We start from the raw sequence: 56,175 nt of genomic DNA on the forward strand, positions 1-56,175 counted from the left end.
AGATGATGCGCGCGGGATCGAGGCCGTGGCGGGCGGCAAGCGCCTCGCGCAGCTCGGTCGCGCTGGCATCGGGATAGCGCTCGAGCGTGTGCGCCGCCCCGGCAAAGGCGGCGCGCGCCGCCGGGCTGGTGCCCAGGGGGTTTTCGTTCGACGACAATTTGGCGACCTTGCGCCCGTCATCGGTGGTCGAGCGGCCGGGGATATAGGGCGCGATGGCCATGATCCAGGGTTTTGGCTGAGGTGCGGTCATGGTCCGGCGGCATAGCGGGCGGGGGGAAATTGACAAGCAGGCGCCGCTGACCCTAGCGCTTCGCGCGTGACCGACACCGATCTCCATACCGACGGGCGCTTTGGGCTGGACCGCCGCATCACGCTGCCCGGGCCGCTGCGGCTCGACGGCGGCGCGCTGCTGTCACCGCTGGACATCGCCTACGAGACCTATGGCACGCTGGACGCCGACGGCGGCAACGCGATCCTGATCTGCCACGCGCTGACCGGCGACCAGCATGTCGCCAGCAACCATCCGCGCACCGGCAAGCCGGGCTGGTGGGCGCGGATGGTGGGGCCGGGCAAGCCGATCGATCCGGCGCGGCATTTCATCGTCTGCGCCAACGTGCTGGGCAGCTGCATGGGATCGTCCGGGCCGGCGAGCATCAATCCGGCGATCGGGCAGCCCTGGGGCATGGCGTTTCCGGTGATCACGATCCGCGACATGGTGCGCGCGCAGGCGATGCTGCTCGACCATCTGGGGGTCGGCGCGCTGCTTGCGGTGGTCGGCGGATCGATGGGCGGGATGCAGGCGCTGAGCTGGCCGGCGACCTTCCCCGAGCGCGTCAAGGCGTGCGTCGTGATCGCCTCGACCGCGCGGCACACCGCGCAGAACATCGCCTTCCACGAGGTTGGGCGGCAGGCCGTGATGGCCGACCCCAAGTGGCGGAACGGAGACTATTACCAGGATCAGGATCCGCCCGCTGCCGGCCTCGCGGTAGCGCGGATGGCGGCGCACATCACCTATCTGTCGGAAGCCGGGCTGACCGAGAAATTCGGGCGGAAACTGCAGGCGCGCGAGACCAAGACGTTCGGGTTCGACGCCGATTTCCAGATCGAGAGCTATCTGCGGCACCAGGGGATCGCATTCGTCGATCGCTTCGATGCGAACTCGTACCTCTATATCACCCGCGCGATGGATTATTTCGATCTCGCCGAGGAACATGGCGGGCATCTCGCCAATGCGTTCAAGGCCAGCAAGGCACGCTTCTGTCTGGTGAGCTTCGATACCGACTGGCTGTACCCGACGTCTGAGTCGCGCGCGATCGTCCATGCGCTGAACGCCGCGGGCGCGCCGGTGAGCTTCGTCGAACTGTCGAGCCCGTTCGGGCATGACGCATTCCTGCTCGAGTCGCCGGAATTGAACCGCGTGGTCGACGGGTTTTTGAGGGCGGGCCTGTGAACGAGATCGAGCTTTCCGACGATAGGGCGCGGCTCGATATCGCGCGCATCCATGCATGGCTCGCATCGAGCTACTGGTCGCCGGGGATCGAGCGGTCACTGGTCGAGCGCGCGATGGCCGGGTCGCATTGCCTGGGCGCCTATCGCGGCGGCCATCAGATCGGCTTCGCCCGCGCGATCACCGATCATGCGACGTTTGCGTGGATCGCCGATGTATGGATCGACGAGGCCGCGCGCGGCGCGGGGCTGGGGCGCCGGATGGTCAGTTGGTTTGTCGATCATCCTGCGTTCGCCGGTATCAGGCGGATCGCCTTGGTGACGCTCGACGCGCACGGCGTGTACGAAGGCATCGGCTTCCACGCCCCGATCCGGCCTGAGCGGTACATGGAGCGGCTCGGCCCCGGCGTCGCCGACCTGCTGCGCGCCGCGCCATGAGCCTGCGCCCCGACCTTGCAATCATCGCCGATCATGTCGCGCACGGCGCCCGCGTGCTCGATGTCGGCTGCGGCGATGGCGCGCTGATGGCGGCGCTGCGCGATACGCGCGGCGTGGATGCGCGCGGGCTGGAGATCGATGGCGGCAATGTCGCCGCGGCGGTGTCGCGCGGCCTGTCGGTGATCCAGGGCGATGCCGATGTCGATCTGGCGGATTATCCCGACGCCAGCTTCGATTATGCGATCCTCAGCCAGACGCTGCAGACCGCGCGGCGCCCCGACGTGGTGCTCGACCATCTGCTGCGCATCGGGCGGCAGGCGTTCGTTTCCTTTCCCAACTTCGCGCATTGGCGCGTGCGCGCCTCGCTGTTGTGGGGCGGCCGCATGCCGGTGACGCCGCTGTTGCCCGAGCGCTGGTATGACACGCCCAACATCCACCATCTGACGATCGACGATTTTCGCAGCTTCGTGGCCGATCGCGGAATCGTGGTGGAGGGGGCGTGGTTTCTCTCGCGCGGCGTGGAGACGAGCTCGGCGGCGGCCAATTTTCGGGCCGAACATGCCGTCTTCCTGTTGAAACACTGATCGAAAGCAGCGGAACGGATCAGTCGGCCGATGGTTTGCACGCCATCAACACTATCGGAACCACCATGCCCGCCACTGCCCTGATCGTCGAAGACGAAATCTTCGTAGCGCTCGATCTGGAACGGATCCTGACGGATGCGGGCTACAAGGTGAAGGCGATCGCCGCCGACCGCACGACGGCAATCGAGGAAGCGGCCGAATGCAGCTTCGCGCTGGTCGACATCAATCTGCGCGATGGACCGACCGGCCCCGCGCTGGCGGACACGCTGGCGCGCGATTACGGGATGAAGGTGGTGTTCGTCACCGCCAACCCAGGACAGATCGGCAACGGTAGCGCGGCGCTTGGCTATGTCCGCAAGCCGTTCAGTGAGGCGGCGATCCTGGCGGCGGCGGCGCTGGCCTGCGCAGGGACGCCGGCGGCGAATGACGATCTCGTGCTGATGCGGCCCGCGAAAGCGCTGGAAGCCTAAGCCCTCCGGCCATACTATCCGTCATCCTGAACTTGATTCAGGATCCATCGGGCGGCGCGGACGAAGCGACCTTTCTATGCCGGACCTGCCCCAAGGCGGTTTCACCCCACACGATCGAATGTGCGGCGCGATGGATGCTGAATCCAGTTCAGCATGACGGTTTGGGTATAGGCCTTCAGCCCCGGCTGAGCGCCTTGGTGGGAATCCGCATTGTGACCACGAGGCCGCTCGGCCGCCAGTCGCGCGTCACCGTGCCGCCCAGCTGGCGCACGGCGCTCAGCTCGATCAGTTGCGAGCCGAAGCCGGTCTCGGCCGGCGGCGTATCGATCGCCGGGCCGCCGCTTTCCTGCCAACCGAGTATCGTGGCGTCGCCGTCGATCGCGCTCGACACATGGATCCGGCCGGCATCGCTGGATAGCGCGCCATATTTGGTCGCGTTGGTGGCGAGCTCGTGGAACAGCAGCGCCAGCGGCGTGGCCGAGCGGTCGTCGATCGCGACATCGTCGCCGGTGACGACGATCCGGGCGCCTTCGGCAGACTGATAGGGGCGGAACAGTTCGTCGAGCAGGCCGTGCAGGCTGTTCTGCTCGGCGGCGGGACGCGATCGCGCACTGTGCGGCCGCACGAAATCATGCGCCCGGCCGAGCGCGGTGACGCGCTCGCGCAGATCATCGGCAATGCCGCGAAAGTCCGGATTGGCGCGTGCCGAAAAGCCGATCAGCCCGGAAATGACGGCGAAGATGTTCTTGATGCGGTGGCTGAGTTCCTGCGAGATGATCTCGCGCTCCTCGCTCGCTTCCTTGGCCTGGTGGATATCCGTGCAGGTGCCGAACCAGCGCACGATCTCGCCAGCATCGTTGCGCAGTGGCAGCGCGCGGCCGAGCGTCCAGCGATAGCCGCCGTCGTGATGGCGCAGGCGATATTCGATCTGATAGGGCTCCCCGGTCGCCAGGCTATGCTGCCACAGCGCGCTGGCGCGCGCCTGATCGTCGGGGTGGAACATGCCGTTCCATTCCGCGCCGTCGGTCGAGCCTTCGGGCATGCCGGTAAATTCGTACCAGCGCGCGTTGTAATAATCGTGATAGCCGTCCGGCAGCGTCGACCACACCATCTGCGGCATGGAATCGGCGAGCACGCGGAAGCGGTTGTGGCTCTCGGTCAGCGCGCGGTGATTGGCGTTGTTCGAATCGCGCCACGACGCGGCGTCGCGGCTGTCGCGCAGCCGGGCCATGACCTGTTCGGCGAGCGTCGTCAGGCCCTGGCGCTGCAACGCGGTGAGCGCCGCACGCGGTTCGGTATCGATGATGCAGAGCGAGCCCATCGGCGTGCCATCGTCGGCGATCAACGGCGCGCCGGCATAGAAACGGATGTTGGGATCACCGGTGACCAAGGGATTGTCGGCGAAGCGCGGATCGCGCGTCGCATCGGGCATGACCATGATGTCGTCTTGCCGCATCGCGAAGGCGCAGAAGCTGGTTTCGCGCGGCGTTTCGGTCGCATCCAGACCGGTACGCGCGAGGAAGGTCTGACGCCGTTCCTCGACCAGGCTGACCAGCGCGATCGGCGCGTCGCACAATGCGGCCGCGAAATCGGTGATCGATTTGAGGTTCGCGGCATCGCGCAGCGATTCGATATCGTGGCTGGCGATGGCGCGCGCGCGCGCCGCCTCGTCGATCTGCCAGCCACCGGCGGCGGGCAGATCGAGCGCGGTTACATCGGTGGTATCAGGCGTGTGGTCGAGCCTCAAAACGGCACGTCGTCGTCGAGATCGTCAGCAAAGCTGCCTCGTCCGCCGCCCGACGATGCCCCGCCGCCGCCGGACGCGCCGCCACGACCGCCGCCATAGCCGCCGCCACCCGAACCGCCGCCAAAATCGTTACCGCCGCCGAAATCGTCGCGCGACCCGCCACCCGAACCGCCGCCGAAGCCGCCACCCGAACCACCGCCGCCGCCGCCGCCGCCCGCACCGGGCGCGCCATCGAGCATCGTCAGCACGGAATTGAAGCCCTGCAGCACGATCTCGGTGGAATATTTATCCTGGCCCTGTGCGTCCTGCCATTTGCGCGTCTTGAGCGCGCCTTCGATATAGACCTTGCTGCCCTTGCGCAGATAGCGCTCGGCGACGTTGGCGAGGCCTTCGTTGAAGATCGCCACCGAATGCCATTCGGTCGCTTCCTTGCGCTCGCCGGTATTCTTGTCCTTCCACGAATCCGACGTGGCGATCCGGAGATTGACCACCTTGCCGCCATTCTGGAAGCTCTTGCTTTCGGGATCGCGGCCGAGATTGCCGACGATGATCACCTTGTTGACGCTGCCCGCCATATTCCGAATTCCTAGCTGCCGGTCCTACAGACCGAGTCCCACCGCGGCCCAATAGGTCGCTCCAGCAGCGATGTAAGCGAGGGCGAACAAATAGCCAACCATGAAGGCGGGCCATTTCCAGCCATTGGTCTCGCGCCTGGTGACGGCGATCGTCGAGATGCATTGCGGCGCGAACACGAACCACATCAGGAAGGCGAGCGCGGTCGGCAGGCTCCAGCGGCCGCGCAGATTCTCGGCGAGCTTGCCCGCGCCGGCCTCGTCCTCGGGATTGTCGATCGCATAGACGGTGGCCATCGCGCCGACCGCCGCCTCGCGCGCGGCCATCGCCGGCAGCAGCGAGAGCGCGATATCGTGGTTGAAGCCGATCGGCGCGACGATCACTTCGATGCCGCTGGCGATGCGACCGGCGACCGAATATTCGCTCTGCTTCACGCCCGCCGGCGCGACCGGATAGCTCGCCAGTACCCAGAGCAAGGCGACGGTGACGGCGATCGTCGTGCCGGCGCGCTTGAGGAAGATCAGCGCGCGGCTCCACAGGCCGAGCGCAACGTCATTCAGGCGCGGCCACTGATATTTGGGCATTTCCATCATGAAGCCCGAGCTCGGCCCGGCGGTGACGGTGCGGCGCAGGATCAAGGCGGCGATATAGGCCGAGACGATGCCGAGCACATAGAGCGCGAACATCACCAGCCCCTGCAGCCCGACGAACGGCAGCACCTGCGTGTTGGGGATCAGCGCCCCGATCACCAGGGTATAGACCGGCAGCCGCGCCGAGCAGGTCATCAGCGGGGCGATCAGGATCGTGGTCAGCCGGTCCTTCTCGTCATCGATCGTGCGCGTCGCCATGATGCCGGGGACGGCGCAGGCGAAGCTCGAGAGCAGCGGGATGAACGCGCGCCCCGACAGGCCGACGCCGGCCATCAGCCGGTCCATCATGAACGCGGCGCGGACCATATAGCCGGTCGCCTCGAGCACCAGGATGAAGGTGAACAGGATCAGGATCTGTGGCAGGAAGACGATGACGGCGCCGACCCCGGCGATGAGGCCTTCGGTCAGGAAAGAGCGGACGAAGCCGGCGGGCAGCGCGGCGGTGACGCCGTTCTCGAGCGCCGCGAACAGGCTCTCGATCCAGCCGATCGGTGCCTGCGACCAGGCGAACACCGCCTGGAACATCAGGAACAGCAGGCCGAGCAGCAGGATCGGCCCGCTCACCGGGTGGAGCGCGATCGCATCCATCAGATGGGTCCATTTGCGGCCGCTGGTTTCCGCCACCGTCGCCTTGACCGACAGCGCGCGGGCGCGGCGCTGCAGCGTGACGATATCCTCGTCGACATGGCCGTGATTGGCGCGGACGCGCAGCGCGCCGCTGCCGATGATGCCGGACAGCCGGGCTTTGAGCTCCTCGAGCCCCTTCTTGCGCACCGCGACGGTCGGCACGACGGGCACGCCCAGCTCGCGCTCGAGCACCGCGGCGTCGAGCGTCAGGCCGTCGCGCGCAGCAAGATCGATCATGTTGAGCGCCACCACCACCGGCAGGCCGAGCGCGATCAGCTGCAGCGTGAAGCGCAGGTGATTGTCGAGGTTGGAGGCGTCGACGACGACGACGATCGCATCGGGCAGCCGTTCGCCTTCCTGCCGGCCGAGCATCACGTCGCGCGTGACGCGCTCGTCGGGGCTGCTCGGATCGAGGCTGTAGGCGCCGGGCAGATCGACCAGTTCGATCGGGCGGCCGTCGTCCAGCGCGAGTCGGCCGGAATGGCGCTCGACCGTGACGCCGGGATAATTGCCGACCTTCTGCCGCGCGCCGGTCAGCGCGTTGAACAGCGCGCTCTTGCCGGCATTGGGATTGCCGACCAGCGCGACCAGCGGAAGGATGCTCATTCGGTGTTAGGCAGGGAGCACGCGCACCGAAGCGGCGACGGCGCGGCGCAGCGCGACGGTCATGCGGCCGATGCGGCAGGCAATCGGGCCTTTGCCGAACGGCGAGCGGTGCAGCATCTCGATATCGACGCCCTCGTCGAAGCCGAGTTCGCGCAGGCGCCGCGCCTCGGGCACGCTCAGCCGCGTCCAATCGATCTGGGCGACGGTGGCGTGCGCATGGCGGGGCAGCTTTTCGAGGCTGACGGGAGTCGCAAAGGTGGCGGTCGCGTTCATGATGCGACTGATTATCAATAACTGACGGCGAAGGCTAGCAGCAAATTGCGATCGGCCCGCTGGATCGGTCGATCACACCGCCGGATAGCGCAGCCGGCCGATGAAGCGCGACAGGCTGGGGCGGTGCTCGGTGCGCGCCAGGAAGCCGGACTTGGCCTTCTCGAAGCGCATGATGCCCTCGATCCGGCGCGCGAGGAACGCCCTGGTGTCGGCCTGACCGGCGCTGTCGTCATCGAGGAACACCGTCAGCGTCGCGCCGTAGACGCCGGCGAGGATCGTGCGCTTGGTATAGTGATTGTAGTCGGTCGCGGTGTCGCCCGCGGCGCGCCACATCACGTCCGCGGCGTGCCAGCCGAGCTTCGCGGCGCGGGCGACGTTCTGCGGCATGGCGAGGATCGCCAACGCGCGGCGCAGCGCCTCGCGATCGGCGGCGACCGCGGCGAGCCGCGCTTCGACCAGCGCCGTGATCCGCGCGCGGATCTTGTACGTGGCGAGTCGCTCGGGCGGCAGCGCCGCGAGCATCGCGGCGTCGACATAAGCGAACCAGGCGGCGATCATTTCCACCGCGCCACCTGGAAAGGCGAGCAGCGCCACGTCGCGATCGATGCCGAGCGAGTCGGCGGCGGCATCGCGCGCGGGCGCGCCCCAGCCGTCGAACGCGGCATTACTGGCGATGCGCGGTGCGAGCGCGGCGCGAATTTCGTCCAATGTAGCGTCAGCGAACGAGGCGGGGGCGGAGAGAGCAGGGGTCATCGCGGTTCCTTCGCCGCCATTCTAGACCCGCCGCGCGGCGGCGCAACCACGGGCGTGCGGCCGACCAGCACCAGCGCGACCGCGACGAGCACTGCCCCGACCAGATCGGCGGCGCCGAGCGTCTCGTCATAGACGATCCAGCCGACCGCCGCGGCGACGATCGGCTGCGTCAGCAGCGCGAGCCCGATCACCAGCGGGGACAGCTTGCCCAGCGCGTACATCATCAGCCCTTGCCCGAGCAGCTGGCTGACCAGCACCAGCCCGAGCAAGGGCCACCAATCGTGCGGCCAGATCCGTTCGCCGAGCAGCGTGGCGGCGAGCAACAGCGGCAGGATCGCGGCCGCGCTGGCCAGGGCCAGCGCCGGCAGCGCCGCGGTCGTCTCGCGCACCCGAGCCATGATGATGAAGTACAAGGTGTAGAGCGTGCCGGCGAACAGGCAGAGCAGATCGCCGGCCAGGTTGCGCGGGTTGAGGCTGTACGATTGCCCCATCAGCAGCGCGCCGCCGATCGCCGCGAGCAGCAGCGCCAGCCCCTGGATCCGGCTCGGCCAGGCGCGCAGGACGATGAAGCCGTACAGGGGGAAGATCAGCGTCGCGCAATTGCCGAACAAGGTGGCGTTGGCCATCGTCGTGCGCAGGATGCCGAGATGCCAGCTGCCCAGATCGGCGGCGAAACTGACGCCGGCCACCCCGACCATCCACCATAAACCAGGGCGGAGCCCGGCAGGGCGCCAGCCGCCGCGCCAGGCGATCGCCAGCAGCAGGGGCGCGGCCAGCGCGACGCGCCAGAAGCCGGCCGCGACCGGGCCGGTATCCGCCAGCCGCACGAACCACGGCCCGAACGCCAATGCCACATTGCCGGCGATCAGCGCCGCAAAGGCCAGCCGGTTGGACCCGGTCGCGGGCGCGGTATCGGGCGCGGTTTCAGCCATGCTAGATTTTCTTGGGAAGCGCGGGATGCATGACGCGCTGTAGCCTCCTATCTTTGCTGCGTCACAGCAAAAGGAAGTCTCGTGCCCAGCCTGTTCGATCCCATCCAGCTCGGTGCGATCCAGTCGCCCAACCGCATTCTGATGGCACCGCTGACGCGCGGCCGTGCCGACAAGCAAGCTGTGCCGACCGATATCATGGTCGATTATTACACGCAGCGCGCCAGCGCCGGGCTGATCATCAGCGAAGCGACCGGGATCAGCCGCGAAGGGCTGGGCTGGCCGTTCGCGCCCGGTTTGTGGACCGACGCGCAGGTCGAGGCATGGAAGCCGGTCCCCGCGTCGGTCCATGCCGCGGGCGGGCGGATCATCGCGCAGCTCTGGCATATGGGCCGGCAGGTGCATTCCTCGGTGATCGGCGGGCAGCCGGTTTCGTCCTCGGCGACCGCCACTGCAGGAGAGGCGCATACTTATGAAGGTAAGCAGGCGTTCGAAACCGCGCGGCCGCTGACGCTGGACGAGATTCCCCGGTTGCTCGAGGATTATGCGCTGGCGACGAAGAACGCGCTCGCCGCCGGGTTCGATGGCGTTCAGGTGCATAGTGCCAACGGCTATCTGCTCGACCAATTCCTGCGCGACAACGCCAATTTCCGGGACGATCGCTATGGCGGCTCGGTCGAGAACCGCATTCGGCTGATGCGCGAAGTGGTCGAGCGCGTGGCCAGCGTGGCGGGCGCGGATCGCACCTCGATCCGCCTGTCGCCCAACGGCGAATCGCAGGGCGTGAACGACAGCAACCCGCAGCCCCTGTTCGTCGCGGCGGCCAAGGCGCTGGACGAAATCGGCATCGCCTTCCTCGAACTGCGCGAGCCGGGCCCCGAGGGAACGTTCGGGCGCACCGACGTGCCGAAACTGTCGCCGGCGATCCGCCAGGTGTTCAACGGGCCGCTGGTACTCAATTCCGATTACACGACGGTGGACGCGGCGCAGGCGGCGATCGATCGCGGCGTCGCCGACGCGGTGTCGTTCGGCCGGCCGTTCATCGCCAATCCCGATCTGCCGGCGCGGCTGCGCAGCGGCGCGCCGCTCGCTGAATCGGAGATGCGCACCTGGTACAGCCGGGGGCCGGAGGGCTATATCGACTTTCCGGCGCTGGAAACTGCGGCAGCCTGATCTGACCGCGCAATCGTACGCAGCGGGGCGGCCTCTTGAGGTCGCCCCGAATACCGACATCGGTCAGTGCCGGCCGATCATCATGCTCGGGTACCAAAGGCGATCTTGCCGCTTTGCCTGCCGCTGCTATTCGCAGGCGATGCCGTCGCCGTCGCCGTCCATTCCCGAGCGATAGCCGGGCTCGCCCGCATAGATCGGCGCTCTACCGGCGGCGCGAGGCTCGTCGCACCCTGCATACCAAACACTGGCTTCGCGTACCGCACGCGCAGCAGGTTCTTCGGTCAGTCGGCGCCAAGAAGAAAGCATTGGCCGCTCGAACACGACGCTGGCAACGGCGATCACGAGGCCAAATGCAACCGCCTTGCCCAAGGTGACGACAATCGTTCGTGTCTCGTCCTGTCTCGCCTTTTGTCGGTAGCGTGGGCCAAGCTTGATCGGCACAGCGCGGAAGGGCTTTTTTAAGCTCATCCCCGACGGTAAACGCAGCGTCGTGAACAAATCGTTTGAAGTTTAGTTGAGCGGCACGAACCTGAGCGGGAGGCCATCGCTCGGCTGTGGGATCGGCCAGGCCTGCCATTGGTCGCCCGAGCCGGGGGCCAGCTCGATGCGGTAGCGGCTGAGCAGGCCGGCCATCAGCAGTTTGATCTGCATCGTCGCGAAGTGCAGCCCGAGGCACATATGCGCGCCCCCGCCGAACGGCACCCAGGCATATTTGTGCCGTGCGCGGACCGCATCGGGCGTGAAGCGTAGCGGATCGAACGTATCGGGATCGGGCCAGAGCTCGGCCATGCGGTGCGTGTGCGCGACGTTGATGCCGATATGGGTGCCGGCGGGGATATCATAGCCGCCGAAGCGGAACGGCTTCAACGCGCGGCGCGGCAGCGAGGGGACCGGCGGGATCAGCCGCAGCGCTTCCTTGAACGCGTAATCGGTGAGCGCGAGGCGATCGAGCTGGCCATGCGGCACGCCGCCTGCGTCGTTGAGCCCAAGTGCGAGGATTTCTTCGCGCAGCTTATCCTGCCATTCGACATTGCGGCCGAGCAGCATGACCAGGCTGGTCGCCGACGAGGTGATCGTGTCGTGCGCCGCCATCATCAGGAAATTCATGTGATCGGCGATCGCCGCGTTCGACAGCGGCTGGCCGTCGTCATCCACGGCGCGGCAGAATTGCGAGAAGAAGTCCTGGCCTTCGCCGCCGCGGCGCTTGGGGATCTCGCGTTCGAACAAGTCGATAAGGTATGCGCGCGCCTTGACGCCACGGCGCATCTTGGTGCCGGGCAACGGCGCGCGGATCGGATCGATCGACGCCTGCACCTCGTCGACGAACGCCTGGTTGATGTGGTCCGCCTCGGGCCCCAGCGGCATACCGAAGAAACTGTCGGCGGCGAGATCGAGCGTGAGCTTCTTGATCGCGGCATAGAATTTGATCGGCTTGTTGCCCCAATCGGCGATCTGCGCGGTAATCCCCTGGCCCATCGCCTCGGCATAATGGCGCATCGGCTCTGGTTTGAACGCGACCGACAGGACCTTGCGGTCGGCGCGGTGCTTGTCGAAATCCATCAGCATCAGCCCGCGTGGGAACAGCAGGTTGAGCATCGGGCCCCAGCCCTGTTCGGACGAGAAGATCTTCTCGCGATCGAACAGGACGAGTTCGTTGGCATCGGGACCGAGCAGCACGATGTTCGGCCCGCCGAAACTGTTGTTGCGATAGACCGGGCCATAGGTTTCGGCCATGCGCTTGCCGAAGGCGACCGGATCCTTGAGCAGTTTCAGCGTGTTGCCGATGAAGGGCAGGCCGTTTTCGCCGGGAATCGCATCGAGCGCGCCGGGCGGCTGTCGCGGCAGCCAGTGCGGGTTGGCCTTGAAGCTATGTGCGAGCGCCATGCTGTCTCTCCCGTTACTGACAGGAGTATAAGTAACGGGGCCCTGTGGCGCAACCGGCGCGTATTACCGCGCGAACCGGCCCTGCAACGCGAGCATCGCGAGTGCCGCCTTGGCCGCTTCGCCGCCCTTGTCCTTCTCGTCCTTCTTCGCGCGGGTCAGCGCCTGCGCCTCGTTCTCGGTGGTCAGGATGCCGTTGCCGATCGCCAGCCCGTCCATCGACAGCGCCATCAGGCCGCGCGCGGATTCGCCGGCGACGATCTCGAAATGATAGGTCTCGCCGCGGATCACCACGCCCAAGGCAACATAGGCGTCGTAACGCCCGCTGTCCGCCGCCAGCGCGATCGCGCCGGGCACTTCGAGCGCGCCGGGCACGGTAATCGTTTCATGGGCATGGCCGGCGGCTTCGATCGCGCTGCGCGCGCCCTCCAGCAGCAGGTCGTTGAGGTGATCGTAGAAGCGCGCTTCGACGATGAGGAGTTTGGCCATGTGCAGTCCTTAACCTGATAGGAGAGGCGGTTATTCGCCGCCGGTGCCCGGGATCGGCTGTTCGCCGACGATCGACAGGCCATAGCCTTCGAGCCCGACCAATGTGTGGTGCGTGTTGGTCAGCAGGATCATTTCCTCGACGCCGAGCTCGGCGAGGATCTGCGCGCCGACGCCATAGTCGCGCAATTCCTCGACCTCGGGCGCGCCGGCGCCTTTGCCTTCACCGCGCAGCTTGATGAAGCGCGAGACGCTGTCCTTCATCGGGCGGTTGATCACCACGATCACGCCGCTGCCCGCCCCCGCGATCAGCTCCATCGCGCCCGACAGCAGCCCGGCGCGCTCGTTCTGCTCGCCGAACATGTCGACGAAATAGGACGCGGTGTGCATGCGCACGAGCGTCGGCTTGCTCGGGTCGATCCAGCCTTTGACCAAGGCGATTGTCTCGTCGCCGGTGGCCTTGTTGAAGAAGGTCATCGCCTTCCAGTCGCCGCCCCATTTGCTTTCGAAGCTCATTTCCGCGCGCTTCTCGACCAGATGGTCGTGGCGGCGGCGATAGGCGATGAGATCGCGGATCGTGCCCATCTTGAGGTTGTGCAGCCGGGCGAAGGCGACGAGATCGTCCATCCGCGCCATCGTGCCGTCGTCGCGCATGATCTCGCAGATCACGCCCGAGGGGTTGAGTCCGGCCAATCGCGCGACATCGACCGCCGCCTCGGTATGCCCGGCGCGGACCAGCACGCCGCCATCGCGCGCGACCAGCGGGAAGACATGGCCCGGCGTGACGATGTCGTCCCGGCCCTTCGAGGCATCGATCGCCACCGAGATGGTGCGCGCGCGGTCAGCCGCGGAAATGCCGGTGGTGACGCCGTCGCGCGCCTCGATCGAGGTGGTGAAGGCGGTTTCGTGGCGCGTGCCGTTGGCGCGGCTCATCAGTTCCAGGCCGAGCGCATCGGTGCGCGTCTTGCTCATCGCCAGGCAGATCAGCCCGCGGCCGTGCGTGGCCATGAAGTTGATCGCATCGGGCGTCGCCATCTGCGCCGGGATGATCAGATCGCCTTCATTCTCGCGATCCTCGTCATCGACCAGGATGAACATGCGGCCGTTGCGCGCCTCGTCGATGATCTCCTCGATCGAGACCAGAGCCGGCGTGTCGTCATTGGCGAAGATGAAGGTTTCGAGCTTGCGCAGCGTGTCGGCGGTCGGGTTCCAGTCGGGCTGGTCGAGATCGCGCAGCGTGTTGGCGTGGAGGCCGGCGGCGCGGGCGAGGCCGGACCGCGACATGCCGCCATCGGTGACGAGGGCGCGCAGCTTGCTGATCAATATCGTGCTCATAGCACGGGATAATCACATCGAGATGTGATCGTCAATGCGCCAAATCACATCAGCTTGGCAGAAACGACTTCATCCGGCCGAGATAGCGCGCGAGGACGTCGATCTCGATGTTGATCGCGTCGCCTTCCGCCAGCCCGTCGAAGGTCGTGACGGCGGCGGTGTGCGGGATGATATTGACCCCGATCGTCACCTGACCGGCACTGTCGGTAACCTCGTTGACGGTGAGCGATACGCCATCGAGCGTGATCGAGCCCTTCTCCGCGACGAACGGCGCGATGTCGGGGCCGGCGGTGACGCGGAAGCGTTTCGAGCCGCCCTCGTCGGCGATCGAGGCGATCGTGCCGATGCCGTCGACATGGCCGGTGACGATATGCCCGCCGAGTTCCTCGCCCAGTTTGAGCGCGCGTTCGAGATTGAGCCGGCGGCCGGCGGTCCATTGGCCGCGTGCGGTGCGGCTGATCGTCTCGCCCGAGACGTCGACCGCGAACCACTTGCCGTCGCTGTCCGCGCCCTTGTCGATCACCGTCAGGCACACGCCCGAGCAGGAAATTGACGCGCCGAGATCGATCGAGTCGGGATCATAGGCGGTGCGGATGATGACGCGCGTGTCCTCGACCGTCTCGACGCTCGAGATCGTGCCGATGTCGCTGACGATGCCGGTGAACATGGGTGTTAGCTCCTGAGGCGTTCGTAAATGTCGAGCCGGTCGCTGCCAAGCCGCCGCGTATCGTGCAGCGCCCAGCGGCCATGCGCGGCGGCGAGGTCGGTAAGGCCGATATCCGGCAACGTGCGCCCGCCGCCAATCAGGATCGGTGCGCGGTACAGCAACAGGCGATCGACCAGATCGGCGCGAAGGAAGGCGGCAGCGGTCTCGGCGCCGCCCTCGACGAGAAGATGGTCGATACCGGCGAGGGAGACGATATCGGCGGGCGATTCGATTCGACTCCAACCGTTATCGTGACGGGATGTGGACAGGACGACGCGCCTCGGTGCACGGTCCTCCAACCCGGGCAGGCGCACATCCAGCGCGGGCGCATCCGCCTCCAGCGTACCGCGCCCGACCAGGATCGCATCGCTGCGTGCCCGCTCGACATGTGCATGCGCGCGCGATTCCGGCCCGGTGATCCACTTGCTTGTGCCGGCGGGCATCGCCACCGCGCCATCCAGCGACAGCGCCAGTTTCAGCGTGACGAACGGGCGGTCCAGCGCATGGCGGGCAAGAAACCCGGCCATCGACCGGCGCGCCTCAGCGGCATGGATGCCAACCGTTACCGCGATCCCCGCCGCCCGGAGCCGCGCGATCCCGGCGCCATCGGTCCGCGCGTCCGGATCGCCGAGCGCGACGACGACGCGCGCCACGCCCGCCGCGACGAGCAGATCGGCGCAGGCCGGGCCGCGCGGCGAGGCGTGCGCGCAGGGCTCCAGCGTCACATAGGCGGTCGCGCCGCGCGCCGCGTCGCCGGCCTGGGCCAGCGCCACCGCCTCGGCATGCGGCCGCCCGCCCGGTTGCGTCCAGCCGCGGCCGATCAGCCGGCCGCCATGCACGATCACGCAGCCGACATTGGGATTGGGCGCGGTCCGGCCACGGCCGCGCTCGGCGAGCGCTAGCGCCGTGGCCATGAACCGGGAGTCGCTCAGATGCCGAACTTCTCGAGCTTGTCGTTCAGCTTCTTATAGTCCTGCTGGATCTTCTTCTGCCGCGCGGCTTCCGCGGCCTTGCGCTTGGCCTCGATCGGCCCGTCGATCTTCTGCTGGGCGATGATCTGCGCGTCGGTGCGGTCGGCCGGCCATTGCTCGATATAGGTGATCTCGCGGTGATAGACTGGCACTTCGTGGCTATCGATCGTGAAAGCGACGAGCAGCGACCCGAACAGCGCGACCGAGAGCAGCAGGAAACCGAGCTTGTGCGGCCCTTCCTGTGCGAGATAGCTGCGCAAATCGTTGATCGCGCGCACGATGTTGAGGTGGCGGAAGAACTGCATGGCGCCCAAGATAAGCGCGCAGGGCGGCGGATGCCAGCCCTGCGCGGCGGGCGATCAGTCGGCGTCGTCGAGAACGAAGCTGACGCTCATCGTGCGCCAGACCTCCTGCGGGATGCCGTCCCTGGTGGCGGGCGTGAAGCGCCACTTGGCCAAGGCCTGTTCGCGCGTAGCGGCGAAGAAGGCCTCGCTCGCTGCACTGACTCGTTCGACCTGCTTCACGCGGCCATCCGTGCCGATCAGCACGCGGACGGTGACGCGCCCTTCGCGTTCGGCGCGGCGCTCGCCCGGCGGGTAGGCGGGCTGGAACGCCTTGGCGAAGCGCGGATCGGGGCGCGCGCCGACCAGCACAGGGACGTGCGGCGGAATATAAGGCGGTTCGATCGTGCCGGTGCCGCCGGTCACGCCGCCATCGAGGCCCGGAGGGCCGGGTTCAAAAAAGTTGCCGGTATTGGTGGGGGCGACCGTCTCGGTCAGCGTCGGGCGTTGGCGGGGCGGCGGATCGATGACCCGTTGCTCGGTACGGACCTTGGTTTCGGTCTTGGGCTTGGGATCGGGCAGCGGCGGGGGATCCACTGGCAGCGGTATCGGCCGGGCGATGAAGGTCTTGTCGATCGACTTGACGATGTCGGGCGTCGAAAAGATCAGCGCGGCGATGATCGCCCCGTTCAGTCCGATCGCGATACTTAATGCGCCGGGCTTGATCCCGGACTTGCCGTAACGATCCGCGTACATTGGCCGTCTCCCGTATCTCCTCGAGTGCTGGGGCCGGTCTCGTGCCGGGCTTGATGCCGGGATGATACATCATAACGCAATGGCCGCAAGATACTTTGTTACATGACCCGTCATGCCCTAAGCCGTCACCCTGAACTTATTCAGGGTCCATTTCGCCTCTTGGACTTCGCCAACGAGGCGCGTTGGATCCCGGATCAAGTCCGGGATGACGGCTGTGGTTAGCGGGATGACGGTTGTGGTTAGCGGGATGACCGTTGTGGTTAGGGTCGGTTCGAGGAGCCCATTCCCCCGAGTCGCGCCACCGCGCGCTCGCGCCCGATCAGCGGCAGCAACGCCGCCATGTCGGGGCCGTGATCGCGCCCGGTCAGCGCACGGCGCAAGGGCAGGAACAGCGCCTTGCCGCTGCGCCCGCTCGACGCCTTGAGCGCGGCGGTCAGCGCGTGCCAGGGATCGGCCGCCCAGTCGATCTCGCTTGCCACGCGCGCCGCTTCGGCAAGGAAGTCATGGTCGGCAGGGTCCGCCACCGCGGGAACGTCGCCGTCGATCACCGCCCACCAGTCCGCCGCCTCGGCCACGGTCTTGAGGTTGGGTCGTACCGCGTCCCATTCCGCCCGGCCCATGCCGGCGGGGAGCCGCGCCGCCACCATGTCATAATCCAGCGCATGGACGATCTTGGCGTTGAGCCCGGCCAGTTCGGCATCGTCGAATCGCGCCGGCGCGCGGCCGAAGCGCGCGAAATCCATGCTCGCGATCAACAGCGCGGCATCGGCGATCGGCTCGATCGGATCGCTGGTGCCGAGCCGCGCGAGCAGCGCGCGCACCGCTTCCGGCTCGATCCCCGCGTCGCGAAACGCCGCCACGCCGAGCGAGCCGAGCCGCTTGGAGAGCTTGCCCTCGCTGCCGACCAGCAATGCCTCGTGCGCGAACGCCGGCGCCTTCACGCCCATCGCCGCGAACATCTGCAGTTGCAGCGCGGTGTTCGAGACATGGTCCTCGCCGCGCACGACATGCGTGATGCCCATCTCGGCATCGTCGATCACGCTGGGCAGCATATAGAGCCAGGAGCCATCGGCGCGGCGGATGACGGGGTCGCTCATCGTCGCGGCATCGAATTTCTGGTGCCCGCGGATCAGATCGTCCCATTCGATCGGCGTGTCGTGATCGAGCTTGAAGCGCCAATGCGGCGGGACGCCGTCCGCCTCGAGCGCGGCGCGATCCGCGTCGCCCAGCGCCAGCGCGGCGCGATCATAGATCGGCGGCAGCCCGCGCCCGGCGGCGATCTTGCGCTTGAGATCGAGCTCCTGCGCCGTCTCATAGGCGGGATAGATCCGCCCCGCGTCGCGCAGCGCGGCAAAGCGCGCCTCGTAGCGATCGAACCGCGCGGATTGCCGTTCCTCGCCATCCGGCGAGAGTCCGAGCCAGGCTAGATCGGCGCGGATCGCGTCGACGAACCGTTCCTCGCTGCGCTCGGCATCGGTATCGTCGATGCGCAGCCAGAACTGGCCGCCATTCTTGCGTGCCCATAGCCAGTTATGCAGCGCAGCACGGATATTGCCGACGTGCAGCAGGCCGGTGGGTGAGGGGGCGAAACGGGTGCGAATGGTCATGCTCACGCTCTAGGCAGCGTGTCCGAACCGGGCAATGCCCCCTTTACGCTCGCCGATTCGCGCCTAAAGGATCGCGGGCAGACCGCGGGGAGATCGCAAACATGAAACTGTTGACCGGCAATTCGAATCTGCCGCTCGCCCGCGATGTCGCGCGCTATCTCGAGCTCGACCTGACTAAGGCCAGTGTGCGGCGCTTCGCCGACGAGGAGATCTTCGTCGAAGTGCAGGAGAATGTGCGCGGCGAGGACGTGTTCGTACTGCAATCGACCGGCTATCCGGCGAACGACAATCTGATGGAATTGCTGATCATGATCGATGCGCTGAAACGCGCCTCGGCCAAGCGCATCACCGCCGTCATCCCCTATTTCGGCTATGCCCGGCAGGACCGCAAACCGGGCCCGCGCACGCCGATCTCGGCCAAGCTCGTCGCCAACATGATCACCGTCGCCGGCGCCGATCGCGTGCTCTCGGTCGATCTGCATGCCGGGCAGATCCAGGGCTTCTTCGATATCCCGACCGACAATCTCTACGGCGCGCCGGTGATGTCGGCGGATATCCTCACGCGCTTCGGCGATCGCAACCTGATGGTCGTCTCGCCCGACGTCGGCGGCGTGGTGCGCGCGCGCGCGCTGGCCAAGCGGCTCGACAATGCGCCGCTGGCGATCGTCGACAAGCGCCGCGAGCGCGCCGGCGAATCCGAAGTAATGAACATCATCGGCGAGGTCGAGGGGCGCTTCTGCATCCTGATCGACGATATCGTCGATTCGGCCGGGACCCTGTGCAACGCCGCGGCGGCGCTGAAGGAAGCCGGCGCGGTCGGCGTGGTCGCCTATTGCACGCACGGCGTGCTGTCGGGCGGCGCGGTGGCGCGGGTCGACGGTTCGGCGCTGGAGGAACTGGTGATCACCGATTCGATCGGCAGCCATGAGGTGATCAAGGACGCCAAGCGCATCCGCCACCTGACCATCGCGCCGCTGCTCGCCGAGGCGATCCGCCGCATCGCCGACGAAAGTTCGGTCTCCAGCCTGTTCGACTGATGCCGACCGAGCCGTTCCACCGCCTGTTCTTCGCGGTGCGGCCGGCCGCGGGCGTGCGCCGCGCGATTGCCGGGTGGCGCGACTCGCTCGGCCAGACCAAGGGCCTGGTGGCGGACGATCAGTTGCACCTGACGGCCTGGCTGTTCGACGACCGCCAGGATTTCCCCGCCGATGCGGCCGCGCGCGCGCAGGGGGCCATCGCCGATGTGCCGCTGGCGTCGTTTCGACTCGTCCTGGACCGGCTGGTCGGCGGTGCGGGCAGTGTCGTGCTGGTCCCGAGCGCAGTGCCGCCCGGGCTGCTGGCGCTGCAGGGCGCGCTCGATCGGGCGTTGCGGGCGGGCGGGCTGCAGCCGCGATGCACTTGGGACTTCCGGCCGCATGTCACGCTGCTGCATGGCCGGCACGCAGTCGAGCGGGACATTCCGCCGATCGACTGGCCGGTCGAGGAACTGCTGTTGCTCGACAGCATCGTCGGTGAACGGCGCCATGAGACGGTCGCGCGCTGGCCGCTCGGCTAAACCGCGGCGTCCCAGATCAGCTTGGCGCCCACCAGCATCATCAGCACGTAGATCGCGGTATAGAAACGCTCGGGCGCGATGCGGCGCACCAGCCAGACGCCGGCCAGCGTCGAGAGGATGGCGACCGGCATGAGCAGCCCGGCGGCGACGAGGTTGGCCGAATCGAACTGGCCGAGCGCCCAATAGGCCGGCACCTTGATCCAATTGACCACGGCGAAGAAGATGGCGGTCGTGCCGACCAGCACGTCGCGCGGCAGGCGGCGCGGCAGGACCCAGAGCTGGAACGGCGGCTGCCCGGCATGTGCGACCTGGCTGGTGAAACCCGAGGCCAAGCCACAAAGCGCGCCGACCCAGCCGGGCGCATTGGCGGCGGCGGTCACCGCATGGCCGCGCTCGCGCCATAGCCGATAGCCACCGAACAGCAGCGAGATCGCCCCGACCAGCCCCAGCACCGCATCGGTCGAAACCTGTGCGGCGAACCAATAGCCTAGCGCGATGCCGACCGCCGCTCCCGGCAACGTCCAGGCGAGCACGTATCGGTCCCAGCTTTTGCGGAACGCCCAGACGCCGACCACGTCCTGCACGATCAGGATCGGCAGCAGGATCGCGGCCGCGCGCACCGGCGAGATGGCCAGCGCGAGCATCGGCAGCGACAGCGCGCCCATGCCGGCAAAACCGCCCTTGGCGAGCCCGAGCAGGATTACCGCCGGCACCGCCAGCGCGAAGAACAACGTTCCTTCGTTCAATCGACGGGCAGGTCGGCGGACCGCACGGGCGCGCGGACGCCAGCGCGGTCACGGCGCTTGAGCTCCGCTTTCAGTTCGTCCGGCTTAGGCGCCCAGAGGAAGCCGAAGCTGACCGTGCCATGCTTGGTCTCGACCACATGGTGCAGCCGGTGCGCCTGGATGATGCGCTTCATATAGGCGGATTTGGGCAAATAGCGGTGATTGAGGCGCTTGTGCACGATGATGTCGTGGAAGCCGAAATAGATCGCGCCGTACGCCGCGATTCCCGCGCCGATCCAGGCGAAGCCCGGCCACCAGCCGAGCTGCACGCCGCCCAGCAACAGCACGATCGACGGCACCGCGAAGATCGCCGCATACAGATCGTTCAGTTCCCAATTGCCCTGGCGCGCGCGGTGGTGGCTCTCGTGCAGGAACCAGCCCGGCCCGTGCATCAGCCAGCGATGCGCGACATAAGCAAAGCCTTCCATCCCGACGATGGTGGCGGTGAACAGCAGGAGGCCGGTTGCCCAATTCATGAGCGCGATATAGCGGCGGTCGGCCCTGGTTGCGAGGTGAAGCTGTGAATTCGCGTTATTCCCCCTGGCGTCTGGCGATTCTGCTGCCGTGCGCGCTTGCCGCCTGCGCCTCGCCGCAGTCGCGCACGCGCGACGCGCTGCTGAAAGCCGGCCTGTCGCACGACGTCGCCGAATGCATGGCCGACGAGCTGGTCGACAATCTGTCGATCGCGCAGCTGCAGCGCCTGTCGGCGCTGGGCAAGGGCGAGGGGCGGGGGGTGAAGCATCTGCTGCGCCGCATCCGCGACCTCAACGATCCGCAGATCATCTCGGTCACCGCCAGTGCCGCCGCCTCGTGCGCGATGGGGCTTCCCCGATAGCCAAGGGTGGATTCAGCCGCCCGGCTGTGCTTTAGGCCGCTGCAAACCCATTCCATTCGAAAGGCGCGCGCCCATGAACATTCATGAATATCAGGCCAAGGAATTGCTGGCCAAATTCGGCGTGCCCGTCCCCGCAGGCTATGCGGCGCTGACCGTCGAGGAAGCCGTCGAGGCATCGAAGAAGCTGCCCGGGCCGCTTTACGTCGTGAAATCGCAGATTCATGCCGGCGGCCGCGGCAAGGGCAAGTTCGTCGAACTCGGGCCTGATGCCAAGGGCGGCGTGCGTCTCGCCTGGAGCGAGGAAGACGTCCGCGCCGCGGCGACCGACATGCTCGGCAACACGCTGGTGACGATCCAGACCGGCGATGCCGGCAAGCAGGTCAACCGCCTGTACGTCACCGACGGCGCCGACATCGAGAAGGAATTCTATCTCGCCCTGCTCGTCAACCGCGCAACCGGCCGTGTCTCGATGGTCGTCTCGACCGAAGGCGGCATGGACATCGAAGCCGTCGCGCACGACACGCCGGAAAAGATCGAGACGTTCGACATCGATCCGGCAACCGGCTTCATGCCGCATCACGGCCGCGCGGTCGCCAATGCGCTGGGGCTCGAGGGCGATCTCGCCAAGCAGGCCTCGAGCACGGCCTCGAAGCTGTATGATGCGTTCATCGGCACCGATGCCGAGCAGATCGAGATCAATCCGCTCGCCGTGACCAAGCAGGGCCAGCTGCTCGTGCTCGACGCCAAGGTGGCATTCGACGGCAACGCGATGTTCCGCCATAAGGACCTGATGGAATTGCGCGACGAGACCGAGGAAGATCCGGCCGAGCTCGAAGCCTCCAAGTACGACCTGGCCTATATCAAGCTCGACGGCGACATCGGCTGCATGGTCAACGGCGCGGGCTTGGCCATGGCGACGATGGACATCATCAAGCTGAACGGCATGTTCCCGGCCAACTTCCTCGACGTCGGCGGCGGCGCCACGACCGAGAAGGTCACGGCAGCGTTCAAGATCATTCTCAGCGATCCGGCGGTGAAGGGCATCCTCGTCAACATCTTCGGCGGCATCATGAAGTGCGACATCATTGCCGACGGCATCGTCGCCGCGGCGAAGGAAGTGAACCTTTCGGTCCCGTTGGTGGTTCGGTTGGAAGGCACGAACGTCGAGGAGGGCAAGCGCATTCTCTCGACCTCGGGCCTGGCGATCGTTCCCGCCAACGACCTGGGCGATGCGGCGCGCAAGATCGTCGCGGAGGTGCAAAAGGCAGCGTAACTTGCTATGGATGGGCGATGACGGAGAACGTTGAAAATCTGATCTTCGAGCACTTGAATCGCTTCCAGTCGACACTGGAGCGCGTCGAGCGCAAGCAAGATGAGATGGCGCGCCGTCTCGCCAATCTTGAAGGGTCGGTAGCATCGATCATGCAGCATCTCGCCAACCTATCGGCGGCGGATGCGGCACAGCAAATCGCGATCGACAATATCAGCATGCGCCTTGACCGGATCGAACGTCGTCTGGAATTAGCTGACTGAGAACCGATCCGCTCCTCCCCAGGAAGCGTGGCCAGATTTTGGAGAGATACGGATGAAGGTAATTGTCCCGGTCAAGCGCGTGCTTGATTACAACGTGAAGCCCCGCGTGAAAGCGGATGGGACGGGCGTCGATCTGGCGAACGTCAAGATGAGCATGAACCCGTTCGACGAGATCGCCGTCGAAGAGGCGATCCGCCTCAAGGACAAGGGCGTGACGGAAATCGTCGTCGTCTCGATCGGCGAGCAGAAGAGCCAGGAAACGCTGCGCACGGCGCTGGCGATGGGCGCGGATCGCGCGATCCTGATCGTCTCGGAAGAGAAGGTCGAGCCGCTGGGCGTGGCCAAGCTGCTGAAAGCGATCGTCGACGAGGAAAAGCCCGATCTGGTGATCCTCGGCAAGCAGGCGATCGACGACGACAACAACCAGACCGGGCAGATGCTCGCCGGGCTGCTTGGCGTCGGCCAGGCGACGTTCGCCTCGAAGGTCGAGCTGACCAGCGACAGCGTCACCGTGACGCGCGAAGTCGATGGCGGGGCGGAGACCGAGACGCTGACGCTGCCGGCGATCATCACCGTCGACCTGCGGCTCAACGAGCCGCGTTATGCCTCGCTGCCCAACATCATGAAGGCCAAATCCAAGCCGATGGCGCAGAAGACGGCGGCCGATTACGGCGTCGATATCGCGCCGCGCCTGACCACGCTGAAGGTGGTCGAGCCGGCCAAGCGCTCGGCCGGCGTCAAGGTCGCCGATGTCGATGAACTGGTCACCAAACTCAAGGCAATGGGAGTCGCGAAGTGAAGACGCTCGTCTGGGTCGAACATGACGGCGCCACCGTCAAGGATGCCACGCTCGCCGTGGTCACCGCCGCGTCGCAGCTCGGCGAAGTCCATCTGATCGTTGCCGGCCAAGGCGTCGACGCGGTCGCCGCCGAAGCCGCCAAGATCGCCGGCGTGGGCAAGGTCCACGTCGCCGACGATGCGGCCTATGCGCATGCGCTGGCCGAGAATGTCGCGCCGCTGGTCGTCCAGCTGATGGCCGATCACGACGCGGTGCTGTTCCCCGCCACCTCGGGCGGCAAGAACATCGCGCCGCGCGTCGCCGCGTTGCTCGACGTGATGCAGATCTCCGACATCCTGTCGGTCGAGTCGGAAGATACGTTCACACGGCCGATCTATGCCGGCAATGCGATCGCCACCGTCCAGACCAAGGATGCCAAGAAGGTCATCACCGTACGCGGCACCGCGTTCGAGAAGGCCGCGACCGAGGGCGGTTCGGGCACGATCGAAGCCGTGGCAACCACCGGTGATAGCGGCGTGTCGACCTATGTCGGCAGCGAGATCGCCACGTCGGAACGCCCGGAGCTGACCAGCGCCAAGATCATCGTCTCGGGTGGTCGCGCGCTGGGTTCGGGCGAGCAGTTCCATGCGCTGATCGATCCGCTGGCCGACAAGCTCGGCGCCGGTGTCGGCGCGAGCCGTGCGGCGGTCGACGCGGGCTATGCGCCGAACGACTATCAGGTCGGCCAGACCGGCAAGATCGTCGCGCCCGAAGTCTATGTCGCGATCGGCATTTCCGGCGCGATCCAGCATCTCGCCGGGATGAAGGACAGCAAGACGATCATCGCGATCAACAAGGATGAGGATGCGCCGATCTTCCAGGTCGCGGATCTCGGCCTGGTCGGCGATCTGTTCAAGATCGTGCCGGAGCTGACCGAGAAGCTCTGAGGCCACGCCTCGAATCTCGATCGACCTATCGGGGGCGGTACGACCACGTCGTGCCGCCCCTTCGTTTGTCGGCCGCCGGGCCGCGCGCTATGCTGACGTGGCATAGGAAAACGGGCGCGCTTCCGGGGGCGCTAGAGCGCGAAAGCTAATCGGTTTCGCCCGCTATGCTTCGCGCGGTACAGCGCCTCGTCGGCGCGGCGCACGATGTCGTCCCGCAGGCCGCTGGCGATGCGTGCGATGCCCCCGCTGAACGTGACGCCGATCGTCGCGCCGGCGCGCGTCGCGATGCTCAGATCCTCGACCTCGCGCCGCAGCCGTTCGCAGACGGATCGCGCCTCCGCCAAATCGGCGCCCCACAGGATTACCCCGAATTCCTCGCCACCGAGCCGGGCGATCAGATCGCCTTCCCGGATCGTGGCGGCAGCGACATCGGCAAAGGCGCGCAGCACGCGATCGCCGGCATCGTGGCCGTGCACGTCGTTGACGCGCTTGAAGAAATCGAGATCGAGGATCGCGCAGCAGCCCACGCCGCGCCCGGCACTGACATCATCGATGCGCTGATCAAGCATCTCGTCGAACGCGCGCCGGTTGCCGATGCCGGTCAGCGTATCGGTTTTCGCCGCAAGCGACAGTTCCGCTTCGACGATCTTGTGATGCGTGATGTCGCGGATCTGGCTCACCGATCCGATCACGCGCCCCTGATCGTCGGTCACGCCGCGCGTGTGCGTCTCGCACCAGATCGTCGCGCCGCCGGCGGTTATCGAGCGATATTCGAGGATGAAGGTGGCGCCGGGATCGGCCAGCGCGCGGCGCTGTATCGCTTCGAGATCGGCGCGGTCCTCGGCCAGCACCAGGCCGGCGGCGTCGCTGCCGATCAGCGTGGCCGGGTCGTAGCCCGACAGGTCGGTGATCGAGGGGGACACGTAGCGAATGCGTCCGCTGCGATCGAGATTGATGATCACATCGCTCGATCCGTCGGCGATCAGCCGGTACCGTGCCTCGCTCTCGCGCAGCGCGCGGAACAGGGTGGCGCTTTGCTGCAATACCGCCGCCACCGGCAGCGTCATGAAGGCGGTGACGACAAGATAGAATTGGAAGAACAGTGCCTTGCCGCCGCTGGAGGCGTGAATGAGCTGCACCGGCCCGCTGTCGGCCATGGTCAGTGCGCCGCCGACCAGTGCCAGCAGGACGATCGATACCGCGCTGCCGATCCGGCCGAAGCGGAACGCCGCGATCATCATCGGCCATAGCGGCAGGAACAGCAGCGGCAGTACGCTTTGCGCGAACACCACGGCGCTGGTCAGTACCATCGCCAGGCACAAGCCGCCTGCCTCGATCCGGCGGCGGGGGCGCAGCCGGCGGAACTCGCGGAGCAGATCGCCGGTCAGGATCAGCACCAGGATCGGCGCGAGCAGGATATTGCCCAGCGCATGGCCGAGATACCAGTGCAGCCAGTTGCTCCAGAATGCGGTCGTCGTGAACATCGATACGATCGCGGCGCCGCCGAATGCGCCTGCCGCCGGCGCGACCAGCCCGGCGGCTACGGCGAACACGACGAAGCCTTCCATCGACCCCAGATCGAGCCGCCCGCCGCGCAGGCGCTGCAACAGCCAGGCGGCGCCCGCCGCTTCGAGCATCATTGCCAGCGTGATGCCGGGCGCGGCGGCGATGCCGATACCGAACAGCGTGGTGGCGGCAGCGCTCGCGAGCGCGCTGAAAAACAAGGGGGCGGGCCAATCGGCGGGCCGCCGCAGCGACAGTTCGACGATCAGCAGGGCGTTCGCCACCCAGATGAACGCCACGCCGCCGTCGAAGCGCGTAAAGCGGATGGACGCGGCAGCGGCGAGGAAGAAGGCCAGTCCAACAAGAATGGCACGCACGGGGAACATTGGTCGGGTCACGCTAATCCCAGAATACACGGGCGGACCGGAATAGGGTGAAGATCTTAAAGTATCTGTACCGGACGGCGGAGCCGCCGGCACCAGCCCGCGCCAAGCGGGGGGCGCTCAGGGAAACAAGGTGCGCGGCGGCCGTCGCGTCGCGCAGGATCAAACGCCGGCAGGCCGGGCGCCGGACAGCCAGGCGTTGGCGGCGGCCAGCGCCTTGGGGTCGTCGACGTCGATCCAGTCGAGATCGCTGCAGTCCACCGTCAGCGCCGTGCGCTGGGCAATGAGCGCACGGACCGCCTCGGTGATTGATGGCGACGGCAGCGCCCGGAGTGCGGCGAAAAAGTGCGGCCCGACGGCGAACACCCCGGTATCGTAGCAATCGTGCGGCGCCATTTCCTTGCCGATCGCGGTGATCCGGTCGCCGTCGGTGGCAACGCAGGTGACGTCGAGCGGATCGACCCAGTCATGCCCGAGCCGGCGGTCGATGCCGAGGCGCAGGCCCTGACCCGCGCCGGCCGCCGCCATCCGGGCGTAAAGCGCCGGCTCGACCAGATGGTCGCACATCACCAGCAACGTCTCCGCGCCGTCCAGCAGCGGCGCGGCGGCCAGCGCCGATACGCCGTTGGGCTGGCGCCAGTCGATCGTGCGGGCGGTCTCTACCGTTACCGGCCAGTCTCGGCCGGCAAGATGTGCCTCGATCGCTTCCGCCCGGTAGCCGGTGGTGACGATAGCGCGGCGGATCCCGGCCGCCGCCAGCCGCTCGATCGCGTGATCGAGCAGCGGCGTGCCGGCAACTTCACATAACGGCTTCGACTCGGCCGCGTCGCGCAGGCGGGTACCCGCGCCGGCGGCGAGCACCACGCATGTCTCGATCGCCACCTGGCTGTCAGGCGGCGGCGGCGATGAAGTCTTCGACCGCCTGCTGCGCCAGATCGTCGGTCATCTGGATCGGGGGGTGCTTGCAGAAATAGGCCGAGGCAGGGTGGATCGGGCCGGCAAGACCACGATCGCTGGCCAGCTTGGCGCAGCGGATCATGTCGATCGCGACGCCGGCCGAGTTCGGGCTGTCCTCGACCGACAGGCGCATTTCGAGGTTCATCGGCACGCCGCCGAACATCGTGCCTTCCATGCGCAGGAAGCAGACCTTGTTGTCGTTCTGCCACGGCACGTAATCGGACGGGCCGATATGCACATTGTCGTCGCTCAGCCGCTCGGCCGCGACCGACTGCACCGCTTCGGTCTTGGAGATCTTCTTCGATTCCAGGCGGCGATGGTTGGACATGTTGAGGAAGTCGGTATTGCCGCCGGTGTTGAGCTGGTAGGTACGCTCCAGCTTGACGCCGCGCTTGGCGAACAGATCGGTCAGCACGCGGTGAACGATCGTCGCGCCGAGCTGCGCCTTGATGTCGTCGCCGACGATCGGCACGCCGGCATCGGTGAACTTCTTGGCCCAGACTTCGTCGCTGGCGATGAACACGGGGATGTTGTTGACGAAGGCGACGCCGGCCTCGATCGCGCATTCGGCGTAGAATTCGGTCGCCTTCTGGCTGCCGACCGGCAGATAGTTCATCAGCACGTGCGCACCGCTGGCGCGCAATGCCGCGACGACATCGGCCTTGCTCGGCTGGGCTTCGGTCGAGACGATGAAGGTGCGGTCGTCCTTATAGTCAGCCATATGATCGGCGACGCCGTCCAGGACCTGCCCCATCTGCACCTTGACGCCGCTTGCCGGCACGTCGCCACAGAAGATCGCAGTGCAATTGGGCTTGGCGAAAATGGCTTCCGCGACATCCACGCCGACCTTGCGCGCATCGACGTCCCACGCCGCGACAACCTTGATGTCGCTCGGCTTGTAGCCGCCAAGATCCCAATGCATCAGTCCGACGTGATCGTTCTGCCCCTGATGATAAAAGGCCAGGCCCTGCACCAGCGAGCTGGCGCAATTGCCGATGCCGATCACGGCGACGTTGATGGTGGTCATGGCTGGAGGGAGTCCTTCGAGTCTATCAATGGGGGGCTCGGCGGCATGCGCGGCCGGTATTAGGTATTTACGGGTGAGGCGCTCGGCGGACGCACCAGCGCCGCTTCAACGCGCCGATGCCAGAACAGGGTGCATGCAAGCAAGAGCGTGAGTGGCACGATTTCGAACCACCAGAACAATTCCGGTTTCCCGGCAAGGCAGGCGAGAAAGATCGCGGCGACGCGCATGTTGGCGCTTTCGAACGCCATCAGCTTCATCGGCGCCACCGCGCGCATGGCATACTCCTGGCCGAAACGCTGCGGGTCGCCGTTCTGCGCCAGCGCCTGATCGAACGGCGCGGCCAGGCGATCGATGCCGCGCGACAGATCGTCATAGCGCTTCTCGAGCATCCCGCCGGTGCGCGCCGGGCGTGCCGCGCCACTGTCGCCGCGCAGCCGACGGTGGAAGCGGGCGCGTTCGCCCTCGAACAGGCTGGACTGGACGACATGCGCGATGCCGGCGACGATCGCCAATGCCCAAGCCTCGAGCGTACCGATCGACAGCGCGAGCGCGACATAGATGAGCGAGAACACGCCGTGATCGCACAGCCCGTCGAGCAGCCGGCCGAACGCCGACGCGGTCTTGGTCGCGCGGGCGACCATGCCGTCAAGCCCGTCGGCGATCAGCCAGCCGATCGACAGCAGCAGCCCCGCCACCACCGCGCGCGGATCGGTCCAGCGCGAAAAGCATAAAGCGGCGGCAATGCCGAGCCCCAGTCCGGCGAACGAGACCATGTTGGCGGTGATGCCGAAGCGCAGTGCCAGCGGCAGCAGGGCGCGCGACGCAGGGTGGATCACCCAGAGATTGGTGGTATCCTCTATCCGCCTGTCACGCGAACCGTCGGGCGGTGGAATAGTCATCGGGATGTCACCATGCCGTTTCGGCGCGATTTCCGCAAGGCATGAGTCCGAGCAACACGACGAAACGTCTCGCCGTGTGATCGGTTCCCCAGTCCTCCCGTCCGGTGTGCTACAGCGAGCGGCCGATCAGCTCCTTCATGATCTCGTTCGTCCCCCCGAAAATGCGTGTCACGCGCGCCGCGCGCCAGGCGCGGGCGATGGGATATTCGTTCATATAGCCGGCGCCGCCATGCAGCTGCAGGCAGGCGTCCATCACTTCCCATTGCAGATCGGTATGCCACAATTTGGCGGCAGCGCCTTCCTCGTTGGTCAGTTCGCCCTTCAGGTGGCGGGTGATCGCCCAATCAAGATGCGCCCAGCCGACCTGCAGCTTGGCCTTGAGATCGGCGAGCACGAAGCGGGTGTTCTGGAAGTCGAACACCATCCCGGCGAACGCCTTGCGCGTCTTGGTGAACTCGACCGTCTCGTCGAACGCCTTCTGCGCCGAGGCCTGGACCGATACGGCGATCGAGAGGCGTTCCTGCGGCAGCTGGCTCATCAGATAGATGAACCCCTTGCCCTCTTCACCCAGGCAGTTGGTGATCGGCACGCGGACGTCTTCGAAGAACAATTCGCTCGTGTCGGCGGCTTCCTGTCCGATCTTGTCGAGCTTGCGGCCCTTGCTGAAGCCCTCGCGGTCGCTTTCGACCAAGATGATCGACATGCCCTTCCAGGCCGGCTTGGCATCGGGATCGGTCTTGGCGACGACCAATGTCAGGTCGGTATTCTGCCCGTTGGTAATATAGGTCTTGGAGCCGTTGATGACGTAATGGTTGCCGTCTTTGCGGGCAGTGGTGCGGATCGCCTGCAGGTCGGATCCGGTGCCCGGCTCGGTCATCGCGATCGCAGTGATCACCTCGCCCGAGACCATCTTGGGCAGCCATTCGGCCTTCTGCTCCTCGGAGCCGTAATGCTCGATATAGCCGGCCACGATATCCGATTGCAGCGAAAAGCCGGCCGGCACGCCGGTATACGACATTTCCTCGTCGACGATCGCGTTATAGCCGAAATCCAGGCCGAGCCCGCCATAGGCCTCGGGCACGGTCGGGCAGAGCATGCCGATCGCGCCGGCCTTGATCCAGAAATCCTTGGGAACGAGCCGGTCCTCCTCCCATTTGCCGACGTGCGGCACGCCTTCCTTCATCAGGAACTGGCGCACGGTCTGGCGGAAGGCCTCGTGATCCTCGGTATACGCAAAACGGCCTGCGACGGTATCAAGCGACATCGGGCTCTCCTGTAACTTTTGTTTTGGCAGATGTGCGTGGAGTTTACGTCCGCGTCAATCCACTCCCGCGATCCGGCTTTCGCGCAGATGCCGGGACGGCTAAGGGTGATCGAAAGATAGCAGGAGAGCATGATGAAATTGGCCAGCCTCAAACAGGGCCGCGACGGCAAGCTCGTCGTCGTCTCCAACGATCTCGCCTGGTATGCCGATGCCGGCCATATCGTCGCCACGCTGCAGGCCGCGCTCGACGATTGGGACCGGCTGCTGCCCGATCTGCAGAATCTCGCCACCGATCTCGAGCACGAGATGATCCCGATGCGCCGCTTCCACGAGCATGACGCTGCCGCGCCGCTGCCGCGGGCCTATCAATGGGCCGACGGCTCGGCCTATGTGAACCATGTCGCGCTGGTGCGGCAGGCGCGTGGCGCCGAGATGCCCGAGACGTTCTGGCATGATCCGTTGATGTACCAGGGCGGCAGCGACGGTTTCCTGGGGCCGCGCGATGCGATCCCACTGGCCGACGACAGCTGGGGCTGCGATCTCGAGGCGGAAGTGGTGGTGGTCACCGGCGACGTGCCGATGGGCGCCAGTCGCGAGGAAGCTTTGGCCGCGGTGCGCCTGGTCGGGCTGACCAACGACGTCTCGTTGCGCAACCTGATCCCCGGGGAGCTCGCCAAGGGCTTCGGCTTCTTCCAGTCCAAGCCGGCCAGTGCCTTCTCGCCGGTGTTCGTGACGCCCGAATCGCTGGGCGACTGGTGGCGCGACGGCAAGCTGCACCGCCGCCTGATGGTCGACTTGAACGGCCAGCCGTTCGGCCGCGCCGAGGCGGGCGTGGACATGACGTTCGATTTCGGCACGCTGATCGCGCACGCCGCCAAGACGCGGAAGCTGGGCGCCGGCACGATCATCGGCTCGGGCACGGTATCGAACCGCGATAGCGATGGCGGGCCGGGCAAATCGATCGCCGCGGGCGGGGTGGGCTATTCGTGCCTCGCCGAAGTGCGGACGGTGGAGACGATCACCGGCGGGGCGGCGGTGACGCCGTTTCTCAAGGCCGGCGATACGGTGCGGATTTGGGCCGAGGACGATAAGCGGCACCCGATCTTCGGCGTGATCGAGCAAGTCGTGGCGGCCGAATAACGGTTTCGCCTCCCCCGTCGCCGGCTCCCGCGGCGACGGGAGAGGCGACGGCATCTTCCCCCCAACACAGCCTCTCGCCATCGCCGTTGAAATTTTATAACAAGGCGCCAACACCCGAATCCGCGCGTTCAATCTGCGGACAGTATGGAGATTTCATGGCCAGCGACCCAGCAAATGGCACGAGGCGTGCGAATCTGCAGCCTTTGTCGCTGTATGTGCCCGAGCCCAAGTTCCGCCCCGGCGACGCGGTCGACTTTACCGAAATCGACCTGCCGGGTGCCGGCGAGACGCGGCGGCCGGACACCGCCGATCCCGCCGATACGTTCACCGATCTCGCCTATCAGCTGGTGCGCGTGCTCGACGACGAGAACCAGGCGGTCGGCCCGTGGAACCCGCGTCTCGCGCCCGATACGCTGCGCGCCATGCTGCGCAGCATGGCATTGGTCCGCGCGTTCGACGAGCGCATGTTCCGCGCGCAACGCCAGGGCAAGACCAGCTTCTACATGAAGTGCACCGGCGAAGAGGCGGTCGCCGTATCGGCCGCCTATGCGCTCGATTACGAGGACATGTGCTTCCCCTCCTATCGCCAGCAGGGCCTGTTGATCGCGCGCGGCTGGTCGATGGTCGACATGATGAACCAGATCTATTCGAACACCGCGGATCGGCTGCAGGGAAAGCAATTGCCGATCATGTATTCGGTCAAGGAAGCCGGCTTCTTCTCGATCTCGGGCAATCTCGCGACGCAATATCCCCAGGCGGTCGGCTGGGCGATGGCGAGCGCGGCGAAGGGCGACACGCGGATCGCCGCGACCTGGTGCGGCGAGGGATCGACCGCGGAGGGCGATTTCCATTCCGCCTGCACTTTCGCCAGCGTGTACCGCGCGCCGGTGATCTTCAACGTCGTCAACAATCAATGGGCGATCTCGAGCTTTTCCGGCTTTGCCGGGGCCGAATCGACCACCTTCGCGGCGCGCGCGGTGGGCTATGGCATTGCCGGGCTGCGGATCGACGGCAATGATGCATTGGCCGTCTATGCCGCCACTGCCTGGGCCGCCGAACGCGCCCGGACCAACCAGGGCCCGACGCTGATCGAGCATTTCACCTATCGTGCCGAAGGCCATTCGACCTCGGACGATCCCGGCCAGTATCGCAGCGAAGGCGAGCCCAATGCCTGGCCGCTCGGCGATCCGATCAAGCGGCTGAAGGATCATCTGATCGCGATCGGCGAATGGGACGAGGAGCGGCATGCTGCGCAGGACAAGGAACTCGCGGAAGAGGTGAAGCGCGCGCAGAAGGAAGCCGAGCAGAACGGCATCCTCGGCCACGGGCTGCACCAGCCGCTGGATACGCTGTTCGACGGCGTGTTCGAGGAAATGCCCTGGCACTTACGCGAGCAGCAGGCGCAGATGGTGGCGGAAGAAACCGCCAGCGGCCGGCCGTGGGCGCGTAAGTGATGCGCGCCCGCGCCATCACCCCGGCCTCGAGCCGAGGTTCCGCTTCTTCTCCGCCGCCAACACAAGCGGGACCCCGGCTCAACGCCGGGGTGACGAGGTAAGACGATGACTGATACGACAATCGACGTGCAAGCCGCCGGCCCGCAAGCCGAACCCAGCACCCGCATGAACATGATCCAAGCGATCAACTCGGCCATGGACGTGATGATGGAGCGCGATCCCGACGTGATCGTGATGGGCGAGGATGTCGGCTATTTCGGCGGCGTGTTCCGCGCCACCGCCGGGCTGCAGGCCAAGCACGGCAAGCGCCGCGTGTTCGACACGCCGATCACCGAATGCGGCATCATCGGCGTCGCGGTCGGCATGGGGGCGTACGGTCTGCGCCCCGTGCCGGAAATCCAGTTCGCCGATTATATCTATCCCGCGCTCGATCAGCTCGTCTCCGAAGCCGCACGGCTGCGCTATCGCTCGGCCGGTGAGTTCATCTCGCCGATCACGGTGCGCTCGCCGTTTGGCGGGGGCATTTTCGGCGGCCAGACGCACAGCCAGAGCCCAGAGGGCATCTTCACGCACGTATCGGGCATCAAGACGGTGATCCCGTCGACTCCGTACGACGCCAAGGGCCTGCTGATCGCGGCGATCGAGGATAACGATCCGACGATCTTCTTCGAGCCCAAGCGGATCTATAACGGCCCGTTCGACGGCCATTGGGATCGCCCGGCGCAGAACTGGTCGAAGCATCCGGCCGGAGACGTCCCGACCGGCTATTACAAGATCGCGCTGGGCAAGGCGAAGATCGTGCGGCCGGGCGAGGCGCTGACCGTGCTGGCTTATGGGACAATGGTGCATGTCGCCGCGGCGGTGATCGCCGAGGCGGGCGTCGATGCCGAGATCATCGATCTGCGCACGCTGGTGCCGCTCGATATCGAGACGATCGAGGCGTCGGTGAAGAAGACCGGGCGCTGCATGATCGTGCACGAGGCGACGCGCACCAGCGGGTTCGGCGCCGAACTGTCGGCAATCGTGCAGGAGCGCTGCTTCTATCATCTCGAAGCCCCGATCGAGCGCGTCACCGGCTTCGACACGCCCTACCCGCACAGCCTGGAATGGGCCTATTTCCCGGGCCCCGTGCGCATCGGCGAGGCGCTCAAGAAAGTGATGAGGACGTAATGGCACGCTTTACCTTCAAGCTTCCCGATATCGGCGAAGGCATTTCCGAGGCGGAGATCGTCGCCTGGCACGTCGCCGTGGGCGATCGGATCGAGGAAGATCAGCAGATCGCCGACATGATGACCGACAAGGCGACCGTCGAGATGGAATCGCCGGTGTCGGGCATCGTGGTCGAACTGGCGGGCGAGGTCGGCGACCAGGTGTCGATCGGCGCGGCGCTGGTGGTGATCGAGACGGAGGCCGCGGCATTTTCGGCCGAGGAAGCGCCGGCGTTGCGGATCGATCCGCCGTCGGAGGTGAAGGTCGCGCCGGCGAGCGCGGAGCAGGCCGAAGTGGCCGAGCAGTACGAGGCGGAGAATCCGGGCGTGGAGGAAGCGACGCCTTCTCCCTCTCCCCTCCGGGGAGAGGGTCGGGGAGAGGGGCTGCCACAAGCGCCGGCGCCCGACACGGGCCCCCCCCCCCACCCCCCACCCCCCGGGGGGTGGGGGGTGGGGGGGGGGGCCCGTGTCGGGCGCCGGCGCTTGTGGCGGGGGGGGGCGCCCCCCCCCGCCACAAGCGCCGGCGCCCGACACTGCCCCTCTCCCCAACCCTCTCCCCGGAGGGGAGAGGGAGCAAGAGCAGAAGGCCCTCGCCTCGCCTGCCGTCCGCGCGCGCGCGGCCGATCTCGGCATCGACCTCGCGGATGTGAAGACCGACTCCGATCGCGTCCGCCACGCCGATCTCGATGCCTATCTGCGCTACGGCCAGGGGCAGGGCTATCAGGCGCCGCACGCCCATAACGCCCGTGCCGACCAGCCGATCAAGGTGATCGGCATGCGCCGCCGCATCGCCGAGAACATGGCGGCATCGAAGCGCGCGATCCCGCATTTCACCTATGTCGACGAGATCGACGTCACCGCGCTGGAAGACATGCGCGCCGATCTCAACGCGAATCGCGGGCAGCGCCCCAAGCTCACCATGCTGCCGTTGATGATCGTCGCGATCTGCAAGGCGATCCCCGCCTTCCCGATGATCAACGCGCGCTATGACGACGAAGCGGGCGTGGTCACGCGGCATGGCGCGGTGCATCTCGGCATGGCGACGCAGACCGATGCCGGGCTGATGGTGCCGGTGATCCGCGACGCGCAGGATCGCAACGTCTGGCAGCTCGCCAGCGAGATCGGTCGCCTGGCCGACGCGGCGCGCAGCGGCAAGGCGAGCAGCGCGGAGCTGAGCGGCTCGACGCTGACCATCACCTCGCTCGGGCCGCTCGGCGGCATCGCCACCACGCCGGTGATCAACCGTCCGGAAGTGGCGATCATCGGGCCCAACAAGATCGTCGAACGTCCGGTCTTCGACGGTGACGAGATCCGCCGTGCCAAGCTGATGAACCTGTCGATCAGCTGCGATCACCGCGTGGTCGACGGTTTCGATGCGGCGAGCTTCGTGCAGGAACTGAAAAAGTATCTCGAAACGCCGGTCCTGCTGTTCGCCGACTGACCGGTCAGTTCATCGCCCGGCGGATGCGTGTCCGGTCCCGCTCGGCGGCCTGACGCATCTCCGCATCGGCGGCCTGATCCTGCTGGATCAGGCCGTTGTACAGGATCACGTGACGGTCATATTCCTGCATGTCGACGATGCTCGTGAACACGAAGGCGCGGGCCCGCGGCGTCCAGCGGTGCCAGGCGAGGACGGTGCAAAGCGCCTCCGCCTCCTCCAGCATCGCGTCGATCCGCGCGCCCGCCGCGCGTATCTTGAGCTGGGAGCCGGTTGCGCCCCGCGTCATGCCGGTCAGTAACTGGGTACGCAGGATCGGTTCGATGCCGGCCCGCTCGAGCTTGCCGGGGAGCGCGGCGATCAGCGCCGCCACCTGCGCCGTCGCAGCATCGTTTTCCGGTCTCGCGCGGCCGAAACGGGCGCAGTCGCGCAGCAGTGCGGGGTTTACCGACAGTGCTTGCGGATCGACGATGCTGCCCAGCCCGCTCTTCTCGAGCCGCTGACGTCGCTCGCGTAGCAGCGTATTGAGCGCGGCGAAATGACCGATGAAGACGCGCGAGGCGGGGCCGCGATCGGCATTGGCGGGCAGGATCGCCATGCCTTCGGCGTCGAACCGTATGTCGGCCAGCATCGCCAGGTCGCGCTTCGCGGCGGCGCTGGCGGTGCCCATCACGGCGGTGCAATAGAGCAGGGCGACCAGCATCACGCCGGCAAAGCTGCCAACCTGCCAGGCGCGGCGCGCATGGCGGATGGTGACGGCATAGGCGATGCCCCAGAACAGCAACGCAGGCCCAAGCGTGGCGCCCGCCACATAGGCCATGCCCATTGTCGTATCGATGCGGCCGATCGCCACGGCGGTGACGGCGATCAGGACGAAGATCAGGATCAGCGCGAAGACGGGGTAGCCGTCCCGCGCGCTCAACCCCGCTTCCCAATCCCCGGGTTCGTTCTGCTCGCGCACGTCCGCCTGCAGAATCGTCATGTTTCGGTCCCCCTGGATCGGGGTGACAGCGGCAACCGGCGCGCGCAAGTCGCAAACGATCGCGGCGCGGATGGCGCGGCGGGGTGAGCGGCCAGCCGCTAGACGATTTCGAACAGCCCCGCTGCGCCCATGCCGCCGGCGGTGCACATCGACACCACGACATAGCGCACGCCGCGCTTGCGGCCCTCGATCAGCGCGTGGCCGACGAGACGGCTGCCGGTCATGCCGAACGGGTGGCCGACGGCGATCGCGCCGCCGTTCACATTGTATTTGTCAGGATCGATGCCAAGATGGTCACGGCAGTAGAGGCATTGCGAGGCGAAGGCTTCGTTCAGCTCCCACAGCCCGATATCGCCGACCGACAGCCCGGCGCGGTCGAGCAGCTTGGGAATCGCGAAGACCGGGCCGATGCCCATCTCGTCGGGCGCGCAGCCCGCCGCCTGGAAGCCGCGATAGATGCCGAGAATCTGCTTGCCCTCGGCCTCCGCGGTCTTGCGGTCCATCAGGATCTGCGCCGAGCTGCCGTCGGACAACTGGCTGGCATTGCCGGCAGTGATGCCGGTGCCTGGGCCGCTAAAGTCGCCGCCCGGCCACACGGTCTTGAGCCCGGCCAGTCCTTCGGCGGTGGTGCCGTCGCGAATGCCTTCGTCCTGCGACAGCGTCACCGTCTCGCTGCCGGTGCGGTTGCCCTGCTTGTCGAATACCGCCTTCTCCACGGTGATCGGCGCGATCTCCTCGGCAAAGGCGCCCGCGGCAAGGCCGGCGACGGCGCGCTGCTGGCTCTGCGCGCCATAGGCGTCCTGGGCTTCCCGGCTGATCTTGTAGCGCTCGGCGACGATCTCCGCGGTCTCGATCATCGGGATATAGGCGGCCGGCTCGCGCGCGACGACCGAGTGGTTGACGTAGCGCGGCGCTTCCTTGGTGACGGTCAGGCTGATCGATTCCATGCCACCGGCCAGCGCAACATCCATTTCGTCGCAGATGATCGAACGCGCGGCGAGCGCGACGGCGGTGAGGCCGGAGCCGCATTTGCGATCAAGCGTGAAGGCCGGCACGCTTTCCGGCAGGCCGGCGGCGAACACCGCCATGCGCCCGGCATTCCCCCCTTGCGTGCCATATTGGCCGCCGACACCCCAGAAGATCTCGTCGATCCGCGCCGGATCGATCCCAGCGCGCTCGACCGCGGCGTTCATCGCATGCGCCGCGAGCACCGGTGCCTCGGTGATGTTGAACGCACCACGATAGGCCTTGCCGATCGGCGTGCGGGCGGTGGCGATGATGGCGGCTTCACGCATGGAACTTGCCTTTCGAGCTATCGGTATGGCCTTTTCGTAGGCCCACGCCGTTGCTTTGGAAAGACGGTTATCGGCTCCAGCGTGCCCATATCGCGGTCGGCAACAGCAGCCCGCGCGCTTCCTCGCGCACCGCAAGTTCGCCCGCCTCGACCGTGCCGCCGAGATCGCCGAGCGTTTGTCGCAGCAGTTCGCCGATCGCCAGCGCCGACATGCGCACCGCATAGACGGTGAGGAACAGGAAGCGCGATTCGGCATCGAGCAATTGCCGGCAGTCGGCGATCAGCCCGGGCAGGCCTTCCTCCAGCTTCCACACTTCGCCATCGGGGCCGCGGCCATATTTGGGCGGATCGAGCAGGATGCCGTCATAGCGTCGCCCGCGCCGCACTTCGCGCGCGACGAACTTGGTCGCGTCATCGGTCATCCAGCGGATCGGCTTGTCGGCGAGGCCCGACAACTGTGCATTGCCGCGTGCCGCCTCGACCGATTTCTTGGACGCGTCGACATGCACCATCTTCACGCCGCGCGCCGCCATCGCGCAGGTGCCGACGCCGGTATAGCCGAACAGGTTCATGCACTCCGGCTCGGCCTTGTCGGCGACCTGCGCGCGCATCCACGACCAGACCGGCGCCATATCGGGGAAGAAACCGAGATGGCGGAACGGCGTGTTGTTGGCGGTGAAGGTGACGTCATCCCATTTCAGCGGCCAGCCCTCGCGGGGCACCGGTTGGTTGAATTCCCAGCGTCCGCCGCCATCCTCGTCCGAGCCGGGCAGGAATTCGCCATGCGCCTTCCACTCGGCCGATGCCGGGGCCCACAAGGCCTGCGCCTCGGGGCGGATGAAGCGGAAGCGGCCATAGCGCTCGAGCTTGCGGCCATGGCCTGAATCGATCAGCCCGTAATCGGGCCAGGGTTCGCCGATAAGTGTCTTGAGTTCCATGGGCGACCTCAGGCGGACGGAACCGCGCGCTCGGCGATATAGGCGGTGACCGCCGCGAACGTGCCGGGCAGGCTGGCATAGCGCTCCTCGCGGTCGAACAAATCGCCGACCCGCGCCGGGAGCGCCGGGCGCATGCCGGTGGCGCGCTCGACCGCATCGTCGAACTTGGCCGGGTGTGCGGTGGCCAGCGTGACGATCGGCACATCCTTGAGGTCTGCCCGCCGCGCTGCGGCGAGGCCGATCGCGGTGTGCGGATCGATCACCTGGCCGGCGCCCTCGCACGCCCAGCGCATCGCCATCGCCATGTCGTCGAGATCGATGCGGTCGCTGCGCAACAGCCCGGCGGCGCCGCTTTGCTGGGCATTGGTCAGCCGCATCGCCTTGGACGCCTCGAAGCCCTGCATCTGTGCCGCCAAAGCTGCGCCGTCGCGGCCGCCGAGATCGAACAGCAGGCGTTCGAAGTTGCTCGACACCTGGATATCCATCGACGGCGAAGGCGTCGGGACGACGGAGCCTTGCGAATAGTCGCCCTGCGATAGCGCGCGGTGCAGGATGTCGTTGACGTTGGTCGCGACGATCAGCTTGGCGACCGGCAGGCCCATCTTCGCGGCGACATAACCGGCGAATACGTCGCCGAAATTGCCCGTCGGCACGGAGAAGGCGACCGGTCGCTCGGGCGCACCCAATCGCACCGCGGCGTAAAAATAATAGACGATCTGCGCCATCAGCCGCGCCCAGTTGATCGAATTGACCGCCGACAGCGCGAACGTGCCGCTGAACTCCGGCGAATTGAACATTGCCTTCACCAAAGCCTGGCAATCGTCGAAGCTTGCGCCTTCCAGCGCGATATTGTGGATGTTGGGCGCGAGTACCGTGGTCATCTGGCGCCGCTGGACGTCGGACACGCGGCCCTTGGGGTGGAGCATGAACACGTCGACCCCGGCGCGTCCCGCCAGCGCGTCGATCGCCGCCGAGCCGGTATCCCCCGAGGTCGCGCCAACCACCGTGACCTGCTTGTCGCTGCCGGACAGAAAACGTTCGAACAACAGGCCGAGCAATTGTAGTGCGACGTCCTTGAACGCGAGCGTCGGGCCGTGGAACAGTTCGAGCAGCCAGTGCTGGCCATCGAGCTGGACCAGCGGCGTGACCGCGGCATGGCTGAAGCGGCCATAGGCCTGCTCGCACAGCGCCTTGAGGTCGTCGCGGCCGAGCGTGCCCTCGACGAACGGCGCCATCACTTCGACGGCGGTGTCGACATAGGAAAGCCCGCGCATCGCCGCGATCTGCTCGGGCGAGAAAGTCGGCCAGGTTTCAGGCAGATACAGCCCGCCATCGCTGGCGAGGCCGGCCAGGGTGACCTGCCGGAAGTCGAGGACGGGCGCGGTGCCGCGGGTCGAGATATAGCGCATCGCTCGCGCCTAGCGGGAGGGGGGCGTCGGGGCAACCACAAGCCCACCCCACGACCCGTCATCCTGACGAAGGTCAGGATCCATTCCACCGCTCGGACGACCGCCCATAGGGCGCGATGGATCCTGAATCGCGTTCAGGAGGACGGAGATGGGGGTGGGGGTGATGCCATGCGGCGCCGCACCGCGATCGTGTAGATGATCCCGGCAATGCCGGCGAACAGGAACCATTGCACCGCATAAGCGAGGTGGTTGTTGGGCACCGAGGACAGGTCGGGCACCGGATTGGCGGCGAGGCCGCCGACCGGCGTTTCGGCCACCAGCATCAGCGTCTTGGGCCGCGCCATGCCGATCAGCGACAGGATCAGCGGCTGATCGTCCGGCGCATGGCTGATATAGCCGCGGACCGTGCCGCCGTTCCAGGCCGGCTTGCCGCCGGGCTGCGGCGACAGGCCGAGCTGGACGATCATGCCCGGCTCTTCCGCGCCGCTGCGGCACTGCGCGATCTGCCGCCAGCCGGTGCCGCCGGCGGCATCGCGGCCGGAGCGCTGGCGCCAGCCGAGCGGCGCGAGGCAGCGGCCGACGGCCTTGCGGAACAGCAGGGCATCATCGATCGGCACCGACGGAAAGGCGATTTCGGGCCGGGTGATGTTCGCGGCATATTGCGCGATCATCTTTTCCTTCTCGGCCTTGCGCTGCAATTGCCAGACGCCGAGCGCGATCATGATGGCAATGGCCAGGCCGACGACGATCGTCGGGATGACGGGCAGGCGCTTCATGGCTCACCCGCGGGCGGATCGATCACCACACGACCCTCGCGGGCGGCGTTGCGATATTCCGCGGCGATCAGCGCGCCCTTGGCCGCGCGCAGGGAGAGCACGACGCCGGCGGCGGTGACCGGGATCCAGATCAACATGTGCAGCCAGAGCGGCGGGTGCCAGGTCAGCTCCAGCGTGATCGCCATCGCCGTCACGATCGCACCGAGGATCAGCGTGAGGAACGCCGCCGGGCCGTCGCCCACGTTGAAGGTGGTGAAATCGAGCCCGCAGGCGCCGCATTTCGGCGCGAAGCTTGCCAGGCCGTCGAACAAGGTCTTGGCGGCGCAGCGCGGGCACAGGCCGCCGAGCGCGACCGCGACGGGCGTGGGCGCGCCCGCCGGGGTCGGCTCGGGCACGGTCAACCGCCGTGGACCGGTGCGCCCCAGCCGCCCCAGACATAGACGGTGACGAAGAGGAACAGCCACACCACGTCGACGAAATGCCAGTACCAGGCAGCGGCTTCGAAGCCGAAATGCTGCTTGGGCGTGAAATCACCCTTATAGGCGCGGACCAGGCAGACGATCAGGAAGATCGTGCCGATCAGGACGTGGAAGCCGTGGAAGCCGGTCGCCATGAAGAAGGCGGCGCCATAGTTGATCCCCTTGAACGGGAACGGCGCGTGCATGTATTCATAGGCCTGGATCGAGCTGAACAGCAGGCCGAGCAGGATCGTGATCCACAGGCCCTTGAGCACGCCATCGCGGTTGCCGACGCCGATCGCGCCCCACACACCGGTCTTCTCGCCACCGCGCTGACCGTGGATCAGTGCGTGATGCGCCCAGGTGACGGTGGTGCCGGAGAGCAGCAAGATCAGCGTGTTGAGCAAGGGCAGCTCGAACGCGTTGATCACTTCCAGGCCCTTGGGCGGCCAGGTCGCGGCGCCGGCGGCGGCATCGGCGATCAGGCCGGGCACGCCTTCGATCAGCTCGACCGGCGCGGGGAACAGCGAGAAATCGAAGAACGCCCAGAACCAGCCGACGAAGAACATCACTTCGGAGGCGATGAACAGGATCATGCCGTAGCGCAGATGGAGCTGCACCACCGGCGTGTGATCGCCGGCATGCGCTTCCTTGATCACGTTGCCCCACCAGCAGAACATCGTGACGAGTACGCCGAGCAGGCCGAGGAAGAAGACGATACCGCCGCCATTGGGCTTGTCGACATGGCCGCCATGCATCCACATGATCCCGCCGATCGCCATCGCCAGCGCCGAGAACGAGCCGATGATCGGCCACGGATCGGGGCTCAGAATATGATAATCGTGGTTCTTGGCGCCGGCCATGATCGGTCCCTCTGCTATTCTTTGGAAGTCGCTCTAGCTGGCTGCTTTCGCAGAATCCACCGTCTTGGGCCGGTAAAACGTATAGCTGAGCGTGATCGTTCTGATATCGCGCGCGTCCTCGTCGTCGAGGATCTTGGGATCGACGAAGAAGATCACCGGCATGCGCACCGTCTCGCCGGGTTGCAGCGTCTGCTGCGTGAAGCAGAAGCACTGAATCTTGGTGAAATATTTGCCCGCCTGCGCCGGCGTGACATTGTAGGTCGCCATGCCCGTCACCGGCTCGCTGCTGGTGTTGGTGGCGGTGAAGAAGGCCATGTCGCGGCCGCCGATATCGATCGTTTCGGACGGATTTTCGGGCGCGAACTTCCACGGCAGCTTGGGATCGACATTGGCATCGAAATCGATGCGGATCTGGTTGGCGGTGGCGCCGGGCGCGACCAGCCCGCGCTGCGTGGTGCCGTTAAGGCCGGTCGCCTCGCAAAACAGGCGGTAGAGCGGGATGCTGGCCCAGGCGAGGCCGGTCATGAAGCAGATGCCGAGCACGGCGAGCAGCGCCGTCCGCGTCGGGCCGCTCATCGCGCGCATCAATGCGGCATCCCCGCCTTGATCTTGGCGATGCTGATCGCAAACACCAGGATCACGAACGCGCCGAGGATCAGCGCCATGACGGTGGCGCGGCTGCGCTGGCGGGCGCGGATCAGCTCGTCATGGTTAGGGGTCGGGTCTTGCATGGCGGTCAAATCCAGCGGTCGACGACGAGCGCGCCGAAGATGATGAACAGGTACAGGATCGAATAAGCGAACAGGCGCTTTTCGGGGCGCATCGTATCGCCGGGCTGCGTGCTTCGCGTCGCGACCTGCACGACCATCGCGGCGAACACCGCGGTGGTGATGATCGCGACCCAGCCATAAAGCGCGCCGGTCAGGCCGAGCGCCCAGGGTGCGATCGCGGCGATCGCCATCGGAATCGTGTAGAGCCCGATCTGCGTGCGCGTGCTGCGCTCGCCGGCGACGACCGGCAGCATCGGCACGCCGGCGGCGGCGTAATCGGTCTTCATGAACAGGGCCAGCGCCCAGAAATGCGGCGGCGTCCACAGGAAGACGAGCGTGAAGAGCAGGATCGGCAGCGTGGCGACATCGCCGGTCGCCGCGGCCCAGCCGATCAACGGCGGGAAGGCACCCGCGGCACCGCCGATGACGATGTTCTGCGGCGTGCGGCGCTTGAGCCACACGGTATAGACCAGCACGTAGAACAAGATCGACACGGCGAGGATGGCGGCGGCGACGAGATTGTTGGCGAGCCCCATCAGGATCACCGAAAAGGCGCCAAGCCCGACACCGAAATGCAGTGCCGAGCCGCGCTCCATCCGCCCGGCGGGCAGCGGGCGGCCCTGCGTGCGCTTCATCTTGCCGTCGAGATCCGCCTCATACCATTGGTTGAGCGCGCCGGCCGCACCGGCGCCTAGCGCGATGCACAAGATTGCGGTGAAGCCGAGCACGGGATCGATCGACACCGGCGCGACGAGCATCCCGCACAGCCCGGTAAAGACGACCAGCGTCATCACGCGCGGCTTGGTCAGCGCAAGGAAGTCGCGCCAGTCGGCGGGAAGCGGGAGAGTCGCGGCGGTCATGGTTGCAGGCGCTATAGGCGCTTGCGGGGCTCGGGGAAAGCTCTCGTCATCCCCTGCCGTCATCCCGGACTTGGTCCGGGATCCAAGGTGCCGCACCGGCGACGCTCACGCCTCTATTCCCATTCCTAGCCGCCCGTTGGATCCCGGACCAAGTCCGGGATGACGGCAAAGGAGGGGGCACTGCCCAGTCTCTAGCGGCTATACGCCTTGGGCAATGCGCCTTCCTGCGGCACGCTGTAGCGATCGCGCAGTTCGATCTGGCGCGAGCGCATTGGTTGCGCCAGCCCGTCGATATAGACGGCGAGCGGCGCGGAGGCGAGTTCGAGCGGATCGCCATCCCAGATCACCACGTCGGCGCGGCGGCCCGGGCGCAGGCTGCCAATGTCGCCGTCCATGCCCAGCGCCTGGGCTGGTTTCGAGGTGATCGTGGCGAACGCCTGGCCCCAGTTCAGTCCGGTGGAGCCCGGCACGCGCGCGATCGCCACCAGATTGCCGGCATATTGCTTCAGCACATGCTCGCCCGGGGCGGTGTTGGCGCCGACCGTGGAGATGGCGGTCACCACGCCGGCCGCGGTCATCCGGCCGACATTCGACTCGGTCGCCGCCAGCGCCTCGAAGCTGGCGGGCAGATCGGCCAGCGCCGCGGCGATGACCGGCACGCGCGCGGCGGCGATCTCGGGCGCGACCATCCAGCCTTCGCGCACGCCGACCAGCACCAGTTTCAGCGCCGGATACTGCTTCTTGAGCGCGAGCACCGAGCGGATATCGCTGGCGCGCTCGACATGGACGAAGAGCGGCATCGTGCCGTCGAGCACCGGCAACAAGGCCTGGGCATCGCCGCGCTTGACCAAAGACGCCTGCTCGCGCCCGCCGAAGCCGGCGGGATTGCGGCGATAGTCCTGCGCCTGGGCCAGCGCATCGTGCAGCATGGCATAGGCGGCGGGGCGGCTGCCGCCGGCGTCGCTCGCCCCATCCTCGCCCAATTCCACGTACTGGAAGGCGCGGGCGCGGGTGATCGGATCGGCATCGGCGCCGAGATCGATCACTGCGCCACGCCCGGCGAAGATCGACTGGCCAGTGGACGGCGACACCAGGGCGCGCGTGATGCCGCCGGCGCGCTCGTTGCCGATCGCCACCGCTTGCGGGTTGATCGCCGGCGCGATGTCGATCGAGGCATTGAACGGCGAGGTGCGCGCGCTGGCATCATTGCTTTCGCGGATACCCTCGGCATCGACCAGGCCGAGATTGGTGAAGCCGGCGACCATCCCCGCGGCGACCCATTTGCCGGTCGCGTCGATCACCGTCGCGCCGGCCGGCACGGCAATGCCCGCGCCAGCGGCGACGATGCGGCCATCGCGCATCACCACGGTGCCGTGGTCGATCGGCTGCGATCCATCGCCGATCGCCACCGTGCCGCCGGTGATGGCGACGGTCTGCGCCATGGCGGGCGTGGCAAGGACGGCGGCGAGCGCGCTCAGCGAGTGCAGGACGGCCTTCATTTCACGTCTCCCGCGCCCGGCTGGCCAAGTTCGAAATCGGAGACCGGTCGCAGCCTCGGATTGGTCGCGTCGTAGAGCAGGGCGCCGTCGATCCAGACCTTTTCGGGTCGGGTGTAGACGCTCAGGGGATTGCCGTTCCACAGCACGATATCGGCCATCTTGCCGGGCTTGAGGCTGCCGGTACGATCGGCGATGCCGAGCGCGCGGGCCGGATTGATGCTCAGCCATTCCCAGGCCTCGGCATCGGGAATGTCGATCCCGGCGCGGCGCCCCGAGGCCTGCGCCTTGGCCACTTCCTGGTTTAAGCGCTGGATGCCATTCTCGTCGTCGGAATGGATCATGCCGCAGGCGCCGGCCTTTTGCAGCAGCGCGAGATTCTCGCCGATGCCGTCGAAGCTCTCCATCTTGAAGCCGTACCAGTCGGCCCAAACGGCGGCGCAGGTATTGTTGGCCTTCAGGATATCGGCGATCTTGTACGCCTCGACCGCGTGGTGGAATGCGGTCACGCGGTAGCCGAACTCCTTGGCCATATCCATGACGATGGCCATTTCGTCGGCGCGGTAGCAATGGTTCTGGACCAGGATCTCGCCGGCCAGCACGCCGCGCAGCGTGTCCATCGCGATATCGCGATCGGGCGCGTCGCCGCCGTCCTTCTCGTATTTGTCCCACTTCGCCTTGTACGAAACCGCCTTGGCCCAGGTCGCACGATCGACCGCGACATTGCCCATGCGGGTCGCCGGCTTGGTGTTGCGGCTGCCATAGACGCGCTTGGGATTCTCGCCGCACGCCATCTTCAGGCCATAGGGTGCGCCGGGGAATTTCATGCCCTGCATGGTGCGGGCATAGACGTTCTTGAGCACGACCGAGCGCCCGCCGAACAGATTGGCCGAGCCGGGCAGGATCTGCAGCGTGGTGACGCCGCCATTGGCCAGCGCGCGGCCGAAGCCCGGATCCTGCGGCCACACGCTATGCTCGGCCCATACGTCCGCAGTGACCGGGGCGGTGGCTTCGTTGCCGTCGGAATTGGCCTGCACGCCGGGGCTCGGATAATCGCCCAGATGGCTGTGGATATCGATCACGCCGGGGGTAACCCATTTGCCGGTGCCGTCGATGACGGTCGCGTCGGCGGGGGCGTCGAGCGTCTGGCCGAGCTGGACGATCTTGCCGTCGGCGAACAGCACCGCGCCATTGTCGATCCGTCCGCCTTCGCCGTCATAGATGGTGACGTTGCGCACCAGCGTCGGCGCGCCGGGATAGACGCGGTAGGTGCTGGGGAAGGGGTCGTGAGCATAGCCTTTGCCGGCACCGGGGGCTGGCTTGGACGAGGCGGACTTGGCGGGGGCGGATTGCCCTGCACAGGCCGCGAGAGCGAGCGCGCTGACGGCCGCCGTCAGGCTGCGAAACTTGATATGATGCGTCATCTGGCGACCCCCGTTTTCATGCAGTCTACGGAAAGAGGGGGGGCTTTCAAGCGGTTGCTTACGAACTTTCGCCGTAGTCTCTTTGCGGGCGCCGGGCGCTGTCCGGCGCGCCACAGGGTCGGCCTTCATCGCGGCCGGGGGCATAAAAAAACGCCCCGGTTTTCACCGGGGCGTCTTCGATACCGGAAGCTGAAACGATCAATCGATCTTCGGCAGCGTCTCGAACTGGTGATAGGGCGGCGGCGAAGACAGCGTCCATTCCAGCGTCGTGGCGCCTTCGCCCCACGGATTGTCGCCCGCTTTCTTGCCCGCAATCATCGACCAGATCAGGTTGACGAAGAAGATTGCCATGCCGGCCGCCATGATCATGTAGCCGACGGTTGCGATGTAGTTCCAGTGCGCCAGCCCGTCGGTATAATCGGGCATGCGGCGCGGCTGACCCTGGAGCCCCAGGAAGTGCATCGGGAAGAACATCACGTTCACGCCGATGAAGAACACCCAGAAGTGCAGCTGGCCGAGGAACTCGTTGTACATCTTGCCCGACATTTTCGGGAACCAGTAATAGAAGCCGGCGAACAGCGAGAACACTGCACCCAGGCTCAGCACGTAGTGGAAATGCGCCACCACGTAATAGGTGTCCTGCATGTAATCGTCGACGCCGCCATTGGCGAGGACCACGCCGGTCACGCCGCCGACGGTGAACATGAAGATGAAGCCGATCGCCCAGACCATCGGGGTCTTGAAGCTCATCGACCCGCCCCACATCGTTGCGATCCACGAGAAGATCTTGATGCCGGTCGGCACCGCGATGACCATCGTCGCCGCGGTGAAGTACATCTTGGTGTTCACGCTGAGGCCGGTGGTGAACATGTGGTGCGCCCACACGACGAAGCCGACCACGCCGATCGCGACCATCGCGTACGCCATGCCGAGATAGCCGAACACCGGCTTCTTCGAGAAGGTGGAGATGATCTGGCTGACGATGCCGAAGCCCGGCAGGATCATGATGTAGACTTCGGGGTGGCCGAAGAACCAGAACAGATGCTGGTACAGGATCGGATCGCCGCCACCGGCCGGATCGAAGAAGGTCGTGCCGAAGTTGCGATCGGTGAGCAGCATGGTGATCGCGGCAGCGAGCACCGGCAGCGAGAGCAGCAGCAGGAAGGCGGTGACCAGCACCGACCAGACGAACAGCGGCATCTTGTGCAGCGTCATGCCGGGGGCACGCATGTTGAAGATCGTGGTGATGAAGTTGATCGCGCCGAGGATCGACGAAGCGCCGGCGAGATGCAGCGACAGGATCGCCATGTCGGTCGACGGCCCGGGCTCGCCATAGGTGGAGAGCGGTGCGTAGAGCGTCCAGCCATTGCCGGCGCCGCCGAAGAACGGCGAGGCGAGCAGCAGCGTGAAGGCCGGCACCAGCAGCCAGAACGAGATGTTGTTCATGCGCGGGAAGGCCATGTCCGGCGCGCCGATCATCAGCGGCACGAACCAGTTGCCGAACGCGCCGATCATCGCCGGCATGACCATGAAGAACACCATGATCAGGCCGTGCGCCGTCACCAGCACGTTCCACAGGTGGAGCGATTCATCGAAGCTTGCCGTGCCACCATGGAGCATGTTCGCCCAGGTGCCGAGATACTGGATGCCGGGATGGGCAAGCTCGGCGCGCATCAGGCCGGACACCGCGCCACCGATGATCCCCGCGCAGATCGCGAAGATCAGGTAGAGCGTGCCGATGTCCTTGTGGTTGGTCGACATGAACCAGCGCGCGAAGAAGGCCGGCTTGTGATCGGCGTCATGCGCATGGTCGTCGTGACCATGTGCCTGGAACTGCGAGGGGCTGAGGGCGGTATCGGTCATGTCTTACTGTCCGGTGCCGGCGCCGGCGGGGTTGCCCGTTGCGCCCTGAGTGGTCTGGGGAGCGGCGGCGGTCGTGTTGTCGACCGGGCCGGTTGTGGTGTCGGCAGGTGCTGCGGCCGGCGTCGGCGCGAGCGCGGCGGGCGCGGTCGAGGGCTTGGCCCCCTTCACGCTGCCGCCCTTGGCCTGCACCCAGGCGTTGAACTGCGCGAGCGGCACGGCCTCGACCGCGATCGGCATGTAGCCGTGGCGCGCGCCGCACAATTCGCTGCACTGGCCGAAATATACGCCGGGCTTGTCGATCGTGAAGCTGGTCTCGTTGAGGCGACCGGGCACCGCATCGAGCTTGATCCAGAACGCCGGGACCGCCCAGCTGTGGATCACGTCCTGCGCGGTGGTGATCAGGCGGATCGGCACGCCGACCGGCAGCACGATGCGGTTGTCGACCGCGAGCAGGCGGGGACCGTCGGCGTCGGTGCGCGAGCGTTCGCCGGCGGCGACCTCGCCCTTTTCCTTGAGCATGTTGGCGGTGATCTCGAACCCGCCATTGTCCGGATATTGATACGACCAGTACCACTGATTGCCGATCGCCTTCAGCGTGATGGCATTGTCCGGCGCCGGCTTGAACTGCGCCTGCAGCAGGCCGATCGACGGCACTGCGAGCAGCACCAGGATGACGACCGGGGCCAGCGTCCAGACGATTTCGATCGCGGTGTTGTGGCTGGTCTTGGAGGCGACCGGGTTACGGCGGCGATTGTAGCGGAACATCACCCAGAACAGCAGCGCGAGCACCAGCGCGCAGACCGCGGTGATGACCGGGATCAGGATATTGTCGTGGAAGCCGTGCGCGCGCTGGCCGTTGCTGGTGACCTGCGGCTGGATGCCGATATTCCCGTTGACCGGCTGGCCGATGCCGGCGGTCGGCGCCATCGCATAGGCGCCGTCCTGCGCCAGCGCGGGATTGTTGGCGGCAGGCGCGGCAGGCGGCGTCGCGGAGACCGCGGCGGGCGCCGGCGCGGCGACGGCCGGGGCGGTGGGTGCCGCTGGCGCCGCAGCATAGCCGGTGCCGGCAATCAGCAAGCCGGCCGCGATGGCGATCGTTTTTAACCCGGTCATGCGCATCGTCGTCGTTACCCCTGGCAGTTGCGCTGTGTTTCGGAATGGTCCAGCGCTTGGCGTAATTCGCCGGTTTGACCGCGGCCTATACGCGGCGCCCCTCCATCCCTCAAGCGCAACCGGGGAGTTTTTTCGGCGCTAAGGCGTGCGGCACGTTGCGCTGAGGGCATAGGGCGGCCTATTTGGCGCGCTGAAAGGGTTGCCCATATGACCGAGGACGAGGTTCTGAGCGAATTCCGCGCGGCGGAAGCGTTGCTGGAAGGACATTTCATCCTGTCGTCGGGGCTGCGCAGCGCCCGTTACCTGCAATGCGCCCGCGTGCTGATGGATCCGGCGCGCGGCGCGCGGCTCGCCGAGGCGCTGGCCGCGCGACTGCCGGCCGCGCTCCGTGCCTCGATCCAGGCGGTGGTGTCGCCGGCGATGGGCGGGGTGATCGCCGGACACGAAATGGGCCGTGCGCTGGGCGTGGAAGCGATGTTCCTCGAACGGCCCGAGGGCGTGTTCGAACTGCGCCGCGGATTCCGGCTCGCCCCCGGCACGCGCGTGTTGATGATGGAAGACGTGGTGACGACCGGGCTCAGTTCGCGCGAGGCGATCGCGGCGATCGCGCGCGCCGGCGGCGAGACGGTCGCGGCGGGCGCGCTGGTCGATCGGTCCGCGGGCAAGGCCGACCTCGGCGTGCCGTTCTTCCCGCTGATTCGGCTCGACGTGCCGACCTACGCGGCGGACGCGCTGCCCCCCGAGCTGCAGGCGATCCCGGCAATCAAGCCCGGTAGCCGGGCGGCATGACCGCGCACCTGCGGCTCGGCGTCAACATCGATCACGTCGCCACCGTCCGCAACGCGCGCGGCGCCGGCTATCCCGATCCGGTGCGCGCCGCGCTGGTCGCCGCGGCGGCCGGCGCGGACGGGATCACCGCGCATCTGCGCGAGGATCGCCGCCACATCACCGACGACGATATCGCCCGCCTGTCCGAGCAACTGACCGTTCCGCTCAACTTGGAAATGGCCGCGACCGACGAGATGCTCGGCATCGCGCTGCGCCACCGGCCGCATGCCGCCTGCATCGTGCCGGAAAAACGCGAGGAATTGACCACCGAGGGCGGACTGGACGCCGCCGGTCAGCACAACCGGCTGGCGCCGTTGGTGTCGGAATTGCGCAATGCGAACATTCGCGTGTCGCTGTTCATCGAGCCTGACGCGCGACAGATCGACGCCGCGATCCGGTTGGGCGCGCCGGTCGTCGAGTTGCACACCGGGCGCTATGCCGAACTGGCGGGGGCGGCACAGGCGGAGGAATTGCGCCGGCTGGCCGACGCCGCGGCGCTGGCGGCGAAGAACGGCATCGAGGTGCATGCCGGGCACGGCCTGACCTATGACAATGTCGCCGCAATCGCGGCGATCCCCCAGGTCCGCGAGCTCAATATCGGGCATTTCCTGGTCGGCGAGGCGATGTTCGTCGGGCTCGGCGAGGCGGTGCGGCTGATGCGGTCGGCGATGGATCAGGCGCGGTGAGAATTCCCTCTCCCCGCGGGAGAGGGAAGGGGCCCATCGCGCTAGCGATGGGAAGGGTGAGGGCGACGTTGCGCGCTTCGTCGCCCTCACCCTTCCGCAGCTTCGCTGCTCCCTCCCTCTCCCAAGGGGAGAGGGAAAGATGATCATCGGGCTCGGTTCCGATCTGTGCAATATCGAGCGTATCCAGGCATCGCTCGATCGCTTCGGCGAGCGCTTCGAACAGCGCGTGTTCACCGATACAGAGCGCGCGAAGGCCGCGCGGCGCCCGTTCACCAAGGCCGGCACCTTGGCCAAGCGCTTCGCTGCCAAGGAGGCGTTCAGCAAGGCCGTCGGCACCGGTTTTCGCGCCGGCGTGTTCATGAAGGATATCGGCGTCGTCAACGCCCCTTCCGGCGCACCGACGTTGCTGTTGACCGGCGGGGCCAAGGCGCGACTTGACGCGTTGATACCGCACGGCCACGGGGCCCGAGTACATTTGACGATGACCGACGATCATCCCTGGGCGCAGGCCTTCGTGATCATCGAGGCCATCCCAGCGCAGGATCTCTCGACATGACGGCCGACACCCCGGCGCTTGCCGCCGACCAGCCGGAAACCGCCGTTCGCCCGGCCAAACGCAAATCGGGTTGGTGGGAAGAGGTGAAGGGCCTGTTCTGGCTGATCATGGCCGTGCTGGGCTTCCACAGCTTCATCGCCAAGCCGTTCTACATCCCGTCGGAATCGATGCTGCCGGTGCTGATGAAGGGCGATCGGCTGGTGGTGACCAAATATCCCTATGGCTGGTCGTTCATTTCGCCCACCGTACCCAATCCGGCGGCGATCTTCCGCGGCGTGGTGCTGCGCCAGCCCGAGGAAAGCTGGGGGGTGCAATTGCCATTCACGCAGGGCCGGTTGTTCGGGCGCATGCCCGAGCGGGGCGATGTGGTGATCGTCACCCCGCCGGGCCGCAACACCGATTACATCAAGCGGCTGATCGGCCTGCCCGGCGACCGGCTGCAGGTGCGTGGCGGCGTGCTGTATATCAACGGTCAGGCGGTGCGGCGCGGGCCGCTGCACTATAAGGATGTGCCGGTCGATGCGAACGCGACGTGCGACGATTATCCCGGCGCGCTGATCCAGGGCGCGAACGGCCAGCCGATCTGCCATCTGCCGCTGATCACCGAGACGCTGCCGAACGGCCGGCGCTACGACACGGTCGAGATGGGCTATAGCCAGGGCGACAATTACGGCCCTATCACGATTCCGGCCGGCCATGTCTTCCTGATGGGCGACAACCGCGATCGCAGTTCGGACAGCCGCTTCTCACTCGCACCGCCCGAACTGGGCCTGGGCGGCGCAGTGCCCTGGGAATATGTCGGTGGACGGGCCGAATTCATCACTTTTTCGCTCGATGGCACGACGTCATGGAACCCGCTGACATGGTGGGCGTCCTTGCGCGGGGGGCGCACGGGCAATTCGCTGCACCCCGAGGAAACAGCGAAATGAGCGACAATAGCGGAACCGATCGCGTCGAGGTCGTACAGGGCCCGAGCCCGAACGAGATGCGCGATCCGCTGGTGCGGCACGAATTCAAGAAGGCGAGCGTGTGGATCGGCATGATCTGCGCCGTCGCGCTGTTCGTGCTGCTGATCCAGCCGCTGCTGATCATCTTCGCCGGGCTGGTGTTTGCCGCGATGCTCGACGGCGGCGTGCGGCTGCTCGGCCGCGTGCTGAAGATCGGGCGCGGCTGGCGGTTGATGATCGTCGTGCTGAGCGTCGTCGTGTTCCTTGCCGGCACCTTCTACCTGACCGGCGTTCAGGTCGTCGAACAGGTCACGCAACTGCAGGACACGCTGATCGCGCAGTTCAACCGGGTCACCGCCTGGCTGTCCAGCATGGGCGTGATGCCGGGGCGGTCGGATCTCAATTCGATCCTGCAACAGGCGCTGGGCTCGGTCGGGCGATTGACCTCCTGGGTCGGCACCGCCGCCGGCGCGCTCACCAGCCTGTTCATGATTATGGTGATCGGGCTGTTCCTGGCGATGGACCCGCGCGTCTACGAACGCGGCGTGCAATGGATGATACCGACCGATCATCGTCCCGAATTCGCCATCACGCTGCGCCGCATGGGCGAGACGATGCGTCGCCTGCTCGCGGGGCGCCTGCTCGGCATGGCGGCGGAAGGCGTGCTGACCTGGATCGCGCTGGCGATCGGCGGCGTGCCGATGGCGTTGCTGCTCGGCATCATCACCGGCGTGCTCGCCTTCATCCCCAATATCGGCGCGTTCGTGTCCGGCGTGCTGATGGTCGCAGTGGGCTTTTCCGGCGGGTACGAGACGGGCATCTGGGCGATCGCGACCTATTTCATCGTGCAGACCTTCGATGGCTATGTGCTGATCCCGATGGTCGCCAAGCGCACCGTCGATCTGCCGCCGGCGCTGACGCTGGGCGCGCAGATCCTGGCCAGCGCCCTGTTCGGCGTGATGGGGCTGGCGCTGGCCGATCCGATGACGGCGATGATCAAGGTCGCGCTCGAACGCAGTTCCGAGCGCACCGAGGAAGAGGATGACGACGGCGCCGAAGGCGCGGCGGCGGCGGCGGGGATTTGATCCGGCTCTATGATTATTGGCGGTCCTCCGCCGCCTATCGGGTGCGCATCGTGCTGGCGCTGAAGCGCGTCGCCTATGAGCGGGTAGCGGTGAACCTGCTGGCGGCGGAGCAGGCGGCGCCGGATAATCTCGATCGCAATCCGCAGGGGCTGGTGCCGACGCTCGAAGCGGACGGCGTGATGCTGACGCAAAGTCTGGCGATCATCGACTGGCTCGACGCGACCTATCCCGAGCCCCCGATATTGCCGCGCGACGCGATGGCGCGCAGCCAGACGCTGGCGCGGGCCCTGGTGATTGCCGCGGACGTCCACCCGATCGGCAATTTGCGCGTCGGCAAGCGGCTCGAAAGCACGTTCGGTGCCGATCAGGCGGCGAAAGAGGATTGGGCGCGGCACTGGATGACGCTGGGCTTCGATGCGCTCGAGCGGATGGCCGGCGCGGGGCCGTTTCTCGGCGGCGAGGCGCCCGATCTGGCGGACGTGTGCCTCGTGCCGCAACTCTATAACGCGCGGCGCTTCGGGCTGGATCTGGCACCCTGGCCCAAGCTCGTCGCGGCGGATGCCGCCTGTGCCGGCCTGGCGGCATTTGCCGACGCGCATCCCGATCGCGTCAAGCCGGACTGAGCGACGGCGGCTATGCTGGCGCCGCGATGAGCCGATCGAACAGCGCGAGATAGTCGCGCGCCGCATCGGTGCCGGGCTGCGGCACCGGCGCTGGCCGCACGCGCGTCCCGCCCAGCCAATCGTCGAGCGCGGCGACCAGCGCCGCCTCATCGCCCGGTGCCACGACCGTGCCAAGCGCCGGCGCGGCGACGATCTCGCGCACCGCCACGCTCGAGTCGGTGGCGATCACCGGCGTGCCGAGCGACAGCGCCTCGCGCAGTACGCCGGGGACGCCTTCGTAATCCGATACCAGCGCCAGCACCGCCGCGCGCGCGATCACCGGTAGCGGGTCCGTGCTGTGCCCGGGGAGAAGAACGCGGGCACCGAGCCCCAGCGCAGCGACCTGTGCTTCCAGCGCGGCCCGCGCGTCCCCGTCGCCGAGGATCACCAGCGTCACGGTGCGATCGGCCAGCCGCGGCAGCGCGGCGATGAGCCGGTCCCAGCGTTTCTGCGCCACCAGCCGGCCGACGCCGAGCACGAAGCGCCCGGCCGGCAGCGGCGGCAGTGGCGCATCGTGGATCGTCACCGCCGGCGGATTGGCGATCACCGCGATCCGCCCCCGCGGCAGGCGCATCGCGCGCGCCGCCTCGTCGGCCATTGCCGGGCTCATCGCCACGACCTGCGCGAGGAAGCGACGGTGCAGCCGCAGCCAGGCGCGATAGCCTTGTGCGATCGGCCACGGCTGATCCGTACGGGCCAGCGCGTTGGAGACCTTGGCGATGATCGGCGGGCAGCCGCGGCCCAGCCGCAGCCGGAGCCACGCCGCGGCGCCGGTATAATGATTGCCGGGGCAGAAGATAACGTCCGGCGCGTGCGCCCGGACCAGCGCGGGCAGCGCCGCGGTGAGCGCGCGCATGCCGTGCGTGCCGAGCGCGATGATCGTCAGCCCGGGGGGCGCTTCGCCGGCGAGCGGGCCGGTGGCGTCGCCGATCACCAGAGTCACGCGCCGCCCGGCGGCGATCCAGCCGCGCGCGAGACGCAGCTGCGCGCGCTCGACGCCGCCGCCGCGCCACGATTCGGCATAGGTCAGGATATGCGCGGTGCCGGCGGTCACGCATCAGCCCTAGCGCGGCGCAGCACCAAGGGAAGCCCCGCCGTTCGGCGCGCTCGGCCTGTCGCATCGCGATTGGATTGTCATTCGGCAGACACAATTGCTACCCATGGCGT

Annotated in this window: 59 protein-coding genes and 1 pseudogene (1 of these 60 cut by a window edge); 22 read left to right on the forward strand and 38 right to left on the reverse strand. The window is 66.8% G+C overall.

All coding sequences use genetic code 11. The features are described 5' to 3' along the window. Nucleotides 1-250: the beginning of a histidinol-phosphate transaminase gene (hisC, locus tag NV401_RS08450; RefSeq protein ID WP_261293951.1), read on the reverse strand. The gene continues 851 nt to the left of window position 1, outside the view; the window shows 250 of its 1,101 coding nt (coding positions 1-250); the start codon lies at nt 248-250; its stop codon lies beyond the left edge, outside the window. 66 nt (nt 251-316) lie between these two features. On the opposite strand from hisC, the gene metX reads away from it, so the two are divergent. The 4 genes from metX to NV401_RS08470 all read left to right on the forward strand — a co-directional run bounded on the left by metX (nt 317) and on the right by NV401_RS08470 (nt 2,938). After that, a complete protein-coding gene (gene metX / locus NV401_RS08455; RefSeq protein ID WP_261293952.1) occupies nt 317-1,450 on the forward strand; it encodes a homoserine O-acetyltransferase MetX in 1,134 nt (377 codons plus the stop codon). Next, nucleotides 1,447-1,884: a GNAT family N-acetyltransferase gene (locus NV401_RS08460; RefSeq protein ID WP_261293953.1), complete on the forward strand. Its 438-nt coding sequence runs from the start codon at nt 1,447-1,449 to the stop codon at nt 1,882-1,884. Before metX ends, NV401_RS08460 begins: the two co-directional genes overlap by 4 nt. Then, nucleotides 1,881-2,468, forward strand: coding sequence for a methionine biosynthesis protein MetW (gene metW / locus NV401_RS08465; protein WP_261293954.1), 588 nt, complete (start codon nt 1,881-1,883; stop codon nt 2,466-2,468). The genes NV401_RS08460 and metW overlap by 4 nt, the downstream gene beginning before the upstream one ends. A 65-nt stretch (nt 2,469-2,533) precedes the next feature. Then, nucleotides 2,534-2,938 carry a response regulator gene (locus NV401_RS08470; RefSeq protein ID WP_261293955.1) on the forward strand — a complete coding sequence of 135 codons (405 nt, stop codon included), beginning with the start codon at nt 2,534-2,536 and terminating at the stop codon, nt 2,936-2,938. Nucleotides 2,939-3,113: 175 nt separating this feature from the next. On the opposite strand, the gene NV401_RS08475 is transcribed toward NV401_RS08470, so the two are convergent. The 6 genes from NV401_RS08475 to NV401_RS08500 form a co-directional block, all read right to left on the reverse strand. Continuing rightward, nucleotides 3,114-4,637 (reverse strand): sensor histidine kinase, encoded by a 1,524-nt coding sequence (locus NV401_RS08475; protein WP_261294071.1) that lies wholly within the window; start codon nt 4,635-4,637, stop codon nt 3,114-3,116. 44 nt (nt 4,638-4,681) lie between these two features. Then, nucleotides 4,682-5,260 (reverse strand): single-stranded DNA-binding protein, encoded by a 579-nt coding sequence (gene ssb, locus NV401_RS08480; protein ID WP_261293956.1) that lies wholly within the window; start codon nt 5,258-5,260, stop codon nt 4,682-4,684. A 24-nt stretch (nt 5,261-5,284) separates the two neighbouring features. After that, nucleotides 5,285-7,141, reverse strand: coding sequence for a ferrous iron transporter B (feoB, locus tag NV401_RS08485; protein WP_261293957.1), 1,857 nt, complete (start codon nt 7,139-7,141; stop codon nt 5,285-5,287). 6 nt (nt 7,142-7,147) lie between these two features. After that, nucleotides 7,148-7,414, reverse strand: a complete 267-nt coding sequence (locus NV401_RS08490) for a FeoA family protein (protein WP_261293958.1) — start codon at nt 7,412-7,414, stop codon at nt 7,148-7,150. 72 nt (nt 7,415-7,486) lie between these two features. Further along, entirely contained in the window at nt 7,487-8,167 is a 681-nt protein-coding gene (locus tag NV401_RS08495; RefSeq protein ID WP_261293959.1) for a COQ9 family protein, read from the reverse strand. After that, nucleotides 8,164-9,099, reverse strand: coding sequence for a DMT family transporter (locus NV401_RS08500; protein ID WP_261293960.1), 936 nt, complete (start codon nt 9,097-9,099; stop codon nt 8,164-8,166). The genes NV401_RS08495 and NV401_RS08500 overlap by 4 nt, the downstream gene beginning before the upstream one ends. An 81-nt stretch (nt 9,100-9,180) precedes the next feature. On the opposite strand from NV401_RS08500, the gene NV401_RS08505 reads away from it, so the two are divergent. Continuing rightward, a complete protein-coding gene (locus NV401_RS08505) occupies nt 9,181-10,269 on the forward strand; it encodes an alkene reductase (protein ID WP_261293961.1) in 1,089 nt (362 codons plus the stop codon). 126 nt (nt 10,270-10,395) lie between these two features. On the opposite strand, the gene NV401_RS08510 is transcribed toward NV401_RS08505, so the two are convergent. The 9 genes from NV401_RS08510 to NV401_RS08550 all read right to left on the reverse strand — a co-directional run bounded on the left by NV401_RS08510 (nt 10,396) and on the right by NV401_RS08550 (nt 18,292). Continuing rightward, nucleotides 10,396-10,767, reverse strand: coding sequence for an excalibur calcium-binding domain-containing protein (locus tag NV401_RS08510; RefSeq protein ID WP_261293962.1), 372 nt, complete (start codon nt 10,765-10,767; stop codon nt 10,396-10,398). Between the two features lie 12 nt (nt 10,768-10,779). Then, nucleotides 10,780-12,153 carry a cytochrome P450 gene (locus NV401_RS08515; RefSeq protein WP_261293963.1) on the reverse strand — a complete coding sequence of 458 codons (1,374 nt, stop codon included), beginning with the start codon at nt 12,151-12,153 and terminating at the stop codon, nt 10,780-10,782. Between the two features lie 63 nt (nt 12,154-12,216). After that, nucleotides 12,217-12,639: a 6,7-dimethyl-8-ribityllumazine synthase gene (ribH, locus tag NV401_RS08520; RefSeq protein WP_261293964.1), complete on the reverse strand. Its 423-nt coding sequence runs from the start codon at nt 12,637-12,639 to the stop codon at nt 12,217-12,219. 30 nt (nt 12,640-12,669) lie between these two features. Continuing rightward, complete coding sequence (ribB, locus tag NV401_RS08525; RefSeq protein WP_261293965.1) at nt 12,670-13,971, reverse strand: 3,4-dihydroxy-2-butanone-4-phosphate synthase; 1,302 nt, start codon at nt 13,969-13,971, stop codon at nt 12,670-12,672. Between the two features lie 49 nt (nt 13,972-14,020). Continuing rightward, the gene (locus NV401_RS08530) at nt 14,021-14,638 is read right to left on the reverse strand and encodes a riboflavin synthase (protein WP_261293966.1); all 618 of its coding nucleotides are present in this window, start codon (nt 14,636-14,638) and stop codon (nt 14,021-14,023) included. A 5-nt stretch (nt 14,639-14,643) separates the two neighbouring features. Then, the gene (ribD, locus tag NV401_RS08535) at nt 14,644-15,591 is read right to left on the reverse strand and encodes a bifunctional diaminohydroxyphosphoribosylaminopyrimidine deaminase/5-amino-6-(5-phosphoribosylamino)uracil reductase RibD (protein ID WP_261293967.1); all 948 of its coding nucleotides are present in this window, start codon (nt 15,589-15,591) and stop codon (nt 14,644-14,646) included. Nucleotides 15,592-15,605: 14 nt separating this feature from the next. After that, a complete protein-coding gene (locus NV401_RS08540; protein WP_261293968.1) occupies nt 15,606-15,953 on the reverse strand; it encodes a hypothetical protein in 348 nt (115 codons plus the stop codon). Between the two features lie 54 nt (nt 15,954-16,007). Beyond that, on the reverse strand, nt 16,008-16,685 hold the full coding sequence (locus NV401_RS08545; RefSeq protein ID WP_261293969.1) for an energy transducer TonB: 678 nt from the start codon (nt 16,683-16,685) through the stop codon (nt 16,008-16,010). Nucleotides 16,686-16,945: 260 nt separating this feature from the next. Then, the gene (locus tag NV401_RS08550; RefSeq protein WP_261293970.1) at nt 16,946-18,292 is read right to left on the reverse strand and encodes a glutamate--tRNA ligase; all 1,347 of its coding nucleotides are present in this window, start codon (nt 18,290-18,292) and stop codon (nt 16,946-16,948) included. A 101-nt stretch (nt 18,293-18,393) separates the two neighbouring features. On the opposite strand from NV401_RS08550, the gene NV401_RS08555 reads away from it, so the two are divergent. Continuing rightward, the gene (locus tag NV401_RS08555; RefSeq protein WP_261293971.1) at nt 18,394-19,329 is read left to right on the forward strand and encodes a ribose-phosphate pyrophosphokinase; all 936 of its coding nucleotides are present in this window, start codon (nt 18,394-18,396) and stop codon (nt 19,327-19,329) included. Next, on the forward strand, nt 19,329-19,847 hold the full coding sequence (locus NV401_RS08560) for a 2'-5' RNA ligase family protein (RefSeq protein ID WP_261293972.1): 519 nt from the start codon (nt 19,329-19,331) through the stop codon (nt 19,845-19,847). Before NV401_RS08555 ends, NV401_RS08560 begins: the two co-directional genes overlap by 1 nt. On the opposite strand, the gene NV401_RS08565 is transcribed toward NV401_RS08560, so the two are convergent. Continuing rightward, nucleotides 19,844-20,593 (reverse strand): sulfite exporter TauE/SafE family protein, encoded by a 750-nt coding sequence (locus NV401_RS08565; protein ID WP_261293973.1) that lies wholly within the window; start codon nt 20,591-20,593, stop codon nt 19,844-19,846. The genes NV401_RS08560 and NV401_RS08565 overlap by 4 nt on opposite strands. Then, entirely contained in the window at nt 20,590-21,108 is a 519-nt protein-coding gene (locus NV401_RS08570; protein ID WP_261293974.1) for a sterol desaturase family protein, read from the reverse strand. Before NV401_RS08570 ends, NV401_RS08565 begins: the two co-directional genes overlap by 4 nt. 44 nt (nt 21,109-21,152) lie before the next feature. On the opposite strand from NV401_RS08570, the gene NV401_RS08575 reads away from it, so the two are divergent. The 5 genes from NV401_RS08575 to NV401_RS08595 all read left to right on the forward strand — a co-directional run bounded on the left by NV401_RS08575 (nt 21,153) and on the right by NV401_RS08595 (nt 24,725). Further along, a complete protein-coding gene (locus NV401_RS08575) occupies nt 21,153-21,467 on the forward strand; it encodes a hypothetical protein (RefSeq protein WP_261293975.1) in 315 nt (104 codons plus the stop codon). Between the two features lie 73 nt (nt 21,468-21,540). Further along, nucleotides 21,541-22,740 carry an ADP-forming succinate--CoA ligase subunit beta gene (sucC, locus tag NV401_RS08580; RefSeq protein ID WP_261293976.1) on the forward strand — a complete coding sequence of 400 codons (1,200 nt, stop codon included), beginning with the start codon at nt 21,541-21,543 and terminating at the stop codon, nt 22,738-22,740. A 17-nt stretch (nt 22,741-22,757) separates the two neighbouring features. Then, nucleotides 22,758-23,000 carry a hypothetical protein gene (locus NV401_RS08585; RefSeq protein WP_261293977.1) on the forward strand — a complete coding sequence of 81 codons (243 nt, stop codon included), beginning with the start codon at nt 22,758-22,760 and terminating at the stop codon, nt 22,998-23,000. Nucleotides 23,001-23,052: 52 nt separating this feature from the next. Continuing rightward, nucleotides 23,053-23,799, forward strand: a complete 747-nt coding sequence (locus NV401_RS08590; RefSeq protein ID WP_261293978.1) for an electron transfer flavoprotein subunit beta/FixA family protein — start codon at nt 23,053-23,055, stop codon at nt 23,797-23,799. Next, complete coding sequence (locus tag NV401_RS08595; protein ID WP_261293979.1) at nt 23,796-24,725, forward strand: electron transfer flavoprotein subunit alpha/FixB family protein; 930 nt, start codon at nt 23,796-23,798, stop codon at nt 24,723-24,725. The genes NV401_RS08590 and NV401_RS08595 overlap by 4 nt, the downstream gene beginning before the upstream one ends. A 131-nt stretch (nt 24,726-24,856) precedes the next feature. Here the strand turns inward: NV401_RS08595 and NV401_RS08600 are convergent, their stop codons facing one another. The 5 genes from NV401_RS08600 to NV401_RS08620 form a co-directional block, all read right to left on the reverse strand. Next, nucleotides 24,857-26,605 carry a sensor domain-containing diguanylate cyclase gene (locus tag NV401_RS08600; RefSeq protein WP_261293980.1) on the reverse strand — a complete coding sequence of 583 codons (1,749 nt, stop codon included), beginning with the start codon at nt 26,603-26,605 and terminating at the stop codon, nt 24,857-24,859. Between the two features lie 168 nt (nt 26,606-26,773). Next, nucleotides 26,774-27,493, reverse strand: coding sequence for a phosphocholine cytidylyltransferase family protein (locus NV401_RS08605; RefSeq protein ID WP_261293981.1), 720 nt, complete (start codon nt 27,491-27,493; stop codon nt 26,774-26,776). A 7-nt stretch (nt 27,494-27,500) separates the two neighbouring features. Beyond that, complete coding sequence (locus tag NV401_RS08610) at nt 27,501-28,595, reverse strand: inositol-3-phosphate synthase (protein WP_261293982.1); 1,095 nt, start codon at nt 28,593-28,595, stop codon at nt 27,501-27,503. A gap of 59 nt (nt 28,596-28,654) precedes the next feature. Beyond that, a complete protein-coding gene (locus NV401_RS08615) occupies nt 28,655-29,494 on the reverse strand; it encodes a CDP-alcohol phosphatidyltransferase family protein (RefSeq protein WP_261293983.1) in 840 nt (279 codons plus the stop codon). Nucleotides 29,495-29,603: 109 nt separating this feature from the next. Further along, a complete protein-coding gene (locus NV401_RS08620; RefSeq protein ID WP_261293984.1) occupies nt 29,604-30,758 on the reverse strand; it encodes an acyl-CoA dehydrogenase family protein in 1,155 nt (384 codons plus the stop codon). 132 nt (nt 30,759-30,890) lie between these two features. On the opposite strand from NV401_RS08620, the gene NV401_RS08625 reads away from it, so the two are divergent. The 4 genes and pseudogenes from NV401_RS08625 to NV401_RS08640 all read left to right on the forward strand — a co-directional run bounded on the left by NV401_RS08625 (nt 30,891) and on the right by NV401_RS08640 (nt 36,001). Continuing rightward, a complete protein-coding gene (locus NV401_RS08625) occupies nt 30,891-31,898 on the forward strand; it encodes a fumarylacetoacetate hydrolase family protein (protein WP_261293985.1) in 1,008 nt (335 codons plus the stop codon). 155 nt (nt 31,899-32,053) lie between these two features. Continuing rightward, nucleotides 32,054-33,352 carry a 3-methyl-2-oxobutanoate dehydrogenase (2-methylpropanoyl-transferring) subunit alpha gene (locus NV401_RS08630; protein WP_261293986.1) on the forward strand — a complete coding sequence of 433 codons (1,299 nt, stop codon included), beginning with the start codon at nt 32,054-32,056 and terminating at the stop codon, nt 33,350-33,352. A 165-nt stretch (nt 33,353-33,517) separates the two neighbouring features. Further along, nucleotides 33,518-34,522, forward strand: coding sequence for an alpha-ketoacid dehydrogenase subunit beta (locus NV401_RS08635; RefSeq protein WP_315369199.1), 1,005 nt, complete (start codon nt 33,518-33,520; stop codon nt 34,520-34,522). Continuing rightward, nucleotides 34,522-36,001, forward strand: a pseudogene (locus NV401_RS08640) (dihydrolipoamide acetyltransferase family protein). The gene NV401_RS08635 and the pseudogene NV401_RS08640 overlap by 1 nt, the downstream one beginning before the upstream one ends. A 4-nt stretch (nt 36,002-36,005) precedes the next feature. Here the strand turns inward: NV401_RS08640 and NV401_RS08645 are convergent. From NV401_RS08645 to coxB, 14 genes are all read right to left on the reverse strand, one after another. After that, nucleotides 36,006-37,127, reverse strand: coding sequence for a hypothetical protein (locus tag NV401_RS08645; protein ID WP_261293988.1), 1,122 nt, complete (start codon nt 37,125-37,127; stop codon nt 36,006-36,008). Continuing rightward, on the reverse strand, nt 37,079-38,275 hold the full coding sequence (locus tag NV401_RS08650; RefSeq protein WP_261293989.1) for an acetyl-CoA C-acyltransferase: 1,197 nt from the start codon (nt 38,273-38,275) through the stop codon (nt 37,079-37,081). Before NV401_RS08650 ends, NV401_RS08645 begins: the two co-directional genes overlap by 49 nt. A 67-nt stretch (nt 38,276-38,342) precedes the next feature. Further along, a complete protein-coding gene (locus NV401_RS08655; protein ID WP_261293990.1) occupies nt 38,343-39,212 on the reverse strand; it encodes a class I SAM-dependent methyltransferase in 870 nt (289 codons plus the stop codon). An 8-nt stretch (nt 39,213-39,220) separates the two neighbouring features. Beyond that, complete coding sequence (gene thrC, locus NV401_RS08660; protein ID WP_261293991.1) at nt 39,221-40,621, reverse strand: threonine synthase; 1,401 nt, start codon at nt 40,619-40,621, stop codon at nt 39,221-39,223. Between the two features lie 134 nt (nt 40,622-40,755). Further along, entirely contained in the window at nt 40,756-41,397 is a 642-nt protein-coding gene (locus NV401_RS08665; protein ID WP_261293992.1) for an SURF1 family protein, read from the reverse strand. Continuing rightward, a complete protein-coding gene (locus tag NV401_RS08670; protein ID WP_261293993.1) occupies nt 41,394-41,792 on the reverse strand; it encodes a DUF983 domain-containing protein in 399 nt (132 codons plus the stop codon). Before NV401_RS08670 ends, NV401_RS08665 begins: the two co-directional genes overlap by 4 nt. A 2-nt stretch (nt 41,793-41,794) precedes the next feature. Continuing rightward, nucleotides 41,795-42,718, reverse strand: a complete 924-nt coding sequence (locus NV401_RS08675) for a cytochrome c oxidase subunit 3 (RefSeq protein WP_261293994.1) — start codon at nt 42,716-42,718, stop codon at nt 41,795-41,797. A 33-nt stretch (nt 42,719-42,751) separates the two neighbouring features. Next, the gene (locus NV401_RS08680; protein WP_380815504.1) at nt 42,752-43,294 is read right to left on the reverse strand and encodes a cytochrome c oxidase assembly protein; all 543 of its coding nucleotides are present in this window, start codon (nt 43,292-43,294) and stop codon (nt 42,752-42,754) included. An 8-nt stretch (nt 43,295-43,302) separates the two neighbouring features. Next, on the reverse strand, nt 43,303-43,449 hold the full coding sequence (locus NV401_RS08685) for a hypothetical protein (RefSeq protein ID WP_261293996.1): 147 nt from the start codon (nt 43,447-43,449) through the stop codon (nt 43,303-43,305). 5 nt (nt 43,450-43,454) lie between these two features. Beyond that, nucleotides 43,455-44,348 carry a heme o synthase gene (locus tag NV401_RS08690; protein ID WP_261293997.1) on the reverse strand — a complete coding sequence of 298 codons (894 nt, stop codon included), beginning with the start codon at nt 44,346-44,348 and terminating at the stop codon, nt 43,455-43,457. A gap of 191 nt (nt 44,349-44,539) precedes the next feature. Next, on the reverse strand, nt 44,540-45,847 hold the full coding sequence (locus NV401_RS08695) for an amidohydrolase family protein (RefSeq protein ID WP_261293998.1): 1,308 nt from the start codon (nt 45,845-45,847) through the stop codon (nt 44,540-44,542). Further along, a complete protein-coding gene (locus NV401_RS08700; protein ID WP_261293999.1) occupies nt 45,844-47,268 on the reverse strand; it encodes an amidohydrolase in 1,425 nt (474 codons plus the stop codon). The genes NV401_RS08695 and NV401_RS08700 overlap by 4 nt, the downstream gene beginning before the upstream one ends. A 198-nt stretch (nt 47,269-47,466) precedes the next feature. After that, nucleotides 47,467-49,131 carry a cytochrome c oxidase subunit I gene (ctaD, locus tag NV401_RS08705; protein WP_261294000.1) on the reverse strand — a complete coding sequence of 555 codons (1,665 nt, stop codon included), beginning with the start codon at nt 49,129-49,131 and terminating at the stop codon, nt 47,467-47,469. Between the two features lie 3 nt (nt 49,132-49,134). Beyond that, nucleotides 49,135-50,244 carry a cytochrome c oxidase subunit II gene (gene coxB / locus NV401_RS08710; protein WP_380815498.1) on the reverse strand — a complete coding sequence of 370 codons (1,110 nt, stop codon included), beginning with the start codon at nt 50,242-50,244 and terminating at the stop codon, nt 49,135-49,137. Nucleotides 50,245-50,451: 207 nt separating this feature from the next. Here coxB and pyrE point away from each other — a divergent pair, with 207 nt between their 5' ends. From pyrE to maiA, 6 genes are all read left to right on the forward strand, one after another. Then, entirely contained in the window at nt 50,452-51,033 is a 582-nt protein-coding gene (gene pyrE, locus NV401_RS08715; protein WP_261294002.1) for an orotate phosphoribosyltransferase, read from the forward strand. Continuing rightward, entirely contained in the window at nt 51,030-51,758 is a 729-nt protein-coding gene (locus NV401_RS08720; RefSeq protein WP_261294003.1) for a pyridoxine 5'-phosphate synthase, read from the forward strand. Before pyrE ends, NV401_RS08720 begins: the two co-directional genes overlap by 4 nt. A 139-nt stretch (nt 51,759-51,897) precedes the next feature. Further along, complete coding sequence (acpS, locus tag NV401_RS08725; RefSeq protein ID WP_261294004.1) at nt 51,898-52,314, forward strand: holo-ACP synthase; 417 nt, start codon at nt 51,898-51,900, stop codon at nt 52,312-52,314. Then, nucleotides 52,311-53,243, forward strand: a complete 933-nt coding sequence (gene lepB, locus NV401_RS08730) for a signal peptidase I (RefSeq protein WP_261294005.1) — start codon at nt 52,311-52,313, stop codon at nt 53,241-53,243. The genes acpS and lepB overlap by 4 nt, the downstream gene beginning before the upstream one ends. Beyond that, nucleotides 53,240-54,346 carry an AI-2E family transporter gene (locus NV401_RS08735; RefSeq protein ID WP_261294006.1) on the forward strand — a complete coding sequence of 369 codons (1,107 nt, stop codon included), beginning with the start codon at nt 53,240-53,242 and terminating at the stop codon, nt 54,344-54,346. Before lepB ends, NV401_RS08735 begins: the two co-directional genes overlap by 4 nt. Next, nucleotides 54,343-54,969 (forward strand): maleylacetoacetate isomerase, encoded by a 627-nt coding sequence (gene maiA, locus NV401_RS08740; protein WP_261294007.1) that lies wholly within the window; start codon nt 54,343-54,345, stop codon nt 54,967-54,969. The genes NV401_RS08735 and maiA overlap by 4 nt, the downstream gene beginning before the upstream one ends. A 10-nt stretch (nt 54,970-54,979) precedes the next feature. On the opposite strand, the gene NV401_RS08745 is transcribed toward maiA, so the two are convergent. Further along, entirely contained in the window at nt 54,980-56,062 is a 1,083-nt protein-coding gene (locus tag NV401_RS08745; RefSeq protein WP_261294008.1) for a glycosyltransferase, read from the reverse strand. Nucleotides 56,063-56,175 lie beyond the last annotated feature (113 nt).

It is taken from the genome of Sphingomonas hylomeconis (assembly GCF_025370105.1).
GTDB lineage: Bacteria > Pseudomonadota > Alphaproteobacteria > Sphingomonadales > Sphingomonadaceae > Sphingomonas > Sphingomonas hylomeconis.

Coding starts and splice junctions, on each gene's coding strand:
- NV401_RS08540 (WP_261293968.1), bottom strand. CDS start 15,953: ATGCAGTTCTTCCGCCACCTCAACATCGTGCGCGCGATCAACGATTTG.
- ribD (WP_261293967.1), bottom strand. CDS start 15,591: ATGGCCACGGCGCTAGCGCTCGCCGAGCGCGGCCGTGGCCGGACCGCG.
- sucC (WP_261293976.1), top strand. CDS start 21,541: ATGAACATTCATGAATATCAGGCCAAGGAATTGCTGGCCAAATTCGGC.
- ribH (WP_261293964.1), bottom strand. CDS start 12,639: ATGGCCAAACTCCTCATCGTCGAAGCGCGCTTCTACGATCACCTCAAC.
- NV401_RS08680 (WP_380815504.1), bottom strand. CDS start 43,294: ATGAGCGGCCCGACGCGGACGGCGCTGCTCGCCGTGCTCGGCATCTGC.
- NV401_RS08635 (WP_315369199.1), top strand. CDS start 33,518: ATGAACATGATCCAAGCGATCAACTCGGCCATGGACGTGATGATGGAG.
- NV401_RS08615 (WP_261293983.1), bottom strand. CDS start 29,494: ATGACTATTCCACCGCCCGACGGTTCGCGTGACAGGCGGATAGAGGAT.
- NV401_RS08625 (WP_261293985.1), top strand. CDS start 30,891: ATGAAATTGGCCAGCCTCAAACAGGGCCGCGACGGCAAGCTCGTCGTC.
- NV401_RS08530 (WP_261293966.1), bottom strand. CDS start 14,638: ATGTTCACCGGCATCGTCAGCGACATCGGCACGATCTCGAGCGTCGAG.
- NV401_RS08590 (WP_261293978.1), top strand. CDS start 23,053: ATGAAGGTAATTGTCCCGGTCAAGCGCGTGCTTGATTACAACGTGAAG.
- NV401_RS08700 (WP_261293999.1), bottom strand. CDS start 47,268: ATGACGCATCATATCAAGTTTCGCAGCCTGACGGCGGCCGTCAGCGCG.
- NV401_RS08610 (WP_261293982.1), bottom strand. CDS start 28,595: ATGACCACCATCAACGTCGCCGTGATCGGCATCGGCAATTGCGCCAGC.
- thrC (WP_261293991.1), bottom strand. CDS start 40,621: ATGCGCTATATCTCGACCCGCGGCACCGCGCCCGTCCTCGACTTCCGG.
- NV401_RS08685 (WP_261293996.1), bottom strand. CDS start 43,449: ATGCAAGACCCGACCCCTAACCATGACGAGCTGATCCGCGCCCGCCAG.
- acpS (WP_261294004.1), top strand. CDS start 51,898: ATGATCATCGGGCTCGGTTCCGATCTGTGCAATATCGAGCGTATCCAG.
- NV401_RS08665 (WP_261293992.1), bottom strand. CDS start 41,397: ATGAAGCGCCTGCCCGTCATCCCGACGATCGTCGTCGGCCTGGCCATT.
- NV401_RS08560 (WP_261293972.1), top strand. CDS start 19,329: ATGCCGACCGAGCCGTTCCACCGCCTGTTCTTCGCGGTGCGGCCGGCC.
- NV401_RS08545 (WP_261293969.1), bottom strand. CDS start 16,685: ATGTACGCGGATCGTTACGGCAAGTCCGGGATCAAGCCCGGCGCATTA.
- NV401_RS08470 (WP_261293955.1), top strand. CDS start 2,534: ATGCCCGCCACTGCCCTGATCGTCGAAGACGAAATCTTCGTAGCGCTC.
- feoB (WP_261293957.1), bottom strand. CDS start 7,141: ATGAGCATCCTTCCGCTGGTCGCGCTGGTCGGCAATCCCAATGCCGGC.
- NV401_RS08585 (WP_261293977.1), top strand. CDS start 22,758: ATGACGGAGAACGTTGAAAATCTGATCTTCGAGCACTTGAATCGCTTC.
- NV401_RS08735 (WP_261294006.1), top strand. CDS start 53,240: ATGAGCGACAATAGCGGAACCGATCGCGTCGAGGTCGTACAGGGCCCG.
- NV401_RS08690 (WP_261293997.1), bottom strand. CDS start 44,348: ATGACCGCCGCGACTCTCCCGCTTCCCGCCGACTGGCGCGACTTCCTT.
- NV401_RS08570 (WP_261293974.1), bottom strand. CDS start 21,108: ATGAATTGGGCAACCGGCCTCCTGCTGTTCACCGCCACCATCGTCGGG.
- pyrE (WP_261294002.1), top strand. CDS start 50,452: ATGACCGAGGACGAGGTTCTGAGCGAATTCCGCGCGGCGGAAGCGTTG.
- NV401_RS08720 (WP_261294003.1), top strand. CDS start 51,030: ATGACCGCGCACCTGCGGCTCGGCGTCAACATCGATCACGTCGCCACC.
- NV401_RS08490 (WP_261293958.1), bottom strand. CDS start 7,414: ATGAACGCGACCGCCACCTTTGCGACTCCCGTCAGCCTCGAAAAGCTG.
- NV401_RS08630 (WP_261293986.1), top strand. CDS start 32,054: ATGGCCAGCGACCCAGCAAATGGCACGAGGCGTGCGAATCTGCAGCCT.
- lepB (WP_261294005.1), top strand. CDS start 52,311: ATGACGGCCGACACCCCGGCGCTTGCCGCCGACCAGCCGGAAACCGCC.
- NV401_RS08695 (WP_261293998.1), bottom strand. CDS start 45,847: ATGAAGGCCGTCCTGCACTCGCTGAGCGCGCTCGCCGCCGTCCTTGCC.
- ribB (WP_261293965.1), bottom strand. CDS start 13,971: ATGAGCACGATATTGATCAGCAAGCTGCGCGCCCTCGTCACCGATGGC.
- NV401_RS08555 (WP_261293971.1), top strand. CDS start 18,394: ATGAAACTGTTGACCGGCAATTCGAATCTGCCGCTCGCCCGCGATGTC.
- NV401_RS08650 (WP_261293989.1), bottom strand. CDS start 38,275: ATGCGTGAAGCCGCCATCATCGCCACCGCCCGCACGCCGATCGGCAAG.
- NV401_RS08675 (WP_261293994.1), bottom strand. CDS start 42,718: ATGGCCGGCGCCAAGAACCACGATTATCATATTCTGAGCCCCGATCCG.
- NV401_RS08655 (WP_261293990.1), bottom strand. CDS start 39,212: ATGGAACTCAAGACACTTATCGGCGAACCCTGGCCCGATTACGGGCTG.
- NV401_RS08620 (WP_261293984.1), bottom strand. CDS start 30,758: ATGTCGCTTGATACCGTCGCAGGCCGTTTTGCGTATACCGAGGATCAC.
- ctaD (WP_261294000.1), bottom strand. CDS start 49,131: ATGACCGATACCGCCCTCAGCCCCTCGCAGTTCCAGGCACATGGTCAC.
- metW (WP_261293954.1), top strand. CDS start 1,881: ATGAGCCTGCGCCCCGACCTTGCAATCATCGCCGATCATGTCGCGCAC.
- coxB (WP_380815498.1), bottom strand. CDS start 50,244: ATGACCGGGTTAAAAACGATCGCCATCGCGGCCGGCTTGCTGATTGCC.
- ssb (WP_261293956.1), bottom strand. CDS start 5,260: ATGGCGGGCAGCGTCAACAAGGTGATCATCGTCGGCAATCTCGGCCGC.
- NV401_RS08550 (WP_261293970.1), bottom strand. CDS start 18,292: ATGACCATTCGCACCCGTTTCGCCCCCTCACCCACCGGCCTGCTGCAC.
- NV401_RS08515 (WP_261293963.1), bottom strand. CDS start 12,153: ATGGCGCTCGCACATAGCTTCAAGGCCAACCCGCACTGGCTGCCGCGA.
- NV401_RS08500 (WP_261293960.1), bottom strand. CDS start 9,099: ATGGCTGAAACCGCGCCCGATACCGCGCCCGCGACCGGGTCCAACCGG.
- NV401_RS08495 (WP_261293959.1), bottom strand. CDS start 8,167: ATGACCCCTGCTCTCTCCGCCCCCGCCTCGTTCGCTGACGCTACATTG.